Source organism: Flavobacterium chungangense LMG 26729 (genome assembly GCF_000735715.2).
In the GTDB taxonomy this organism is placed as follows: Bacteria; Bacteroidota; Bacteroidia; order Flavobacteriales; family Flavobacteriaceae; genus Flavobacterium; species Flavobacterium chungangense.
Map to the genome: position 1 here is coordinate 1 of NZ_JASY01000005.1, position 57,671 is coordinate 57,671.

Here is a 57,671-nt window from a genome sequence, read left to right on the forward strand (position 1 = left end):
AACTGAAAACTAATGACCTTAAGGTGGTTATTGCGGCGGGGCTCACCTCTTCCCATCCCGAACAGAGTAGTTAAGCCCGCCTGCGCAGATGGTACTGCATTTTTGTGGGAGAGTATGTCGTCGCCTTTCTTTGAAAACCCTATTCTATATGGATAGGGTTTTTTGTTTTACAAAATGTTGTGATTTTAGATTGTAATATGTAATTAAAACAAAATTGAATGTTTACTTTTGTTATAAATTCGTTTTAATTTATACATTTCAAACTTTATATTGATGAAAAGTTATATAATCATTTTTTTATCCTTTTTTCTAGTTTTTACCGCAAGCTCACAAGGACTTCTTAGTAAGTCACAGAAAGTGTTTACGCATCAGGACACGTTGAGAGGAAGCATAACAAAGGAAAAAGCATGGTGGGATTTAAAGTATTATCATTTGGATGTAAAGGTAAATCCGGAGGATAAGACTATTTCAGGTTCAAATACAATTCGGTATACAGTTTTAAACGAGTATAGGAAAATGCAGATTGATTTGCAGGAACCAATGCAAATATACAAAGTGACACAGGACGGAAAAGAATTGAAATTTGAAAGAGATGGAAATGCTTTTTTTGTTCAGTTGGTTGCAGATCAGAAAGTAGGAGAAGTTAAAGAGATTATTGTTTCGTTTGGAGGAAAACCTAAAGAAGCGGTTAATCCACCATGGGACGGAGGTATTACCTGGAAAAAAGATAAAAACGGGAAAGATTTTATAGCTTCATCATGTCAGGGATTAGGTGCCAGTGTTTGGTGGCCATGTAAAGATCACATGTATGATGAAGTAGAAAAGATGTTAATTAGTGTAAATGTTCCGGGAGATTTAACAGACGTTTCAAATGGAAGATTGCAAAGCGTCAAAAAACAAAAAGATGGTACAAAAACATTTAATTGGTATGTTTCTAATCCTATAAATAATTACGGTGTAAATATTAACATTGGGGATTATGTTAATTTTTCGGAAAAATATGAAGGAGAGAAAGGGAATTTAGATTGTGACTATTATGTTTTAAGAGATAATTTAGCATTAGCAAAAGAACAATTTAAAGATGCTCCAAGAATGTTGAAAGCTTTTGAAAGCTGGTTCGGGCCTTATCCTTTTTATGAAGATAGTTACAAATTGGTGGAGGCTCCTTATTTAGGAATGGAACATCAAAGTAGTGTAACTTATGGAAATCAGTACAAAAATGGATATTTAGGGCATGATTTAAGTGGCACCGGATGGGGCTTAAAATTTGATTTTATTATTGTTCATGAATCTGGACATGAATGGTTTGCAAATAATATTACTTATAAAGACATTGCTGATATGTGGGTTCATGAGAGCTTTACTAATTATTCGGAAAGCCTTTTTGTGGAATATTATTACGGTAAAGAGGCTGGAGCCGAATATGTGATAGGTTGTAGAAAAAATATTAAAAATGATATTCCAATTATAGGGCATTATGATGTAAATAATGAAGGATCCGGTGACATGTATCCAAAAGGTGCCAATATGTTGCATATGATTCGTCAAATAATTAATGACGATGCAAAGTGGAAGTCTATTTTAAGAGGGCTGAACAGTACTTTTTATCATCAGACAGTTACATCTAAACAGATTGAAGATTATATTAATACTCAGTCTGGAATTAATTTTAACAGAGTTTTTGCCCAATATCTAACGACGACTAAAATTCCGGTTTTAGAATATATTTTTAAAGACGGATCTTTTGGTTATCATTGGTCTAATTGTGTAGCTAAATTTGATATGCCGGTAAAGGTAAAACTGAACGGAGTTGACCATTGGTTAAAACCAACAACAGAATGGAAATCTGAAAAAGTAACGAATGATAATAGAAATATTGAAGTAAATAAAGATTTTTATGTAACTAGTTCTAATATTACAGAATAGTAAAAATAAACCCGATAATTAGTTGTTATCGGGTTTTTTATTTTATAAGTAATTAGATAGCTGTTACAATAGCAAGAAAATCATCTGCTTTTAAAGCTGCTCCTCCAATTAAACCGCCATCAACATCAGGTTTAGAGAAAATTTCTTTTGCATTTTCTGGTTTTACAGAACCACCGTATAATATAGAAACAGCATCAGCGATATCATTTCCAAAAGCTTTTCGAATTGTTTCTCTGATAAATTCGTGCATTTCCTGTGCCTGTTCAGGAGAAGCTGTTTCACCTGTACCAATAGCCCAAACTGGCTCATATGCCAAAACTACATTTGGCCATGATTCTTTTGAAATATGGAATAATCCATCGCGTAATTGATTTTCAACAATGTTGAAATAATTGTCTGATTGACGGTCTTTTAATTCTTCTCCAAAACAAAAAATAACAGTCATTTCGTGTTTTAAAGCTGTGTCAACTTTATTAGCAATTAAGGCATCAGTTTCATTAAAAATAGCTCTGCGTTCTGAGTGACCTAAAATTACTGTATCAACTCCAACACTTTTTAGCATATCAGCAGAAATTTCTCCGGTAAAAGCTCCGCCTTCAGCCTGGTGAACATTTTGAGCGGAAACTCCAATAGGAGTATTTTTTAATTTTGCAGCAGCTGCAGCCAAGTTGATAAATGTTGGTGCAACGATAACCTGTGCGTTTGTTTTTGCAGGAATTTTTGAAATTAACTCGCTTAGTAATTCTTCTGTTTGACTAGCATTTTTATGCATTTTCCAGTTTCCTGCAACAATTTGTTTTCTCATTTTGGATAGGTATTAATTTTTTGTTTTTTATGAATTTTAAAGGTTGTTTTAAACAGACATTAAGTTATTTAAGACTTTTTAATGTTTCGTTGATTTTATCAAAGTCAGTTTCTATGGCACGATATAGTACAATTTTTCCGGTTTTGTCAAGAATAATATATCTAGGAATCCAGTCTAAATCAATTGATTTTCCAAAAACACCTTTCATTCCGTCATTCATCATGTAATGATCACCTTTCAATTCGTGTTTTTCAATTCCGATTTTCCATTTATCAGCGGTTTTATCTGCTGATATGAATAAATAAGAGACATCAGGATTATTTGCTTGAAGTTCTTTTATTTTTGGCATTGCTTTTACACAGTCACCACACCATGAAGCCCATACTTCAATTACCAAAGTTTTTCCTTTGTATTTATTTAATATGTCTTTAAATGCAACCTGACTTTCATTCGTTGACAATAATTTTTCAGATAATGCTACTTCCGAAAAATTGTTCTTTTGAGCATTTGTACAAGAAAATGTAGCAAAAGCAATAAGTAATATAACTAATTGTTTCATTTTTATATGTTTTGAACAAAGTTAAACAAACAAATTGAAACAGAAATACAGAATATAAAAATTCAGGAAACAGTCAATTTTAGATTCAAAAAGAGAAAAATCGTTTATAATAGAAAAATTGAAATCGTAATAGTTATGTCCTTAAATTTAATTTTTTGATGATTCCTTAAAATAGAGATTGATGAAAAGTATTTATTTGTTTTTTTATTTGAATAATTTGCTTAATAAAACGACATAAATGCCTTAAAAAAAGCTTTTGATTTTTTTAAAATGTTAATTTTTAGAATATTGATACACATTCAAAACTATAAAAATGGCAACTTATGCTAATATCTCAAATGTCTTCAAAATTGACTATATTTGCATGTAATTTAAACTTAGAGTATGACGAGGATAATTACACTTTTCTGTTTCTTGATAACACAATTTAATTTCTCTCAATCGGCTGGAAATTATTTAGAAAAAATCAGAAACAATGAAGCTGCCTTAACAGCTTTTTTTCAGCAAATGCCAAAAGGTGGCGATTTACACCATCATTTTTCAGGATCTATTTATGCAGAACCTCTTTTGGAAAGGGCAATTGCAGAAGACTTTTATCTGAATTTAGAAACTATGGAAGTTTCTAAAATAAAACCTGCAAAAGGAGATTGGGAGACTTTTTCGTCGTTGAAAAATACAGGAAAACTGGCTTTTTATAAGCAGCAGATAATGCAAACCTGGTCAGCTAAAGACTTTAATGGTGTGACTGTTCCTTCTGATGATTTGTTTTTTGATTCTTTTCAAAAGTTTTCTCCTGCTATCGAAGGCCATTTTGCAGAAGGATTAACAGAATTAAAAAACCGTGCACTTTCTGAAAATGTAAGTTATATTGAAACACAATTGTCTACAATTCCATGTGATATGAAGGTAGATGATTTAAATGATTTTAACCTGAAACTTCGTCAGGCTGCCAGTCAAAAAGATGAAAAGACAGTTTTAAAATTTCTGGATGATTTGCATAAATCGATTCAACAGAAAGAGGGTAAAAAATATGCTGAAGATTTCAACAGTAATTTTATTGCGAAATTGCATAAAGATTTAAAAATAGATGACGAGCGTTTTACAATGCGTTATCAAAATTTCGTATTGCGTTTCATGGAACCTGTTGATTTGTTTAAAAATCTAACTATTGCTTTTATATCTGCAAACGAAAGCAAACTGGTTGCAGGTGTAAATATTGTTTCTCCTGAAGATGGAGAAACTTCCATGAAAGATTATTGGCTGCATATGGTGATGTTCAAATATTGCCATTCTCAATTTCCTAACGTAAAATATACGCTTCATGCTGGTGAATTGACATTGGGATTGGTACAGCCCGAAGAATTAACCTGGCATATTAATTCAGCGATTTATATTGCGGGAGCTAATAGAATTGGTCACGGAGTTGATATTGCTTATGAAGCAAATTCGTATGATTTATTGCGTTATATGTCAAAAAACAAAGTCCCTATTGAGATTAATTTGGCCAGTAATGAATTTATTTTGAAGGTAAAAGAGGGCAGGCATCCTTTTACACTTTATAAAGAGTTTAATGTGCCAATTGTAATTAGTACAGACGATGCAGGGATTTTAAGGACCAATATGACGGAACAATACGTGTTATTGGCTAAAAGATATCCCGATGTTTCATATGCTACAATAAAGCAATATGTTTACAACAGTATTAATTACAGCTTTATTCAGGATGAATCTGTTAAAAAACAATTGCTGAATGATTTAGATATTAGATTCAAAATCTTCGAAAATCAATTTTCTAAAAATTAACGAATGAAATGGATTACACGTGAACGTCCTAAAATAGATCGATTGGCCTGTCCGTGGCTTATTCAGAAATTTGTCGATTCTGAAGCAGAATTTTTTTATGTCCCTTTTGATAATGTTATTGAAGAAGCAAAAAAGCTAAATGCAATTCCGTTTGATATTCCAGGTGTTGAATATACACATTATGAAGATCAGTGTACATTTGACTATATAGTTAAAAAACACAAAATTAATGATCCGGCCATTACTGTAATTTCAAAAATAGTTCGGGGGGCTGATACAGACAGACATGATATTGCTAATGAATCGGCGGGGCTTTGGGCAATTTCCGCAGGATTGGCACATAATATTACAGATGATGCTAAACTTTTAGAAATGGGAATGGTGATTTATGATGCTTTATATAGTTGGGCTTCTCATTTATATCATCAAAAACATCTTCAAAATAGTCCTTTTGAAAATTTGCTCCATGAAGTGTATGTCAAGTTTTTAAAAACGAATAAAACCGAGAAAAAGAAAGTTCCTAGTTGGGTGAATGAATTAAAAGAAATGATTCAGGATCAGATTGATGCTCAGTTTACATTTGACCTCAAAAAAATATCAACTGATTTAGAACTGAACCCTTCTTATTTGTCCAGAGAGTTTTCTAAATATTTTGAAGACCTGAATTTTGGTGATTACATTAGGAAAATCCGAATAGAAAAAGCGATCAATCTCATTCAGAATTCAAATTACACTTTAACCGAGATCTCCTACTTAACAGGGTTTTCAGATCAAAGTCATTTTACCAGAATTTTTAAGCTTCACACAGGTGAAAATCCTTCTTCATTTAGAAAAAAAATAGCAAAAAGTAATTCAGATACAAAAGGTAAATAGAATCCTATTTGTTACTTTTTAAGCTCCGTAGCTTTGTTTAAATTAATTAAACAAACAAAAATGATACGGGGTACAAATTTTCTTTTTTTACTATTTATTACAACTGCTTATTCACAAACTACTTATCCAAAAATAAATGGATATGTAGGTATTATGCATCCAATTGTTACTTTCAGCAATGAAGAAACAACAACTAATTTTGATGGTCATTATGTTGTTGCTTTTCCAATGGGAATCAATTTATGGAAAACTTCTAAAATAGGATTTTCTTTCGAAATTGTTCCAACAATCAAAGACGATGATGGAGTAAGTAAATCAAGTAATTTAACCTTTCATCCGGGTGTTTTGGTTCCTCTGGGAAGCGGATTTTCTTTTGCAGGAAGAGCCGCTTTTGAAACTTCAGGCAGGTATGGTTTTACTCCGGTTTTCAATAAAACACTTATTAAAAGTGAAAATTGCAGTTATTATGCTGCTTTGCCTTTACCTGCCCGATTTGGCAATGATAAACCGGCAACGTTTACTATTGGATTTCAATTCGGAGTTTTATTTTAAAGAAAATTGACATGATAAAAAAACCAATTTATACTTTAAGACAGCTTGTTTACTATTTTTTGAAACTGGGAACAACTGGATTTGGAGGTCCTGTTGCTTTAGTAGGTTACATGCATGAAGATCTGGTAGAAAAGCGTAAATGGATTTCAGAGGAGAACTATAAAGAAGGTCTGGCATTAGCACAACTGGCTCCGGGACCTTTAGCGGCACAACTTGGTATTTATTTAGGTTTTTTGCATTATAGAATTTTAGGTGCGACACTGGCTGGATTAGCTTTTATAATTCCTTCATTTATTATTGTTGTCTTATTAAGTATTACTTATACGATCTACGGAGGACTGTCATGGCTGCAGGCTATTTTTTATGGTGTTGGCGCGGCAGTAATTGGAATCATCGTAATGAGCTCATATAAACTTACACAAAAAGCTATTGGAAAGTTTACATTAGAGTCACTAAAAAACAATTGGCTTTTATGGTTAATATTTGGAGTGTCTTTGGCTATAACATTGGTAACAAAACGAGAGCATATTTTATTATTTATTGGTGCAGGTCTTATATATATGTTTTATAAATCTCCTCAAAAATTTTGGAGAACGAAAAAAACATACTCCTTGTTTATGCTACAAATTTTATTTTTTAATGATGAGCTGACAATTTTACAAAAAATAGCAATTTTCTTTATCAAAGCAGGAGCCTTTGTTTTTGGAAGTGGTTTAGCAATAATCCCTTTTTTATACGCAGGTGTTGTTACAGAAAATCACTGGTTAACTGAACAGCAATTCCTTGATGCTGTTGCCATAGCAATGATTACTCCCGGCCCGGTTGTAATTACAGTTGCTTTTATAGGATATATTGTTGCCGGATTTTCAGGTGCCTGCGTGTCTTCATTGGCGACATTTCTGCCGTGTTATTTATTTACAGTTATTCCGGCTCCTTACTTTCATAAAATTGCAAAAAATGAATCTATAAAAAACTTTGTTACAGGTATCACAGCAGCAGTTATTGGGGCATTAGTAGGGGCTGTAGTTATAATTGCATCAAGAAGTATTGTTGACGTATCGACCGCATTAATTGCAATTCTTACTATTTTTGCTTTAATATTTATAAAAAAAATAGCTGAGCCAATTATTATTTTAATAGCAGCATTTTCAGGTATACTAATAAAATTAATGCTATAGACTTCAAATCATTTTTATCTTTGCTGTTCAGAAATCAATTTAAAAATGAATATCAAACTTATCGCCATTGGCAAAACGGATAACAAATCATTGCAGACTTTAATCGATGATTATACTAAACGGCTGTCGTTTTATATCAAATTTGATTTAGAAATCATTCCCGATATTAAGAATGTAAAGAATTTATCTGAAAGCCAGCAAAAAGAGAAGGAAGGAGAGTTGATTTTATCTAAATTAACACCTACAGATCAGTTGATTTTATTGGATGAAAACGGAAAAAACTTTTCAAGTGTTGGTTTCTCTGACGAGTTGCAAAAAAAGATGAACTCCGGAATTAAAACGCTGGTTTTTGTAATTGGTGGACCCTATGGCTTTTCAGAAACGGTTTATAGTAAGGCTCAAGGTAAAATTTCACTTTCACTGATGACTTTTTCGCATCAGATGGTGCGGTTATTTTTTATAGAACAATTGTACAGAGGCTTTACAATTTTAAGAAATGAACCGTATCATCATCAATAAAACGAATTATTGATTATTTATTAATGAAGATTCAGTGATGTTTATAAGAAAAAATAAATAAATTAGCTCCTTCAAAACCATAACCATGACGAACTTACCAAAAGGGAGTAAAAAATTATTGAATGCCTGGGCCTTTTATGATTGGGCAAATTCAGTTTACACTCTTACAATAGCATCAGCTGTATTTCCTATTTTTTACGAAGCCTTATTTTCTGAACGAGGACACTATATAGAAGTTTTTGGATTGGAATTGAAAAATTCAGCCCTGATTAGTTTTGTAACCGCATTTGCCTTTGTATTTGTAGCCGTCTTTTCACCATTATTATCCGGTATTGCAGATTATGTTGGGAATAAAAAATCATTCATGAAATTTTTCTGCTATGTTGGAGCTTTATCGTGTATGGGATTGTACTGGTTTGATCTTGAAAATATTTACATCGGATTATTGTTTTATTTTTTGGGACTTATTGGATATTGGGGAAGTTTGGTTTTCTATAATTCCTATTTGCCGGATATTGCGTTTCCTGAACAGCAGGATAAAATTAGTGCCAAAGGGTATTCTTTAGGGTATATTGGAAGTGTAATTTTACTGATTATCAATCTGGCAATGATTATGAAACCAAAAATATTTGGAATCACTGGAACAGATGGTGAAGCAGCTATGAAAGCCATGAGGTTTTCTTTTATTATGGTAGGAGTGTGGTGGATTTTGTTTAGCCAGTACAGCTATTATTTTTTACCTAAGGGAAGCAAAGAAACCAATCAAAAGTTATCGAAAGATGTTGTGTTTAATGGCTTTAAAGAATTAAAGAAAGTTTGGGCAATATTACAGAATAATATTCCTTTAAAAAGATACTTAAGCGGATTTTTCGTGTCAAGTATGGCGGTTCAGACTGTAATGTTGGTAGCGACTTATTTTGGAGCACAGGAAATTCAGTGGGCATCTAAGGAAGAAAGCACAATTGGTTTGATTATCTGTATTTTGATTATACAGTTGGTAGCTGTCATTGGAGCTGTTTTGACCTCGAGAGCTTCGGAGAAATTTGGTAACATCCCAACTTTAATTGTTATCAATACGATTTGGGCAGTTTTTTGTGCACTTGCTTTTTTTATTACCTTGCCAATACATTTTTATGTAATGGCTACGGTAGCAGGATTTGTAATGGGAGGAATTCAGGCTTTATCACGCTCAACGTATTCAAAATTATTGCCTGAAACAGAAGATACAGCATCATTTTTCAGCTTTTATGATGTAGCTGAAAAAATAGGAATCGTAATAGGGATGTGTCTTTACGGAATTATCGATCAGATTACAGGAAGTCCTCGTTTGGCAATTGTATTCTTAGGATTGTTTTTTGTGACTGCAATTTTTCTTTTAAAAAGAGTGCATAAAAAATAATTAGTAAAATAATATTTCAGTCTAAACGCAATTATCATACATTTGATTCTTGCGTTTTTATTTTAAATTAAACAATAAATCTTTAATGACGAGCGAGTATTTCCTTGATAAAGAATATAATAATGTCATTTATGATAAGGATGGTGCTAATTTTAAGGAGTTTGAATGTTGTGTTTTTAATAATTGCAATTTTTCGGTCTGTACTTTTTTAGCCGTTACTTTTATTGACTGTATCTTTAATGATTGTATTTTTAATGAGGCAAAAATCAATTATGTAGCTTTTAGAACCGCAGCTTTTAATCGCTGTGAAATCAAAGATGTAAATTTTGCCATGTGCGACAAACTCATTTTCGAAATTCATTTTAACGATTGTATTTTAGATTTTTCCAAATTTTATACCCTAAAAATAAAAGGAACTACATTTACAAACTGCAGTCTGGTTGCAGTCGATTTTATGGCAGCCGATCTTACAAGTGTGATTTTTGATAATTGTGATTTGTACCGTTCTGAGTTTGATAAAGCAACCGCAAACAAAGCCGATTTCAAAACGAGTTATAATTATACAATTGATCCATCCAAAACGAAACTTAAGAAAGCTGTTTTTTCTTTGAATGAAGTAAAAGGTTTATTGTTTAAGCATGATGTAATTGTGAGCTGATTACAACTTTTTTTCCATCACATAATCCTCCATTAGGTAGCCATTTCCAATGTCAATATTGACTTCATCAATGATTTCAAATCCTATTTTTTTATAAAAACTTAATGCAGAGTTAAAACGGTTTACATTTAAAGATAAGCTTGTTGAATTATTTTCTAAAGCCAGTTTTTGAATCTCTTCAATTACTTTTTTTCCAATACCTTTCCCCTGTGTTTCAGGTAAAAGATATATTTTGTGAATTTTTGTTACTGCATCATTTTTGTAATGATGTTCAATTCCGATAAATCCGATTATGGATTCCTCATCCAAAATTAAATAAAATAATTGCTCTTTTTTCTCAATCTGATTGGTTAAGGCTTCATCTGAATAAATTAAATCCAGCATATAGTCTAATTGATTTTTCGTTAAAATTTGACCATAGGTTATGGGCCAGGTTATATGTGCAATATTTTGAATTTTAGCAATATCCTCAATTGAGGCTTCGGTAATTTGAATCATATTTATTTTGTAAAAACTTGGTTTTCCTGTTCGCTAACGCGAATAAAAGTGGTACGTTTTGTCAATTCTTTTAGTCTGGAGGCTCCTACATACGTGCAGGTACTGCGTAAACCGCCTAAAATATCAAAAACCGTGTTGATTACGTTCCCCTTAAACGGAACCTGAACTGTTTTTCCTTCGCTAGCCCTGTATTCAGCTACTCCGCCAGCGTGTTTGTCCATTGCGGTAGCAGAACTCATTCCGTAAAATTGTTTGAATTTTTTGCCTTCTATTTCAATCAGTTCACCACCGCTTTCTGTGTGTCCGGCTAACATTCCGCCAAGCATTACAAAATCTGAACCTGCACCAAAAGCTTTGGCAACATCACCCGGAGTTGTACAGCCTCCATCGCTAATAATATGTCCGCCTAAGCCATGTGCGGCATCAGCACATTCAATGATAGCCGAAAGCTGCGGATAACCTACACCGGTTTTTACACGGGTTGTACAAACTGATCCGGGGCCAATTCCAACTTTGACAATATCAGCTCCTGCTAATAATAATTCTTCTGTCATTTCGCCGGTTACTACATTTCCTGCAATTATAACTTTGTCAGGATATTGTTCGCGGATTTGTTTTAAAAACTCAACAAAATATTCTGAGTATCCATTGGCGACATCAATACAAATAAACTTCAGTAACGGATTTGCTTGAATAATTTCTGCAATTTTTGCAGCGTCTTCTTTTCCTATTCCGGTGCTAATGGCAATATAATTATAGAAATCAGGAGATACGTTTTTTAGAAAATCATTCCATTCCTGAGGCGAATAATGTTTATGAATAGCAGTAAAAAGCTTTTCTCTGGCTAAAACAGCAGCCATTTCAAATGTGCCAACAGTATCCATATTTGCTGCCATAATTGGAATTCCTGTCCATGTCTCTGTACTGTGCAAAAATTTAAAATTTCTTTCTAAAGATACTTCAGCTCTGCTTTTTAAAGTGGATCTTTTGGGTCTGATCATTACATCTTTAAAGCCTAATTTAAGATCGGTTTCTATTCTCATGATTTTCCAAATTTTTGTTACTTTCAAATATATTAATTTTGAAAATGAAAGGGTTTATAACGACACGAAAACTAATCCTTAGTTATTAACATCTTAAAAAATAAAAGTTCGGAAATTTGGGTGATGGTATGTAATTAATGTTGAAAGAGTTTGTAATCAGTGTTTTTTTCTTTTGGAAAAGGAATTTCTTTTTGTTTTTTAAGATAAAAACAGAAAACTGTTTATAGTTAATTACCTATATTTGTTGACCTAAAAAATTACCAGAATAGTGAATCATATCAATAAGTTAAAAATATTCAATGACCCGATTTATGGCTTTATTTCTATTCCGAATGAGCTTATTTATGATTTAATTCAGCACCCTTATTTTCAGCGTTTGCGTCGAATTTCACAGATGGGATTATCATATTTGGTTTATCCTGGAGCTAATCACACACGTTTTCATCACGCATTGGGCTGTATGCATTTAATGCAAAAAGCAATTGAAACACTTCGTTTTAAAGGTGTTGCTATTTCAAATGATGAAGAATGTGCATTATTAATAGCTATTTTATTGCACGATATTGGTCACGGACCTTTTTCGCATGCCATGGAGAAAAGTATTGTAGAAGATGTTAATCATGAATCCATTTCGTTATTGTTTATGAATCAGTTAAACAATGAATTTGATGGGAAATTGAGTTTAGCAATTCAGGTTTTTAAAGGAGAATACCACAGAAAGTTTATGCTTCAATTGATTTCGAGTCAGTTGGATATGGATCGAATGGATTATCTAAAGCGCGATAGTTTTTATACCGGAGTTGCAGAAGGAAATGTGAATTCTGAACGATTGATCCAGATGATGAATGTTGAAAACGATATTTTAGTTATAGAAGAAAAAGGGATTTATTCAGTAGAAAAGTTTCTGTTGTCAAGAAGATTAATGTACTGGCAGGCTTATTTGCATAAAACAAGTCTCGTGGCCGAATTAATTTTGATGAAAGTACTCAAACGGGCAAAAGAATTAACGTTGAAAGGAGTTAAACTGCCTTGTAGTGAACCGCTTTTATATTTCATGCAAAATAAAATTTCACTTGAAAATTTTGATGCTGAAAAGTTAGATTTGTTTTCTCAATTAGATGATTTCGATATCATTAGTGCTCTTAAAGCATGGCAAAAATATAACGATTTTATATTGTCTACTTTGAGTAGAATGATCATTAACAGGGATTTATTGAAGATTAAAATGAGTGCAGAAAAAATTCCGATGGAAGAATCGCAATCCTTAAAAGAAGAATTTGCAGAACAACACCATATATCAGCTCTTGATGCCGGTTACTTTATTTTTAGGGGAAAAATTAAAAATCAGGCCTACAGTAAAGAAGCAGAACCTATAAGAATACTTAAAAAAGATAAAACAATTGAAGATGTTGTTGAAGCTTCTGACCAGTTGAATTTGAAATCATTATCTAAATTGGTTACAAAATATTACATATGTTTTCCAAAACAACTTATCTAAAATTAACATTTAAAACCTATTTTTTATATTTTTGTCGGACATAAAAACAAATTAGTATATTTTTTTTGAATATAAGCAGAACGTTAATATAGAGTTCCATCTTATTCGTATAAAAAATAGAATCAAATAAGATGAAATTTACAGCAGAACAAATAGCGGGGATTTTAGAAGGCGAAGTAGTTGGGAATCCTAATGCCGAGGTTTTTCGACTGTCTAAAATTGAAGAAGGAGAGGAAGGATCACTTACTTTTCTGGCAAATCCTAAATATATCAATCACATTTACACTACAAAAGCATCAGTAACGATTGTCAATGATTCTTTTATGCCGGAATCTGAAATTACAACTACTTTAATTAAAGTAGAAGATGCATATGTATCCTTTTCTAAACTTTTAGAGTTTTATAATCAGGTAAAATTAAATAAAAGCGGAATAGAGCCGCAAGCTTTTATAACTGAAGGAACCAAATATGGTGAAAACCTGTATTTGGGAAGTTTTAGTTATGTGGGTCAAAATGTGAGTTTAGGTAATAATGTGAAAATATATCCAAACAGTTTTATTGGTGATAATGTTGTTATTGGCGATAATGTGTGCATTTTTGCAGGGGCTAAAATTTATTCTGAAACTGTAATTGGTAATAACTGTACCATTCATTCAGGAACTATTATTGGTGCAGACGGTTTTGGTTTTGCTCCAAATGAAGATGGAGAATATAGTAAAGTACCGCAAATTGGTAATGTTATTATTGAGGACAATGTAGATATTGGAGCGAATACTACAATAGACAGAGCTACACTTGGATCTACAATTATTAGAAAAGGAGTAAAGTTAGACAATCAAATTCAGATTGCCCATAATGTTGAGATTGGTAAAAATACAGTAATTGCAGCTCAAACAGGAGTTGCAGGCTCTACAAAAATTGGAGAAAACTGTATGATTGGCGGACAGGTTGGTATTGCAGGGCACTTAGTAATTGGAAATAATGTTCGGGTTCAGGCTCAATCCGGAATAGGAAGAAACATTAAGGATGACGAAGTTTTGCAGGGAAGTCCAACATTTGGTTATAGCGATTTTAGTAAATCCTATGTTCATTTCAAGAACCTGCCTAAAATTGTTGCGGAATTAGAAGAATTAAAGAAACAAATAATAAACCCAAAAAATGGAAATAATGGTTAAACAGAAAACCATCAAGAATGAAATTTCACTAACAGGAGTTGGATTACATACAGGAAAAGAAGTTGCAATGACTTTTAAACCTGCTCCTATAAATAATGGTTTCACTTTTGTTAGAATTGACTTGCAAGGCCAACCGGTAATTGAGGCTGACGCCAATTATGTAGTTAACACACAAAGAGGTACCAATCTAGAAAAATTAGGTGTAAAAATTCAAACTCCTGAACATGTTTTAGCAGCATTAGTTGGTTGTGATCTGGATAACGTTATTATAGAATTAAATGCTTCAGAACTTCCTATTATGGATGGTTCTTCAAAATATTTTGTTGAGGCTATTGAAAAAGCCGGGATCGAAGAGCAGGATGCAAAGCGTAATGTTTATGTAGTAAAAGAGGTAATCTCATTTACAGATGAAACTACAGGAAGCGAGATTTTGGTTATGCCAAGCGATGATTATCAGGTTACAACTATGGTAGATTTTGGTACTAAAGTTTTAGGTACTCAAAATGCTACTTTGAAAAGTATTGCTGATTTTAAAGATGAAATTTCAAATTCAAGAACCTTTAGTTTTTTGCATGAATTAGAATCTTTATTAGAAAATGGATTAATAAAAGGTGGTGATCTTAATAATGCTATTGTTTATGTAGATAAAGAGATTTCCGATGCTACAATGGAAAACTTAAAAAGAGCTTTTGGTAAAGATGAAATTTCTGTAAAACCAAATGGTGTTCTTGATAATTTAACTTTGCATTATCCAAATGAAGCGGCAAGACATAAACTTTTAGATGTTATTGGTGATTTATCTTTAATTGGAGTTAGAATTCAGGGAAAAATTATTGCTAATAAACCTGGACATTATGTGAATACACAATTTGCCAAAAAATTAGCAAAAATTATAAAAATTGAGCAAAGAAACCATATCCCTGTTTACGATTTAAATCAGGAGCCATTGATGGATATCCATAAAATTATGGCTGTTTTGCCTCACAGACCTCCATTTTTGTTAATTGACAGAATTATTGAAATGTCATCAAGTCATGTTGTGGGATTGAAAAATGTTACCATGAATGAAAATTTCTTCGTTGGGCATTTTCCTGATGCTCCGGTTATGCCGGGTGTATTAATTGTTGAGGCAATGGCACAAACAGGTGGAATTTTAGTTCTAAGTACAGTTCCGGATCCTGAAAACTATTTGACTTATTTCATGAAAATAGATAATGTTAAATTCAAACATAAAGTTTTACCAGGTGATACTTTAATATTTAAGTGTGATTTGATTTCTCCTATCAGAAGAGGGATTTGTCACATGCAGGCCAACGCATATGCTAATGGAAAATTAGTTGCTGAAGCAGAATTAATGGCGCAAATTGCAAGAAAACAATAATTAATCAAAATTATTGTTTACGTTTGTTGCCCAAATTAGACTATTTTAAATTAAAATATAAAAAATACAGATGAATCAACCATTAGCATATGTTCATCCTGGCGCTAAAATCGCTAAAAATGTTGTAATTGAGCCTTTTACAACAATTCATAATAACGTTGTTATTGGTGATGGTACCTGGATAGGTTCAAATGTAACCATTATGGAAGGTGCCCGAATTGGAAAAAATTGTAATATTTTTCCAGGTGCAGTAATTTCAGCAGTTCCTCAGGATTTAAAATTTGGAGGAGAAGATTCTTTGGCTATCATTGGTGATAATTGCACGATAAGAGAATGTGTAACTATCAATAGAGGAACAATAGCTTCAGGTCAGACAGTTATAGGTAATAATTGTTTAATAATGGCAACTGCACATATTGCTCATGATTGTCATGTAGGTAATAATGCTATTATTGTTAACGGAGTTCTTCTAGGAGGCCACGTTACTATTGGTAATTATGCAATTATTGGAGGATTATCAGCAGTTCATCAATTTATCAGTGTGGGAGATCATGCTATGATTTCAGGAGGATCATTATTAAGAAAAGACGTTCCACCATATACTAAAGCTGCGAAAGAACCATTATCATATGTGGGAATAAATTCAGTAGGACTTAGAAGAAGAGGTTTTAGCACTGAAAAAATAAGAGAAATACAGGATATTTACAGAATTCTTTACCAGAAAAATTACAATACAACACAAGCTTTGAGTATTATTGAAGGTGAAATGGAAGCTACTCCGGAGAGAGATGAAATTTTAGATTTTATTCGAAATTCATCAAGAGGGGTAATGAAAGGATATTCAGGAAATTATTAAAATAGAGTTTAATTGTTTATTTGTTTAATCGTTCAAATCGAAAAAACAGTTAAACGATTCAACGATTTAACCAAAGTAAATAAAATAAAAAACAAATGGCGTCTACATCAGATATTAGAAACGGATTATGTATTAAATATAATCACGATATTTATAAAATTATCGAATTTCTTCACGTAAAACCAGGAAAAGGTCCTGCTTTCGTGAGAACAAAATTAAAAAGCTTAACAACAGGAAAAGTATTGGACAATACCTTTTCTGCAGGACACAAAATCGAAGACGTACGTGTAGAAACACATACGTATCAGTTTTTATATGCTGAAGGAGAAGAGTTTCATTTCATGAATGCTGAAACTTTCGAGCAAATTTCTTTGAATAAAAGTATTTTAGATGCTCCGGGGTTATTAAAAGAAGGAACAAACGTAATGGTTCAGGTTAATACAGAAACAGATTTACCTTTGTCAGTTGATATGCCGGCTTCAATTGTTTTAGAAGTAACTTATGCTGAACCTGGAGTGAAAGGAAATACAGCTACAAATGCTACAAAATCAGCTACTGTAGAAACAGGAGCAACTGTAAACGTACCGTTATTCATCAATGAAGGTGATAAAATTAAAATTGATACCGCTTCAGGTTCTTATATGGAGCGTGTAAAAGAGTAACTTTTTAATTGAGATAATTAGAAAATGAGTCAATTAGATAATTTGTGAATTGTTGTAATTTTGTATATTCACATTCTAATTGACTCATTTTCTAATTAGCACATTTTCTAATTATAAAATATGAAATTTCCAAAAGTTCACTCTTTAGAAGAAATTGCGAATTTGCTTAATTGCGAATTTATTGGTGACAAAGACTTTGATGTTTTAGGCATGAACGAAATTCATGTAGTTGAACCAGGTGATATTGTTTTTGTTGACCATCCCAAATATTATGACAAAGCTTTACAGTCAGCTGCTACTATTGTTTTAATTAATAAAAAAGTAGATTGTCCTGAAGGTAAAGCTCTTTTAATTTCTGATGATCCTTTCAGAGATTTCAATACTTTAACCAAACATTTTAAGCCTTTTCAATATGCGAATGTTGCTATTGCTCCATCTGCAAAAATAGGAGAAGGGACTGTTATTCAGCCAAATTCTTTTGTTGGAAATCACGTTACTATTGGTAAAAACTGCCTGATACATTCTAATGTTTCTATTTACGATCATACTGTAATTGGTGATAATGTAATTATTCATTCCGGAACTATTTTAGGGGCAGATGCTTTTTATTATAAAAAACGTCCTGATGGTTTTGATCAGTTAATTTCCGGAGGAAGAGTAGTTATTGAAAACAATGTTGGTATTGGTGCTCTGTGTACAATTGACAAAGGTGTAACTGGCGATACGACAATTGGTGAAGGAACCAAAATCGATAATCAGGTACATGTTGGGCATGATTCTGTAATAGGAAAAAAATGTTTAATTGCTTCTCAAACAGGTATTGCCGGATGTGTTATTATTGAAGATGAAGTAACTATTTGGGGACAAGTTGGGACAACAAGCGGTATCACAATAGGAGCGAAGGCTGTTATTATGGGGCAGACAGGCGTTACTAAATCGGTTGAAGGCGGAAAATCTTATTTTGGAACTCCAATCGAAGAATCAAGAGAAAAGTTGAAACAATTAGCTAATATCAAAAAGATTCCTGAAATTTTAAGTAAATTAAAATAACTATGTCTATTAAAGAATTTGTTCAAAAATTTTATAAATCGGATGCCCTGATTGATAGTGAAATTTTTAAGACCTATCTGCATCCCGATGTAACTATAGAGTGGAATAGCAGTAAAGGATTAATCCATATGGATTACGATTCGATAATAAACATGGCAAATGAATTAAATCGAGCTTATGTGCGTTCAAAAGTTAGAATTAGCCATATAATAGCTGAAGATGATTTGGTTTCAGTACGTTATTCTCACTTTGTAAAAACGATTGAAAATCCTCGTGAAGAAATGTTGTTGGCACATTTTTTTACGATTTGGCAGATAAAAGACGGTAAATTGTATAGAGGTTATCAAATGAGTCAATTTTCGTGATATTTTTTGCCGATAAAAAAGGTGAAAATAAGTTACAAAACCTTACTTTTGCATCACAATTTTAAAAACTACATAAAATATATATCATGAGTGTTTTAGTTAATAAAGATTCCAAAATAATTGTTCAGGGATTTACAGGAAGCGAAGGAACTTTCCATGCTTCTCAAATGATTGAGTACGGTACTAATGTTGTGGGTGGTGTTACTCCTGGAAAAGGAGGGACCAGTCATTTGGACCGTCCGGTTTTTAACACAGTAAAAGATGCTGTAGATCAGGCCGGAGCTGATACTTCTATCATTTTTGTACCGCCGGCTTTTGCTGCTGATGCAATTATGGAAGCTGCTGATGCCGGAATTAAAGTAATTATTGCAATTACAGAAGGAATTCCTGTAGCAGATATGATTAAGGCTAATAATTATGTTAAAGAAAGAAATTCAAGATTAATTGGTCCAAACTGTCCTGGTATCATTACTCCGGGTGAAGCTAAAGTTGGTATTATGCCAGGTTTCGTTTTCAAAAAAGGAACTGTTGGTATCGTTTCTAAATCTGGAACTTTAACTTATGAAGCTGCTGACCAGGTTGTAAAACAAGGTTTAGGAATTACTACTGCTATTGGTATTGGTGGAGATCCAATCATTGGAACTACTACTAAAGAAGCTGTAGAATTATTAATGAACGATCCTGAAACTGAAATTATCATCATGATTGGTGAAATTGGAGGTCAATTAGAAGCTGATGCTGCTAAATGGGTTAAAGCTGATGGTAACCGTAAACCAGTTGTTGGTTTCATTGCCGGAGAAACTGCTCCTGCAGGGAGAACAATGGGTCACGCAGGTGCTATTGTTGGTGGTTCTGATGATACTGCTGCTGCTAAAAAACAAATCATGAGAGACAACGGAATTCATGTTGTTGATTCACCAGCTGAAATTGGTAAAAAAGTAAAAGAAGTATTGGGATAATCTCCAATATTTAAAATAACAAATTCCAAAAAAGTCTCAATATTTTGTTGAGACTTTTTTATATTTTTAAAATGGCTGGAATATAATTAAAAACTTGGCTACTGAAATTCTCAAATAGCAGTAGCTTAAAAATAAGAAAAATGAGTAAAGAATTAAAAAAATTTAAAGTAAGCAATAGTTTTACTTTTACGATAGAAGACAGTTTAGAGCAAGTTTGTAATGCTCCCGAAGGAAGCGCAGGGATTTTTGTTGTGTATGCTGTTGAAGCTGAAGCAAAAGAATTAATCATGGTAGCTTCTACCGGAACTGTTCAAAATGATGGGACATTGAAAAGCAAAAATGGCGGGTTATATGATAAAATTGTAAACGGACATCAATTTGCCAAAACCGGAAGAAAATACTCTTGGCCGGCACAAATGAAACTGGAAAGTATTTCAGCTCTTGAAGTTGTTTGGTATGAAACTTTTAATGCAGATGTTAAAGCTATTCCAACTGCAGTTGAAGGACAAGTTTTGCAAAATTTCTTAGATGATAATGGTAAATTACCAAGATGGAATGTAGCTTTCTAAAAGCTTTTTTAAATAAACTTTTCGTAATAAGCCTTACTAACTTTAGTAAGGCTTTTTTTGTGCTTTTTTGTACTTGTTTCTTTGTTTTGTAAATAAAACATTTCTTTTTTGTAAAAAAATTGTTTTTAAACTTTGGGCTTCATATATTTATAAAACAAAAACACAAAATAATGTTAAATTATATTTTTGTTTTTGTAAAAAATAACTCACAATATTGTGTTTTAATTATTATTTATTAGTTTAAAATATTTTTTACATAATTTATTGAAGCAAAAAAAATGATAAATTTTAAAAGCACGTTGGGTGGTTGTTTCTAATATAAATACTGAATATTTATGAAAACCCAAATCTTAACAATAAAAACCTACGATGACCATAAACTTTGGAGTAAACTGAAGGCAGGTGATGAAAAATCATTTTCGTTACTTTTTGAAAAGTACTATGCGGATTTAATTAATTATGGAAATTCATTTTCGCCCTTTGCAGAAAAAGTACAGGATTGTGTTCAGGATGTATTTGCTGATATTTGGTTGTATCGGGATTCATTGCAAGAACCTAATGTGGTAAAAGCTTATTTATTGTCAAGTGTGCGAAAGAGAATTGCAAGGTTGTATGAGCGTGATCATATTTTTAAAAAAATTACTACTACTGATTCAATTGAATTTCTTTTTGATTTTTCAGTAGAATATGATTTTATAGATGATGAAGCAACTGCAGAACGTGTATTGTATCTCAATAAACTTTTAAATGATTTGCCTTCCCGTCAAAAAGAAGCACTTTTTTTAAGATATAACCAAGGATTGTCAGTTGAACAAATTGCAGAAATGTTAGACGTAAATTATCAATCAGCAAATAATCTATTACACCGCGGTTTACTTAAGCTTCGTAAGGAATGGAAAGGAAGTTTTCCTCTTTTAGTATTACTATCTTCATGCATTTTTAATATTTAGTTAAAAAAAATAAAAAAAAATCATAAATCAGTGAGTATATAATAAGAAAACTGTCCTCTATGTTTTTGTAACCTTATTTCATAGATGCAAAAACGTAATTATTATATCGAAATTGAAGATTTTTTAGCCGATCAATCATTTCAATTGTGGGTTTTGTCTAAAATTGATGAGCAAGGCTGGGAAGAATGGACTTTAGAAAATCAGCAACGAGCAAAATTAGTAGAAGATTCCAGGCTTTTGTTGCTGGCGATGAAAGTACCTGTTAAAAAAATTTCTTCATCAGAACTTACTGATGCACTGCAATCGACCTGGGTTAAAATTGAAGAAAAAGAAAAAGACAATAAAACCACTAAACATTATCCAGTTAAATATTTAAGACATTACTGGCTTGGAATTGCTGCTACTTTATTTTTTGGTTTTTTATCGATTTGGTTTTACCATGTTCAATTCGATGTAAGCCATACAGTGGTTACCTATAAAGAACTTATTGAAGATAATAGCGAAGGACTTGTTGAACAGACGAATAATTCTGACAAACCGCAAATAATAACTTTGTCTGATGGCAGTTCGGTTTTATTACAGCCAAATAGTAAATTAAGTTACCCTAAAATTTTTACAGGAAACGAAAGAAAGGTTTATTTATCCGGGGAAGGTTTCTTTGAAATTAGTAAAAATCCCCAAAAACCTTTTCTTGTTTATGCTAATGAAATTATTACAAAAGTCGTTGGTACTAGTTTTCGGGTAAGAGCTTATTCAGACCAACCAAATCTTGAAGTTCTTGTTCGCACCGGTAGAGTAAAGGTAAGTTCAAATGAGTTGATAGGAAATTCAAAACAAGAAATTGTTTTACTACCTAATGAAGCTTTGCGTGTTTTAAGAAAAGATTTAATTTTTAATAAGATAACCAATATTACTGAAGACAAAACATTGGTTAGCAGTGTCGGTAATATTGAACAATTAAGTTTTGAATTTACGGATATTCCAGTAGAACAGATTTTTAAAACAATAGAACAAGCATATTTAGTTGAAGTTGATTTTCCTAAAGATAAATTAAAAGATTGTCATTTAACAACTTCATTAAGTGATCAGCCATTATCAGAGAAGCTTAAAATTATTTGCAAAAGCATTGGAAATGATACCAGTTTTGAAATGAATGGAAATCAAATTACAATAACCTCACAAGGCTGTAATTAAATTTTTAATAACCAGATTTAATAGTAAGTATAAATAAAATTCATTGTTGCCTATGTGAAAATATATAAAAAGTGCCGAAATGCTGTAACATATCCGACACTTAATAAAGTTAAATGACTCTCTGTAAAGAGTTATTTATTGCGTTTCTAAAATACCCTTGAACAGTATTAATCAAAACAAACCAAAATTATGAAAAAACCAGTTGTTAAACAACGATTACTCCATCGAATCATGAAAATAACGCTATTTCAGTTCGCCTTAGCACTTGTGTTTTCAAGTGTTACCATGGCAAACAGTGTGAATGGACAAAGAAAATTAGATACGAAAGTTACCATTGCAGTTGAAAATTTAAGTTTGGATAATACATTGTCTAAACTTGAAAAGTCTGCACACGTAAAATTTTCATACAATTCCAGATTACCACAGCTAAATCAAAAAGTTAGTCTTGAAGCTAATCAGGAAACTTTAGAAAGTATACTTAGCCGAATTTTAAAACCATTCAATATTACTTATTCAGAAATAAGTAATCAGATTATTTTACAAAAAAAAACAAAATTAGATGGTTTTAGCAGCGATGAGTCTCGTAATCCATTATTCGAAATTTTATCGGCTGGTCCTATTATCAGAGGTAAAGTAACAGATTTAAGTGGTAGCCCATTACCTGGAGCTACTGTACTTGCAAAAGGATCAAAGATATCGGTGCTGACTGATTTTGATGGAAATTTTTCTATTGAGATGCCAACTAACAGTAATAGGTTACTAATTTCTTATGTAGGTTTCGAAACTAAAGAAATTGGAATAGAAAATACTTCTCCAACAATTGCCTTAACAGAAGAAGGACAAAACTTAAAAGAAGTGGTCATTACTACAGGTTATGAAAAAACTTCTAAAAGAACTTTTACAGGAGCTATAAGTAAAATTTCGGGTTCTGAACTTAAAGTAGACGGTGTAGTGGATATCAGTAGAATGATTGAAGGTAAAGCAGCGGGGGTAACTGTTCAGAATATTACAGGTACTTTTGGAACAGCACCAAAAATTACAGTACGTGGATCATCATCTATTTTTGGAGATACTAAACCATTATGGGTTATTGATGGAGTTGTTCAGGAAGATATTATTAATGTTTCTGTAGCAGACTTGGCCTCTGGAAATTCCGAAACATTATTAAGTTCTTCGGTTGCGGGTTTAAATTCGAATGACATACAAAGTATCGAAATTTTGAAAGATGCATCGGCAACTTCTATATATGGGTCAAGATCATTAAACGGTGTTATTGTTGTGACTACAAAACAAGGACGAAGAGATTCTCCATTAAAGGTCACTTATTCAGTTGAAAATTCAGTAAGAACTGTGCCAAATTATAATCAATATGATATTTTGAATTCTCAGGAAACAATGAGTATTTTAAAAGAGGTTGAAGCAAAAGGGTTCTTAGAAAGACCATTAACAACACAAGGACGTTATGGCGGGGTTTATAATATTCTAGAAAGAGCTGTTTCTACCTATATACCTGAAACAGATAGTTATTTAGTAAATAATGATCCGGCTAGTCGTAATGCTTTTTTAAAAAAATATGAATTAGCAAACACAGATTGGTTTAAAACGTTGTTCAGACCTTCAATTACCCAAAATCATTCCTTAAGTTTTTCAGGAGGTGGAAAAAACAATACATTTTATGGATCATTAGCCTATTATACTGATCCGGGTTGGAGTATTGCGGATAATGTTAAACAACTTTCGTCCAATTTAAAGGGAACTTTTTATGTTAATGACAGATTGAATGTTACGCTAACGACACAAGCTTCTATTAGAGATCAGGGGGCTCCTGGAAGTTATGATAGTGAAAAGGATGAATATTTTGGAACAACTACCAGAGCTTTTGATATTAATCCGTTCAATTATGTGTTAAATACAAGCAGAACTTTAAGACCTTATGATGACAACGGTAATTTAGAATATTACAGAAACAATTGGGCACCAATAAATATCTTAAATGAATTACAGAATAATTTCATGGAGATTAAGGTAAAAGATATACGTTTTCAAATGGATTTAGATTATAAAATAAATCCTTATTTGACCTATAATCTGACTGCAGCTGCCCGATATGCTAATACAAGCAGAGAACATAAAATTCTTGAAAATTCGAATATAGTAGGTGCTTATAATGCTGCCGAAACAACAGTTGTCAGAGATGAAAATATTTTTTTATATCAGGATCCTGATGACCTGACTGCACCAAAAGTTTCAGTTCTGCCAAATGGGGGAATGCTTAGAAAATTTACAAATGATTTAACATCTTATAATATTAGAAATAGTGTTAACTATAGACGTACATTAAATGATAAACATGAATTAGAAGGTTTGTTTGGTACCGAATTAAGGTCTTTAGACAGAAACAGTGATAATTTTACTGCTTTTGGTGTGCAGTATGATAAAGGTCTTACCGGTTTTACAGACCCAAGACTATTAGAAAAAATCATTACAGAAGGGGGCTCTTATTTTGGTTTTAATGAAGAAAGAGAAAGAACAATGGGATTTTTTGGAAAAGTAGGATATACTTATGATCGTCGTTATACAGGATCTCTTACAGGGCGTTATGACGGATCAAACAGACAAGGAAATAGTGATTCTTCAAGATGGCTTCCTACTTATACTTTTAGTGGAAAATGGAATGTGAAGGAGGAAGATTTTATGCAAAACGTTTCTGTAATAAATAATCTTGCTTTAAGAGCATCTTATGGACTTACCGCTACAGCGGGGCCTGCTACAAATTCATTGGCTATTTATAAAAGTTTTATTACTGACCGTTTAAATTTAGATGACAGAGAATCTGGTATTGAAATAGATGAACTTCAGAATGGAGATTTGACTTGGGAAAAACAATTTGAAACCAATTTAGGTTTTGATCTTGGAATGTTTAATAACAGGATACAATTAACAACAGATATTTACAGCCGAAAAGCATTTGACCTGGTAGATTATGTAGTGACATCCGGAATAGGAGGACAAAAAATAAAACAAGGAAACAATGCCGATATGGAAACAAAAGGTCTTGAGATTAGTTTAACAACTACTAATATCAACGCTAAAGATTTTAAATGGTCAACTAATTTTAATTTCTCAGTTTACAACCAGGAAGTTACAAAGTTAGGAAATCAGCCTACTGCTTTTGATTTGATTGAAGGAACCGGAGGAAATGCATTAGGACGCCCAAGAAACTCACTTTTTTCGTATCATTTTACAGGTTTAAATAATCAGGGTTTACCAACATTTCAAATGAAAGAAGGAGAAACTGATAATATTGCAGGTGCTAATTTTCAGGACACTGAAAATGTTACGGACTATTTAAAATATGAAGGATCAATTGAACCAAATAAATCTTTCGGTCTTTCAAACACTTTTACTTATAAAAACTGGTCATTATATGTTTTTGTAGTAGCATCTGCCGGAAATAAAGTCCGTTTAAATCCGATATTTGATAGTGAATATGATGACTTAACAGTATTTACAAAAGATTATACAAACCGTTGGATAAATCCTGGCGATGAAAATGTTACTAATATACCTGTAATAGCAGATAAAAGATTAATTGCTAATTATGATGAACAGTCAAGAGATCTTGAAATTGCTTATAATACCTATAATTTTTCGGATGCACGTATCGCAGACGGAGATTTTGTCAGATTAAAAAATGTATCCCTAAGTTGGGAATTTCCTAAAGATTTCAAGAAAAAATTAGGATTATCGACTTTCACGTTAAAAGGTTCTGCGGTTAACCCATTATTGATTTATTCAGATAAAAGACTAAATGGTCAGGATCCTGAATTTCGTAATACAGGAGGTGTGGCATTACCGGTTACAACACAATATACATTTACATTAAACATTTCATTATAATTTATAGTATTATGAAAAAAATAAAAATAACACTATCACTATTGTTACTTATAAGTATCAGTAGTTGTGATGAATTCTTATCAGAAACTCCGGATAATAGAACACAAATAGATACACCAGAAAAAATAACTGAATTGCTTGTTAATGCTTATCCAAAAGGTTCTTATATGGAGTTTGCAGAAACAATGTCGGATAATGTTTTTGATAGTGCTGATCCAGGTTTGTTTGAGCCCAATAACACGCAAAATTATAATTGGGAAATGAATGAGGCAGTGGATACAGATACTCAGGCAAATTATTGGGATGCTTGTTATAATGCCATTGCACATGCAAATAAAGCCTTGCAGGCTATTGAAGAATTAGGCAGTCCGGCTAGCCTTAATCCACAAAAGGGGGAGGCATTATTAGCAAGGGCGTATGCACATTTTATGTTGGTTACTTTTTGGGCTAATCGTTATAATCCGGCTACTGCTGATACAGATTTAGGAATACCATATGTAACAGAACCAGAAGATGTATTGATCAAAAAGTATAAAAGAAATTCTATGGCAGAAGTTTTTTTATACCTGGAACAAGATATTGAAGAAGGGTTAAAATATGTGACAAATGAATATAAACAACCTAAATTTCATTTTAATGTAGAAGCAGCGAAAGCTTTTGCATCCCGTTTTTACTTAATTAAAGGAAATTGGGCCAAAGTCGTTTCGCTTTCAGATCAATTAGCAGCTAACCCTGATGGAAAGCTGAGAAATTACGAGTCCTATTTAGCATTTGACTTTAATACACGTCTTAGGGTTTATGGTGAAGCAACTGAAGAAACCAATTTATTAGTAACCTCTGCTCAATCATGGTATAAAAGATCTTTTTACCAAAATAGATTTCAGCTTACAGGAGCCAGACAAGATGAAATTGTAGGAGCTTCGACTAATCTTTTTAATAAAAATTGGCTTTTCGATATTTTATCGTATAATGGCCAGATTACAGTTTTTGTGCCAAAATTTGATGAATATTTTAAATATACGAATCCGAATGCAGGTATTGGAAATGGTTTTGTTTCACAAGTATTAATAAGCAACAATGAGTTTTATCTCAACAGAATTGAAGCTCTTGTTATGCAAAATAATTTTGCCGAAGCAAATATTGAATTACAATATTACTTATCGACAATCACTGAAGGATTCAATCCTGCAACAGATATTGTAACAAATGAGTTAGTTGTTGATACCTATCCTGTAATTCAAAATGAATATACACCGTTTTACAATACTTCAGATGAGCAAAAATCATATATAAAAGCAATTGCGCAGATTCGTAGAGTAGATTTTATTCATGAGGGAATCAGATGGTTTGATATTAAACGTTTTAATTTAGAAGTTAGACATGAAATCTATAATAATCCAACAAATATCTTGACCAAGAATGATAAGCGCAGAGCGTTACAAATTCCATTACATGCATCATCAAATGGTGTTGAAAAAAATCCAAGGTAATATAAAATATAAAATATGAAAATCATCAAAAAATATAGAATTGCAATTTTAGCATTAGCTTTTATTGCCTTTAGCGGATGTTCTCATGAAGATTTGCTAAAAGAGAGTCAGTTAGATTTAAGTAACCCTGTTCAAACTGATTTAGATAAATGGATTACAACAGCTTATTTGAATCCTTATAATATGAAGGTTCAGTATAAGTGGAATCAAAATACAGTTGATTTTAATCGTTATTTATATCCACCTCAAGAAGATAAGGTAAAACCGGTACTGGAAATTATTCAAAAAATTTGGTTAGAGAGTTATAAAACCATTGCAGGACCGGATTTTGTTAAAAAAATAGCACCCCGAGAAATTGTATTGGTGGGTGGTGTGAACCTAAATTCAACCGGAACCATTACTTTAGGTTTGGCAGAAGGTGGACAAAGAGTTACTCTTTTTGAAACAGATTATGTGGATAAAACAGATAGAGAAAATGTAAAAAGGTTTATTCATACCATACAGCATGAATATATTCATATTTTAAATCAGACCAAGCCTTACGATGAAAAAGCACTGTCTAAAATTACACCTTCCGGGTATACCGCAAACTGGTACGCATCTAATGATGCCGTAGCAAATGAAGAAGGCTTTATAACTGCTTATGCAAGATCCAACATTAATGAAGATTTTGCAGAAATGGCCTCTATTATGCTTATTAATTCTAAAGCTGAATATGATGCAATTTTAGCAGGAATTGATAGTGATGAAGCAGTGGCGGCAATTAGAGCTAAAGAAGCTATTGTAGTTAAATATTTCAAGGAAGCCTTTAATTTAGATTTTTATGCTTTAAGAGATGAAGCTGAAAAAAATACCACAGCGGTTGTTAATGGTAATTAAAATTAGTTAAAAAATTAATTTAACAAGAAACATCATGAAAATAAAAAATATATTTAAGTTTCTAATTTTTGCTTTTATAGCAGTACAATTAGGTTCTTGTACCAATACAGATGCAGAACAAAAGTTTGATCAGACGCCAACGGAAAGATTAAATGCTCAGAAAAAAGAATTGAGTGATTTATTGCTGACATCACAGTATGGCTGGAAAGCAGTATATTTTACAGATAATACGCAATTGGGAGGTTTTACCCATTTATTCAAATTCTCTAGTGATGGAAAAGTAGAAATGGCTTCTGATTTTGATGAAGATACAGATTCGTATGTAAGTGATTACAGTGTAGAACTTAGCAGTACGGTAAGTTTATTGTTTTCTACAAAAAACAGAATTCATCTTTTATCAGACTCAAATAATTTTCCAACTGCAGCATTAGAAGGTAAAGGATACAAAGGTGATTTTCAGTTTTTGTATTACGGCCAGGAAAATGGGGACATCATTTTTAAAACCAATAGAAGTTTTCAGGAATTAAGATTCGTAAAAGCAACCGCTGATGACTGGAATAATTTATCTGAGAACATTATTATGGCAGAAAATGTTGTAGGAGGAGATGATCGTCCATTGTTTAGAATGTTAGAAACGAATGATGGTACAACAAAACACCAATTAGATTTTGTTTTTGATGAAGCTCCTCGATTCGCAACAGCAAATTCTGTAGAAACAGGTTACAATATGAGCTACAACATGGGGATTGCTTACACGCCAACAGGAATCACTGTTAGTCCGGCAGTAGTAGTTAAAGGTCAAAACTTAACTAATTTTGCTTATAATGAATCCGATGGAAGTTTTACTGCGACTGGAACTGGCGGAGTGAGCGCAACTATTAAATATACAAATAAGCCACTCATCCTGACAGATGATTATAAGGTATTATTAGACGGAAATCCTTTCAAGGTCTATGGATATATTTCTCCTTTTTTAACAAATGCTCCTACAACATCTACTTTATGTAGGTCTTTGTTAAATGAGATTAATGCAAACTTGCCTGCTAATCAGCAATTAACAAGGGTACAGCTTTATTTTAATGATGGAGGATGGAATTACATTGAATACAGATTCTCAGGAGGAAGACCAACACTTTACCACAATGTGACTACGAGCGAAAATGCTGTAGATAAAACAATAGTGTTAACTCATGATTCATGGCAGACTGCAACAGCATTAATTCCGGCACCAGCCTTATTGAAAAAAATTGATGATGAATTAACAAATTCTAAAGGTTTATATGTTAAAAGAGAAAATTTTAAAATTACTTACAGCAATGTTATTTGGACATTTACCAGTGCTAATAGTAATTTTAGAATTACTACATATGCATTAAATTAAAAATATAGTTTAATTTTTATATAGGAAAAGCAGTTCATTTTGGACTGCTTTTTTGATTTGTATCACATTTAGGAAGATTTGTTTTTTTATGATATTAAAATGTTATTGTAATTGTTATTTTTTTAAAAAAAGGAATTTTTCTATATTTGACGAGTCGTTTTTAGCCCTGATAGAAGCGGTATCCTTTTTTAGCCGCTTTTTGCGGATAATAAAGATATAGCGGATAGCAGGATTAGCTACAAATAATTATAAAATTAATTTTTAATATGAAATTACTAGAAGGAAAAGTAGCCATCATTACAGGCGCAAGCCGTGGAATAGGTAGAGGAATTGCTGAGGTTTTTGCTAAGCACGGTGCCAATGTGGCCTTTACATACAGTTCATCTGTAGAATCTGCTCAGGCTTTGGAGGCGGAATTGAACGGTTTGGGAGTTAAAGCAAAAGGGTATCAGTCGAATGCAGCAGATTTTAATGAAGCGCAGACTTTTGTTGATGCTGTTCTGGCAGATTTTGGAACAGTTGATATCTTGATTAACAATGCCGGTATTACAAAGGATAATCTATTGATGCGCATGTCTGAAGCTGATTTTGATCAGGTGATTGATGTCAATTTGAAATCGGTTTTTAATATGACAAAAGCAATTCAGAAGACTTTCTTAAAACAACGTGCAGGTTCTATTGTGAATATTAGTTCTGTGGTTGGAGTTTCAGGAAATGCGGGACAAACGAACTATGCAGCTTCAAAAGCAGGTGCAATAGGTTTTACAAAATCAGTAGCTTTAGAGTTGGGTTCGCGTAATATTCGTTGTAACGCAATTGCTCCGGGATTCATTGAAACCGAAATGACGGCAAAATTACCTGAAGATGTAGTAAAAGGATGGAGAGACGGAATTCCGTTAAAACGTGGTGGAACTACTGAGGATGTTGCTAATGCATGTCTTTTCTTAGCATCTGATATGAGTGCTTATGTTACCGGACAAGTGCTCAATGTTTGCGGAGGAATGCTTACATAATAAGTTGATTTTTGATGGTTTGTTGTTTATTGTCCTGCAGCCATAAACTATAAACAAAAAACTATAAACCATAAACAAAATAATATATGACTACAAACACGATTCTATTAGTATTACTTTCTTTAGTAATAGCTGGTGGATTGTCGTACTTTCAATATTTTTATAAAGCCAAAAGTTATTCGAATGTGAATATGCTTTTGGCTTTTTTGCGTTTTTCAATCATTTTTGGATTATTGATTTTACTAATTAATCCTGTAATGACTAAGAATTCGCTGGAAGTAACCAAAACCCCTTTGGCAATTGCGGTAGATAATTCGAGTTCTATTACCGCTTTGAAATCTGATAAAAAAGTTACTGAATTGTATCAGAAACTGATTTCGGATCCAGCCCTTCAGGATAAATTTGAAATCCAGTCTTATCAGTTTGATACCGATTTTAAGCCTTCGGACAAGTTTGATTTTAAAGGAAAACAGACCAATCTGGATGAGGTTGCAAAGAATTTAAAAAGCATCAATAAAAACCTGATTTTTCCAACGGTTATCATCACCGACGGAAATCAGACTACAGGAAACGATTACGTATATCGTTTTGATCCTGTCAATAAAGTGTATCCTTTGGTTGTGGGAGATACAACCACTTTTTTTGATTTAAAAATCAATCAGTTAAACGTAAACAAATACGCTTTTCATAAAAATAAATTCCCGGTTGAAGTTTTTCTGCAATATGCAGGTAATAAAGCAGTAAACGCCGATTTTACAATTTCGCAGGGAAATTCTGTTGTAGCAAGAGAGAAAGTTTCTTTTTCTCCCTCTAAAAAAACAGCATCTTTAAATCTATTGTTACCGGCTGATAAAGTTGGGCTGCAAATTTTCAGAGCCAATATTTTATCTAATGTAAAAGAGAAAAACAGTTACAACAATATCAAGAACTTTGCAGTTGAAGTAATCGATCAAAAGTCAACTATTGCGATCGTTTCCACTATAAATCATCCGGACATTGGAGCTTTGAAACGTTCAATTGAAACAAATGCACAGCGCAAAGTCATTCTGGCAAAACCTAATGAAATTGATAAATTAAATGATGTGTCAGTTTTGGTTTTATATCAGCCAAATGGATCCTTCAAACCTATTTTTTACAACAATAAACTGGCCGGAACAAATAGTTTTATCATTACCGGAAACAATACCGACTTTAATTTCCTAAACCAAAAACAGAATAATCTGGTTTTTAAAATGAGCGGTCAAAGAGAAGATTATTTAAACGAATTTCAGTCGCAGTTTAATTTGTTTGCGATTGAAAATATTGCTTTTGAAAACTTTCCGCCATTACAAAATCTATTTGGAAGTATTACAACCAGTGGAAATGTATCGGTTTTGCTTTCGTCTAAAATCAGAAACGTTTCGACCAATGCGCCTTTATTGGCTTTCGCCGAAAATCAAGGCAAAAGAACTGCTTTTCTTTTAGGAGAAAACAGCTGGAAATGGCGTCTGCAAAGTCATATTGACAATCAGTCGTTTGAAAAATATGATGTTTTTGTAGACAAGATCATTCAGTATTTGGCAACATCGGCTTCAAAAAAATCATTGGTTGTAACGCATGAAAGTTTTTACAATTCGGGAGAGGCTATTGTAATCAATGCGCAGTATTTCAATAAAAACTATGAGTTTGATGAAAAAGCCAGATTAACCATCACGGTTACAAATGCAAAAACGAAGAAAATCAAAAATTATGATTTATTAAAAGGGAACAATTCTTTCTCGGTCAACTTAGACGGTCTGGCTGCCGGAAAATATAATTTTACGGTAAAAGAACTAAATTCAAATACTTCGTATGCAAGTCATTTTGAGATTTTGGATTTTGATATCGAAAAACAATTTGTAAATCCGGATGTTCAAAAACTGAAACAATTGGCATTGCAAACCAATGGAAAAGCCTTTTTCGAAAATCAGGCAGATGATTTGATTCAGACACTTTTAGAAAATGCAGCATACAAATCGATAGAGAAAAACATCTCTACTAAAACACCAATTATTGACTGGGTTTGGTTGTTGGTTTTAATTGCTGTTTTATTGACAACGGAATGGTTTATTAGGAAGTATAATGGGATGTTGTAGTTTATATTTATTTTATCTCAGTGAAACTTTTCGAAAGCTCTGTGAATCTCAGTGAAATAATTATAACACAAAGTTTCTCAAAGATTTCACAGAGATTCGCAAAGAATTTAAAAATAAGTAATAATGGATTTCAGGCTAAAAGTTTTCTATACTGTTGCACTCCGCCTTAATTTTACTAAAGCGGCAACAGAATTGTACATTACCCAGCCAGCCGTTTCAAAACACATTCAGGAACTCGAAGAAACTTATAAAACCAAGCTTTTTGAACGTAACGGTTCTAAAATAGCCTTGACTCCGGCAGGAAAAATTCTTTTAGAACATACCAAAAAGATATTCGAAGTTTATCGCGAAATCGACTTTGACATGAGTTCGTTTCACAACGAGCGTCAGGGGTTGCTGCGTTTAGGTTCAAGCACCACCATTTCACAATATATTATTTCGCCTGTTTTGGCAAGATTTCATCAGAAACAGCAGGACATTAAAGTCAATTTGCTGAACGGAAATACCGAACAGATTGAAAATGCCTTAATCAACAAAGAAATCGAAATCGGAATTGTAGAAGGGCAATCTAAAAATCAGTCGATTAAATATGTTCCGTTTATAAAAGACGAACTGGTTTTGGTTTGCAATACCCAAAATCCTTTGGTAAAGCAAAATGAAATTTCACTGGAAGATTTAAAAGAAATGAAATTCATCACCCGCGAGCGTGGTTCAGGAACACTAGAAGTTATTGAATATGCTTTGAAACAAGTAGGTGTAAAATTATCCGATCTGCAAATCGAAATGCAGCTGGGAAATACAGAAAGTATAAAATCATATCTGTTGAATTCAGACTGTTTTGCTTTCATGTCAATACATGCGGTAGACAAGGAGCTTAAAAATAATGAATTGATAGTTTTAGATGTAGAGAATTTAACGATCGAAAGATACTTTTACATCATTACATTACTCGGGAAATCAGATGCTTTATCGGAACTGTTTATTCAGAATATTTCGTCTTATTATAACCTGAAGTTATAGTCGATTGTATTTTACGATTGGTGTTTTTAAAATAAAGGGCAGAACTTTGCAGGGTAAATATCAAGTATCCTATTTTGAAAACACAACAACATACAGCGTCCCATTTAATAGATGTTAATCTTTTTCTTCAGCAAATTATTTTTGGTGCAGTAATCCTGTTATGTGTGTTTTCAATTATTTCACCGCCAATTGCTTTGCTGTTAGGGGTTTTTATTGTAAATGTTTTTGGAAACCCGTTTTTAGAATTCAATCATAAAGCAATCACTTTTTTATTGCAGTTTTCTGTAGTAGGCTTAGGTTTCGGAATGAACACTTCATCAGCGATTTCAGCTGGTAAAGAAGGTTTTTTGCTGACAGTCCTGTCTATTTTTAGCACATTAATTTTCGGTACACTTTTAGGGAAATGGCTTAAAACCGATAAAAAAACTTCTCACTTAATTTCGTGTGGAACTGCAATCTGTGGAGGCAGTGCCATTGCGGCTATTTCGCCAACAATCAAATCAAATGAAAATCAGACTTCTATTGCATTGGGGGTGATTTTTATTCTGAATTCAGTTGCTCTGTTTGTGTTTCCGTTCATTGGGCATCAGCTTGATTTATCCGAGAAAGATTTTGGATTATGGTGTGCTATCGCGATTCATGATACCAGTTCGGTAGTAGGAGCGGCCAATAAATATGGTACCGAAGCCTTGCAGATTGCTACAACTGTAAAATTGGCAAGAGCGTTATGGATCATTCCTATTTCGATTCTGACAGCAATTATTTTTAAAAATAAAAACTCAAAAATTAAGATTCCGTATTTTATCGGATTGTTTATTTTGGCAATGCTTTTAAATTCTTACGTGCCTCAAATAGCTGTTTTTACACCAAATGTCGTTGGAATTGCAAAAATCGGTTTAATCATTACTTTGTTTCTGATCGGGGCAACTTTAAATAGTAATGCTTTAAAATCAGTAGGAGTAAAGCCATTATTGCAGGGCGTGTTGCTTTGGATATTCATTGCAGGTTTAGGTTTGATGTCGATTTTATATCTTAAATGATTTTTTTCATTTACTTACTTTAAATTAAACTTTTAAAGTTAGGGTTGAATGGAGTATTACTTAATATTATAGTACTTGACAACAGGTTTACCAACAATAGTGTACCATTTACCATCAAATGAAAGGCGTTTTTCAATAGTAAAATTAAATTGTTTTTTCGTTTTAGCCATTTCGCTTAATTCCTTTGGCATTTCTACTTCAAAGTCTTCTTCAGTTCCTTTCGCTTTTTTATAAAATCCGGTGGTTGTAATGGTAAAATCCCTAAAAAACTTTTTCTTGCCATCATTGACAACCTTGTATGTACTGGACCATTCGGTACTGCCTTCCGCATTATTAGAAAGTCTGTAATCTCCCAGTTCCATTAAAGTCTGGTATTTTCCATTAAAACCTACGATAAGATATAGGTAGGCATTATAAGGTCCGCCAGCGCCTCCGTTGGCATGTATCAACGAAAAAGCATATTGATCTTCACCAATTTCAACAAGTTTCAAAGCAGGTATATGAGAGAAAGCACCAAAGGCAGCAATTGCTGGTTGATACGACTTCATTTCCCAGACACTTCCATTTTTTGCAAATTTGGCTAATCCTAAAAGGCCTCCGCTAAAACGCCCTGTCTGTGATCCATCGGCATCATAAACAGAATGATTAAAAACCAACATTTTGAATTGATTTCCTTTTGAATCTGTATAATTAATTGTAGTATCAAGTCGTGTTGCAACACCTTCCGCATAAGGAAATAATGGATCTTCTTCAACTCCATTAACATCCGTGTAGGTTGTGGGTTTACAGGTATTGCATTTCCAGCTTATAAAAGTGTTGTATGAAGACTTCTTGTATAATCTTCCGGGAAATAACTGCTGCATGGTTTTTATTCCATTCAGAGGATCGGATATTTTTAATGTTCTTTTAGGATTTAGAATCGTATCACTAACATTTTTTAATTGTACAATATCATCTTGTGCAGAACTAATTGAAATGAATATCAGTGAAAAAAGAATAGAGTGAATTAGGCGCATACAGCAATTTTCAAGTAAAAATAGTACAAAATTATGAAATAACTTCATCGTGAGTTAAATGTAAATTTATATTATTTAAAAGGTTTTAAAAATCATAAAAATTAAATTAACACAATATTAATTAGTATTTTTTTGAATTATCTTTAAAAGAAATAAATTTGCAGTTCAAATAAAACTTCAAATGAAAAATTTTAAAATGAAACCAAAACTAATTGCTTTTTTTGCCATTGGAATTGGATTTTTGACCTTATCCTGGGGAATTGTGGGACATGAACGCATCAATAAAGCTGCTGTAATGGCACTGCCTCAACAATTACAAGTCTTTTTTTATAATCATATTGATTTTATTACACAGGAAGCTTCTGTTCCCGATATTCGCAAATATGCCTTAAAGTATAAAGATGAAAACCCAAGACATTATATTGATCTTGAAAACTTTAAAACACCAATTGACAGTTTACCTAAAACACTGGACGAAGCAACTAAAAAGTACGATATAAAATTCCTGAACGACAACGGAATTTTACCTTGGTACATTGAAGACATGATGACCAAGTTAACCAAAGCTTTCAAAGAAAAAAACAGAGCCGAAATCTTATTTCTTGCTGCAGATTTAGGTCATTACATAGGAGATGCGCACATGCCATTACATACTTCTGCCAATCATGATGGTCAGTTAACAGATCAAAAAGGAATCCATTCACTTTGGGAAAGCAGGCTGCCTGAGCTGTTCGTTAAAAATTATAAATTAAATGTTCCTGAAGTGCAGTATTATGATGATGTTCACAAAGCAACCTGGGACATGATCAGAGATACACACAACTTGGTTGAGCCACTATTGACAGTTGACAAAAAGCTAAGAACTTCAACTCCAGAAAACCAGATTTTTGTTGTAGATGCTGAAGGCAAAATTGTAAAGAGCAAATACAATTCGGCTAAATTCTCAGACGAATATGCTGCTAAATTGCACACGGAACTAAACGGAATGGTAGAAAACCAGATGAAAAAGGCCATCACAGCAACTGCCAGTTTTTGGTACACAGCGTGGGTAAATGCAGGAAAACCTGATTTAAGCGATTTAGATTCGAACGAACTTACAAAACGTAACAGCAAAGCTTTAAAGCAGGATTTGAAGTTATTTCAGAAAGGAAATCTTTTCGGAATGCAGAATCAAAATGATTAAGGATTTTATCATAATTCAATAAAACAGAAAGCCTGTGAAATAGAACTTCACAGGCTTTCTGTTTTTAATTAAGACTCGGTGATCCCGGAATTTTAATATTTCTTTTATGCTTTTTTATAATCAATAAGTAAAAAGTAATTCCACCCAAAATAATCAGCAAAGCAATCTCCAGCTGCCCAAGTGTATTGTTACCGCTATGCATCGCATTTGCACTTGCGAGTTTGACTTTTCCTTCCTTTACCTGAATTTCCGAAAGCTGATTCAGTGTGTTTAAAGCCTTGTCGCATAGAGGTACAATATGATTCCAGTTTTTATTTTGCACATCTCTACTAATTGCAGAACAGGAAGCCAGAAAATTGTCAAAATGAATTTTTTCCTTCGGGGTCAAAACCGTTTTAAAGTACAAATCATCAATTGTATGTATTATTTTCAGGGCATTTTTTATTTCGTCATTTTTCGTTATATCATTTAAATTCTCTTTCTGTGCTTCCGCTTTTATATAGTGAAGCTCATTTGCATATTGAAAAATATAATAGGCCACAACGAGTCTGTCATTATAAATAGTGTTGATATTTTCGTTGACATTTTTAGAATTTCGAAGCGTATTAAAGTTACTTAATACAATAATCAGCATTACAATCAGTAAAATAAAAGCGGCTTTTGCCTTGTTGCTGTATTTCTTTAAAACCTTCTTCATTATAAATAATGATAATGATTGATGTATAGCTGTTATCTAAAAAGATACATAAAGATAAGGTTTTAGAATACAGTAATTTAGAATATATAAAACATTTTTTTAAGGAGATGTTCCTGCTGTTCGCTGTGTTTTTTGCACAACCGTCTCAAAAAAAGGGTACACAAAAGGATGTCGCTTTCATCCGGGCTTCGGGTTTCATATAGTAAGAAGATTTATTGAAATTTCTGATATTCTTTTCGTTTCAAAATATCAGAAGCTGTCTGGTAAAATGAAATGGTTTGATTTATTAAATCGGTTCTTTTGTTTTTTAGAGGTTTCTCTTCGTAATGAATCTGATATTCTGGCGAAACACCTTTTTTAGGAGTTAAAAACAGTTGATATTGTTTTACCTGCTGTTTTGGTGATAAAATAGTCAGGACATTATCCCTGATCATTCCTAAATCCTGATAGGTAGCAATAAATGCTCTTGGCTTATAATCTGATTTTAAAACATCCTGACCAAAAAACTTGCTTTGGTAATCGAAATGCAATAATCCGAAAAGCGTTGGCATAAGATCAATTTGCGACATTAGCTTTGTACATTTTTCAGGTTTGATTCCCGGAGTGTAAATAAAAGCCGGAATTCTGTATTTATCCATTGGTAATTCCGTTTTTCCTGCGCTTGATGCACAATGATCTGCAACAATTACAAAAACAGTATTGGTAAACCAGGATTGTTTGCTGGCCATTTCAAAGAATTTTCTTAGCGAATAATCAGTATATTTTACCCCTCCGTCACGGGATTTTATATCGCCGGAAATGTCAATCTTATTATTAGGATAAGTAAAAGGCCTGTGATTGCTTACTGTCATAATATGGTTAAAAAAAGGCTTATTTTCTTTAGCTTCAGCACTCATAACCTTTATGGCTTTATTGTACATATCTTCATCACATACGCCCCAAACATTAGAAAATGTGATTTCCCCGGATGTAAAGCTTGATTTGTCAACAATTTCATATCCATTTCCTGAATAAAAATCCTGCATATTATCAAAAAAAGCATCGCCGCCATACATGAATTTTACATCATATCCTTTTTGCTTAAAAATAGCACCGGTTGAGAATTTATTCTTATTGTCTTCTCTTTTCACCACGCTCTCACCAGCAGTTGGAGGAAGGCATAAAGTTACGGCCTCAAGTCCGCGTACAGTTCGGTTTCCTGCAGCATATAAATTGGTAAACTGCAGGCTTTTTTGCGCTAAGCTATCCAAAAACGGAGTTATGTTCTTTTCGTTGCCATACATTTTCATAAATTCAGCACTATAACTTTCGATAGTAATAAGAACCACATTTTTATGATTTTCTACGGAATCACTTTTTATTTTCTGAATTGAATTTTGACCTGAAATAGTAGGAAATTGCTGTTTTAATAAGACAAAAGATTTTTCTTTTGGAAGTGTTTCGTAAAATTTAAAATAGTCTAATTTGTTATTCTGAAAAGCCAAATAAAATTTATAGATGCCATTAGACTGCAATTCATTAACAAATACATTTTTTGAGTTTTCTGTTTTAGACAAGGTTGGAATTGCAACTAAGGAAATTAAAAACAAGACAATATAAATTACTGAAATTTTAAGTTTAGTTTTAAAATTTGGAATTTCATCAATATAAATTCTTGACTTTTTCAGAATAAAATAAGTAACAATACCGGTTATCAAAAATAAGGCTGTGAATATTGGAATTACAGGATAAGACTGCATAATGTTTCCGATAACTTCATTGGTGTAAATCAGATAATTTACAGCGATGAAGTTGTATTTTACACCAAATTCATTCCAGAAGAAAAACTCACTTATTCCATTTTGCAGAATTAATAAAACATATAGAAAAATAACAAAGGAAAACAACCAAAATCTGATTTTGTTTCTCAATTTTGGGACAAATAAAAGTAAACCAAATAAAACGGTTTTGATCCCGATAAAAATAATTGCAATCCTTGGTAATCCACCTCCGTACTCGTCTAAAATACTTTTGCCTGAAGCAACATACAGAAATAAAATGGTATAACCCCCCAGAATAATATATCCGGACGGTTTATTATATTTGGAATTTGAGATAAAAATTAAATAAAGCCATAAAAAAACACTGGCAATTACAAAGACAAAAAAATCTGACAATAATCCTAAACCAAAGATTTTTAGGCTTTCAGTAAAACTGAATGAGCTCTGTGTTATGGGATGTAAAAGTAAAACAATCCGCAGTAGGAAACTGATAATAAAATAGAATAAAGCCAGATTGTAAAATGGGGAAAGTTTCTTGTAAAATATCATGTATTTTTTTTGTAAAATTAATTTTGATTGATTAATTCCAGATTAAGAAAAACTATTTCCTTCCTTAGAGTATTCTTAAAGTTTACTTAAGATGACTGCATTTTTTTATTGTGATGTTTTTGAACATTTATACCATATAAAATTTTTTATCTTTGATAAAAATCAATTATAAATATATAAATAAAATCTTAATAAAAAAAATGAAATGCATATTTTAATAGTTGAAGATGAGCTGGGAATTATTCAGTTTTTGAAACAGGGTCTGGAAGAAGAAGGATATGAGATAACTACTGCCAGTGATGGTTTAATAGGTTTTGAATTGACTCAAAACCATCAGTTTGATTTGATTTTGTTAGACTGGATGCTGCCTAAAATTAGTGGTTTGGATTTATGTAAAGCTATCAGAATTAAAAATCGTAATACCCCAATTATTTTTTTGACAGCAAAAGATACAGTTCAGGAAACTATAGAAGGTCTAAAAGCCGGAGCTAATGATTATATCAAAAAACCGTTTAGTTTTGAAGAATTAGTAGAACGTATAAAAGTTCATTTCAGAGTTCAAAAAGATTCAGAAATATTGACTTTAGGAACTATTAAAATTGATTTATCGAAGTATACCGTTTTAAAAAACAATGATGAAATTTCACTTACACAAAGAGAATTTGAATTGTTGGTTTATTTGATTAAAAATAAAGGAAAAGTATGTACCCGAAACCAGATTTTAAAAGATGTCTGGGATATAAATTTTGAATATGATACCGGTGTTATTGATGTTTTTATGAACGCCATCAGAAAAAAACTGAAATTAAAAATTGAGGAAGATTACATCAAAACAATCCGTGGTGTTGGATATATAGCAAATGATTAAAGAATGACACAGCTTTCTTTTAAAAACAGAATTGCCTTAAATTACATTATTACAACCGGTTTGTTGATCCTGGTTGTTTTTTTTACGCTATATTATATAGTGAAACATGCTGTTTACAGTCATATTGATACTGGTATTAAGGTTGAACTTCAGAATCATTTTAACGAAATCAAAGTTGTAAATAATGCTGTAATCCTGGTTGATGAAGAAGAATGGGAGGAACGTGAACATAATACGGTAGATATTAATCCGGTTTTTGTTCAATTTTTAGACTTAGACAAAAAAATCTCTGAAAAATCACCAAATCTTAAGAATAAAAGACTTGTATTTCATGAAAATGTAGAAAATTTTAAAATATTTGATGCAAAAATTGGAGCCAATACAATTCGCCAGGTTCAGGCACCCCTGATTGTTCGATCTAAGAAAATAGGGTACTTAATAATAGCAATGTCGTTAAATGATTCAATATTAGTCTTGGATAGATTATTCGATATTATGATAATGGCTTTTCCTATAATTTTGTTAGTACTGTTTTTTATTGCACGTTTTTTTGCAGGCAGAAGCATAAAACCTATAAATGCAATTACCAGTATATCAGGAATGATTACAAAAGATAATTTAAAATCAAGGATTCCTTTGCCTAAAAAACATGACGAATTGTACACACTTTCAGAAACCATAAACAGCTTATTAAATCGAATTGAAGATGCGATTGAACGTGAAAAACAGTTTACTTCAGATGCCTCTCATGAACTAAGAACACCTTTAACAGTCATAAAAGGAACTCTAGAAGTACTGATTAGAAAACCACGGGACCATAAGGAATATGAAGAAAAAATAAATTACTGTATTAATGAAGTAGATCATTTAAATATATTAGTTGATCAGCTTCTCATGCTGGCCCGTTTCGAGAATCAAAAACAAAATATTTTACGGGAGTCTGTTTATTTGAATGCATTGATTTTGGATGTTATAACCTTAAATTCAGAAAAAATAAATAACAAGAAAATCAATGTGAAATTTAATGCTGAAGAAGATTTTTATATCAATTCAGACAATTATCTGGTAGTAACCATTCTTAGAAATATTATTTCGAATGCTGTCAAATATACAAACGAGGGCGGTGAGGTATCTGTTTCTCTTTCTAAACGTACCGGGAAAATAATTTGTAAAATTTCAGATAACGGAATAGGAATCGCCAAGGAAGATTTAGAGACCGTTTTTAATCCTTTTTTTAGATCAAATTCATCTCTACACCCTGAAATTAAAGGAACAGGATTAGGATTGTCTATTGTGAAACGTTTTACAGAATTGCTCCATATTACATTTCAAATGGAAAGTAAAATTAATACCGGAACTATAGTAATTTTAGAATTTAACGAAGAAATGAAATAGTATGGACTTATAAAATCTGTTAAAATAATGGCTAAATCTTTTTTTTAACAATAAACTACAGTTAAGTTAAAATAAAAATTGCTTTTTTATGAAATTAACCTGTATATTTGCAACCGAATCAAAGAATAAAAAAAACAACCAACAATGTTTAGAAATCAATTACATCATCATCATTTTCATAATTGCTCTCAGGCGATGTGTTAATGTATGGATGTAAATCATCATATTTTAAAACCCGTTTGAGTACATCAAACGGGTTTTTTATTACCTATTCTTTGTACTCAAACTATTAATTAAACAAAAAAAGAAAAATGAGTACTTTAAAAATTGCAATTCAGAAATCAGGTCGTTTAAACGAAGACAGCATTCAGATCTTAAAAGACTGTGGTATTTCAATCAACAACGGAATCGACCAATTAAAAGCCGAAGCTTCAAACTTTCCTCTTGAAGTTTTATATTTAAGAAATTCTGATATTCCCCAATATTTAATTGACGGAGTGGTAGATTTGGCAATTGTTGGTGACAATCTTTTGGTAGAAAAAGGAAAAGGTATTGAAGTAGTTCAGAAATTAGGATTCTCAAAATGCAAAGTTTCTGTAGCAGTTCCTAAAACTTTTGAATATAATTCGGTTCAGGATCTGGCAGGTTTGAGAGTTGCGACTTCATATCCAAATACAGTTAACGAATATTTTGGTTCATTCGGGTTAACAGTTGATATTCACCAAATTTCCGGATCGGTAGAGATTGCGCCTAATATTGGTCTTGCTGATGCAATTGTTGATATTGTTTCAAGCGGAAGTACTTTGTTTAAAAATAATTTGAAAGAAGTTGAGGTAATTTTGAAAAGTGAAGCAGTTTTAGCCGTTTCACCAAAAGTCTCTCCTGAAATTCAAAAACATATTGATACATTAAAGTTTAGAATCCAATCGGTATTAAGAGCTAGAAATTCAAAATATATTTTGATGAACGTGCCAAATGAAAAGATTGATGAAATTGGTAAAATCTTACCGGTTTTAAGAAGCCTTACCGTTTTACCATTGGCTCAGGAAGGATGGAGCAGCGTACACTCTGTAATTGATAAAGATACTTTTTGGGACGTAATCGATCAGTTAAAAGAAGCTGGAGCAGAAGGAATTTTGGTTTGCCCAATTGAGAAAATGGTTCTTTAGGACTTAGTCCGCTATAGGCTTTAGGCAATACGCTTTAAGCCAAAAAAACATAAAGTTAATAAAGCTTATTGCGTACAGCCTGAAGCTTAAAGCATAAAAAAATGAATAAAATAAATAACCCAAAACCGGATACCTGGTCAGAAATTTTAAAAAGGCCTACGAAAACAATCGATGATATCGAAGTTACGGTTAAAGAAATATTTAAAGAAGTACAGAAAAAAGGAGATGAAGCTGTTGCAAAATACACTTCTATCTTCGACAGTATTGCATTAGACAATTATGAAGTTTCTCCTGAAGAAATTGAAGAAGCAATTACTTTAGTTTCTGCTGAATTGAAAGAAGCGATTCAGCTTGCTAAAAACAATATTTATAAATTCCACTCAGCACAAAAAACAGAAAGAATCTCAATTGAAACGATTGAAGGTGTTAACTGCTGGCAGGAAAAAAGACCAATTCAAAAAATTGGTTTGTATATCCCGGGTGGAACCGCTCCGTTATTTTCAACGGTTTTAATGCTGGCTGTTCCTGCAGAAATTGCCGGTTCGAAAGAAATTGTGTTATGCTCACCTCCGGATAAAACCGGAAAAATTAATCCTGCAATTTTGTATGCTGCCAATTTATGCGGAGTAACCAAAATATTAAAAGTAGGAGGAATCCAGGCTATTGCCGGAATGACTTTCGGAACGCAGTCAATCCCGAAAGTATATAAAATTTTCGGTCCCGGAAATCAGTTTGTAACGGTGGCTAAACAATTGGCAACCCAGTTTGGAGTTGCAATTGATATGCCTGCAGGACCTTCAGAATTATTAGTTGTGGCTGATGATACAGCTGTTCCGGCTTTTGTTGCCTCAGATTTATTGTCTCAGGCAGAACATGGGGCTGATAGCCAGGTAATTTTAGTTTCAACTTCGAAAAAGCTTATTGCAGCAGTTGAAAAAGAAATTGAGATTCAGTTGGAGGAGCTGCCAAGAAAAGAAATTGCAAAAAAAGCAATTGCGAATTCTAAATTAATTTTCGTTGAAAATGATAAAATTGCTTTAGACTTAATCAATGAATACGGTCCCGAACACTTTATCATCTGCTCAGAATATGATGATTTCTATTGCAACGGAATTGTTAATGCAGGTTCTGTTTTTGTTGGAAATTATACTCCTGAAAGTGCCGGGGATTATGCTTCAGGAACCAATCATACTTTGCCGACAAACGGTTATGCCAAAAATTACAGCGGAGTAAATCTGGATAGTTTTATGAAATCCATGACGTTTCAGAAAATTTCAGAAAAAGGAATTCAGAATATTGGGCCGGCAATTGAACTTATGGCTGAAGCAGAAGGATTACAGGCGCATAAAAATGCAGTGACACTTCGATTGAATGAACTAGATAAGTAAAGAAGCAAGAATAGTAAATAGCAGAGTATTTTAGGCAAAAGTCTTTCCTCTTGATTCTTTCTTCTAATTAAAAAAATAAACCAATGAGCACATTCGATATAAATACAATAACACGTGAAAACGTAAAATCTTTAAAACCATATTCGTCCGCGCGTGATGAATTTGAAGATTTTGATACAGCCGAAATGATTTTTCTGGACGCGAATGAAAATCCGTTTCAGAATGGTGTAAACCGTTATCCGGATCCACAGCAGAATTCGGTTAAGGCAATTTTAGCTAAGAATAATAAGGTAAAACAAAGCCAGATTTTATTAGGAAACGGAAGTGATGAAGTATTGGATCTGCTTTTCAGAGCTTTTTGCGAACCAAAAACAGACAATATTATTTCATTGCCGCCCACGTACGGAATGTACAGCGTTCTGGCGAATATTAATGCCGTAGAAAACAGAGAAGTTTTGCTTTCGACAGATTTTCAGCCACAGGTTGAGAAAATTTTAGAAGCGGTTGACGATAATACTAAAATCATCTTTTTATGTTCGCCAAACAATCCAACCGGAAATTCATTTTCAGATGAAAGTGTAGTGAAATTGCTTCAGAATTTTAAAGGTTTGGTGGTAATTGATGAAGCTTATATTGATTTTTCGGATAAAGAAAGCTGGCTGATTGAAATTGATGAATATCCAAACTTGGTGATTACACAGACACTTTCAAAAGCGTATGGCTTGGCAGGAATTCGTTTGGGAGTTTGTTATGCTTCAGAAGCCGTGATTTCAATTTTAAATAAAATCAAACCTCCATACAATGTAAACGAACTGACGCAGCAAAGAGCGATTGAACGTTTGAAAGATGGTGATAAAATAAAACAGGAAATAGCTTCTATTATCGAACAAAGAGAAGAACTGCTTAAAGTTTTGGGAGACGTTGCTTTTGTTGAAAAAGTATATCCCACAGAAGCTAATTTTGTGTTGGTAAAAGTGGACGATGCCAATAAAAGATACGATCAGTTGATTGAAAAAGGAATTGTTATCAGAAACAGAACAACACAGCCTTTATGCGAAAACTGCCTTCGTTTTACGATTGGTATTCCTGAAGAAAATGCTGTTTTGATTAAGGAATTGAAGTTGCTGTAATAGAAAGAAAAATAATATAGAGCAAAGAATAAAGAAAAATTGTAGAGCTTTAGAGATTGAATAACAAATCTATTCTCTTTACTTTCTTTTCTTTATTCTCAAAAAATGAAATATGAAAAAAGTACTTTTTATCGATCGTGACGGAACGATTGTTTTAGAACCCAAAGGATATCAATTAGACAGTTTAGATAAACTGGAGTTTTACCCAAAATCATTTCAGTATCTGGCTAAAATTGCTAATGAGCTGGATTATGAACTGGCAATGGTAACTAATCAGGACGGATTAGGAACGGATAGTTTTCCGGAAGATACGTTTTGGCCAACGCAGAATTTTATTCTGAGAGCTTTTGAAAATGAAGGTGTTTTGTTTGATGATATTTTCGTAGACAGATCGTTTCCGGAAGATAATGCACCAACACGCAAGCCAAGAACCGGAATGCTGACAAAATACATTGACAATCCGAATTACGATCTGGCAAACTCTTTTGTATTAGGAGATCGTCTGACTGATGTTGAACTCGCGAAAAACTTAGGAGCAAAAGCCATTTTTATGAATTTGACAGACGGAGCGGGAAGTACTGAAATATCATCGAAACGAGAAGAACTAGATGAAACGATTATCCTGCAGACAACGGACTGGAAAACAATTTATGAGTTTTTGAAATTAGAGGCCCGTTCTGCTTCGATTACACGTAAAACACATGAAACGGACATTTTTATTAATTTAAATTTAGACGGAACAGGAAAAAGTAAAATCGATACCGGAATTGCTTTTTTCGACCATATGTTGGATCAGATTTCACGTCATGGTCAAATGGATTTGGAAATACTGGTAAAAGGCGATTTAGAAGTTGATGAACACCACACGATTGAAGATACAGCAATTGCTTTAGGTGAAGTTTTTGCAAAAGCATTAGGAAATAAATTAGGTATAGAGCGTTACGGTTTCTGTTTGCCAATGGACGATTGTTTAGCTCAGGTTGCCATTGACTTTGGTGGAAGAAACTGGCTGATTTGGGAAACCGAATTTAAACGCGAAATGGTTGGTAAAATGCCAACTGAGATGTTCTTTCACTTCTTTAAATCATTCTCAGACGGAGCAAAAGCAAATATCAACATCAAAGCAGAAGGCGATAACGAACACCATAAAATTGAAGCGATTTTTAAAGCTTTCGCGAAAGCTATAAAAGTAGCCGTAAAAAGAGATACTGAGAAAATGATTTTGCCTTCGACGAAGGGAATGTTGTAAAAAAATGTTTCAAGTTTTAGGTTTCACGTTCTGTTGAGTAACTTGAAACGTGGGGCCTGAAACAAATCAAACAAAAAAGAAATGGACGCTAAAAAATTTGCCAAAGAATGGATTGATTCCTGGAATTCTCATGATTTAGACGATATCATGAAGCATTATTCGGAAGAAATTGAAATTACAACGCCAATGTTAAAACTGGCTGCAGGAATAGAAAGTGGCTCAATTCAGGGAAAAGAAGAGGTAAGGGCATACTGGGAAAAAGCGTTAACCAAAATTCCTGATTTGCATTTTGAATTGGTTGAAGTTACATCCAGTATTGATTCGGTGGCACTTTACTATAAATCGGTTATGAATAAAATGGCAGTTGAAGTTATGTTTTTTGATGAAAACGGATTGGTAAATAAAATGATTGCTCATTATACAGATCTTTAGAAAAATTGTTTCAGGTTTAAAGTTTCAGGTTTCACGTTTTGTTGAGCAACTTGAAACTTTAAACTTGAAACCTGAAACAAAAATTAAATGAAATTAGTTATCATAAATTACGGCGCAGGTAATATTCAAAGCATCATGTTTGCTATTGAAAGACTTGGTTTTAAAGCTGTTTTAAGCAATAATCCTGAAGAAATTCAGTCGGCAGATAAAGTGATTTTTCCAGGTGTGGGCGAAGCGAGTTATGCTATGGGAAAACTGAAGGAAAGTGGTTTGGATAGTTTGATTCCAAAATTGAAACAGCCTGTATTCGGAATCTGTCTTGGAATGCAATTAATGTGCAATTCAACGGAAGAAGGAAATACAAAAGGTTTGGGAATTTTTGATGTGGATGTAATTAAATTTACTTCAAAAGTAAAAGTGCCACAGATGGGATGGAACCAAATCTATAATTTAAAATCGGATTTATTTAAGGATATTGCTGAAAATGAATTCATGTATCTGGTACATAGTTTCTACGCACCAAATTGTGCTGAAGCTATTGCCACAACAAATTATGATGTTGAATACGCATCGGCATTACATAAAAATAATTTTTACGGAACACAATTTCACCCTGAAAAAAGTGGTGATGTTGGAGAGAAAATCCTTGGGAATTTCTTGAAGTTAAATTCCAATTTTTAAATCCCAAATTCCAATTTAAAAAATCAATTACAATCAAAATATCAATTTAGAAAATCTGAAATCAAAATTCGTTAATCAAAAATCAAAACTTTACGACTTTAGACTTTCAAACTTTAAGACTAAAATAAAATGAGAATAATACCAGCCATAGATATCATTGACGGAAAATGCGTTCGTTTGTCCAAAGGTGATTATGATACCAAAATAATTTACAATGAAAATCCGCTTGAAGTAGCGAAATCATTTGAAGCGCACGGAATTGAATATCTTCATTTAGTGGATCTTGACGGTGCGAAATCAAGCAAAATTGTCAATTATAAAATATTAGAGCAAATTGCAACGCAAACGGGTTTGAAAATTGATTTTGGAGGAGGTTTGAAATCAGATGATGATTTGAGAATTGCTTTTGAAAGCGGTGCAAACCAAATTACAGGAGGAAGTATTGCGGTAAAAAACAGAGCTATTTTCGAAAAATGGATTGCAGAATACGGATCAGATAAAATTATTTTAGGAGCTGACGCCAAAGACGAGAAAATTGCAGTTTCAGGCTGGCTGGAAGATTCAGATGAAGATTTGGTTCCGTTTATTCAGAATTACCAAACCAAAGGAATTCAGTATGTTATTTGTACTGATATAGCCAAAGACGGAATGTTGGAAGGACCAAGTTTTGATTTGTACGGTAAAATCTTAGCCGAAGCCAAAGGTGTAAAACTTATCGCTTCAGGTGGAATTTCAACTTTCGACGAATTGCCAAAATTAGCCGAATTAGGCTGTGAAGGAACTATAATCGGGAAAGCAATTTACGAGGGAAGAATTACATTAAAGCAATTAGAGAATTATATTTTAAATAAATAGATTATTTCGCAAAGTTGCACGAAGTAAAACACAAAGATTCACTAAAAAAAATCTTTGTGAATCTCTGTGAACGTTTTGCGAATCTCTGTGAAACAACAAAAAAAATGCTTGCAAAAAGAATTATACCCTGTTTAGATATAAAAAACGGAAGAACCGTAAAAGGCGTAAATTTTGTAGATTTGCGTGATGCGGGTGATCCGGTTGAACTGGCTGAAATTTACTCGGCTGAAGGTGCGGATGAATTGGTTTTTCTGGATATTTCGGCAACGGAAGAGCGTAGAAAAACATTAGTCAATATGGTACGAAGTGTGGCGGAGAAAATCAATATTCCGTTTACTGTTGGTGGCGGAATTTCATCTGTAGAAGATGTTGAAATCCTTTTGAATAACGGAGCTGATAAAGTTTCGATCAATTCATCGGCAGTAAAAAATCCACAATTGATTAATGACCTGGCTCAGAAATTCGGAAGCCAGTGTGTGGTGGTGGCAATTGATGCCAAACAAATAGACGGACAATGGATCGTACATTTGGTGGGTGGAAAAGTTCCAACAGAATTAAATTTATTCGATTGGGCGGTTGAGGTAGCTGAACGCGGTGCTGGTGAAATTTTATTCACCTCAATGGATAATGACGGGACTAAAAATGGTTTTGCAAACGAGGCTTTGGCAAAATTGTCAGGATTAATTAATATTCCGATTATTGCTTCGGGAGGAGCTGGAAATATTCAGCACTTTGTTGATTCTTTTAAGGTAGGAAAAGCAGATGCAGCTTTGGCTGCGAGTGTTTTTCACTTTAAAGAAATCGAAATAAAAGCGTTGAAACAGGAACTTAGGAAAAATGATATTGAAGTTAGACTTTAGAATAGAGTCAAGAAGAAAGATTTAAACAATAAAAATAAAAATATAGAAGTCCGAATGTAGTTTTAACTTTAAGACTTTAGACTTTACAACTTTAGACTAATATGGAAATAGATATTAAAAGCGCCCACGGATTAATTCCGGCAATTATTCAGGATTCAGAGACTAAAAACGTCCTGATGCTGGGGTATATGAATGAAGAATCGCTTCAAAAGACAATAGAGACTCAAAAAGTGACTTTTTTCAGCAGATCCAAACAAAGGCTTTGGACAAAAGGCGAGGAGAGCGGAAATTTTTTGAATCTGGTAAGTATAAAAAATGACTGCGACGGTGATACGCTTTTAATTCAGGCAAAACCTGTTGGACCAACTTGCCATACTGGTGCGGATACTTGCTGGCAGGAACCAAATGATGCTAATTATGGTTTTATTTCCGAATTAGAAAATACAATCAAAACCCGCAGAGAAAATGCTGATTCTGAGAAAAGTTATGTAGCTTCTTTATTCGAAAAAGGAATCAATAAAATAGCTCAAAAAGTAGGTGAAGAAGCAGTAGAAGTGGTTATTGAAGCGAAAGATGATAACGATGACTTATTCCTGAGCGAAAGCGCCGATTTGCTTTTTCATTACCTGATTTTGTTACAGGCAAAAGGATATCAGTTAAATGATGTAATTGATGTTTTGAAGAAGCGTCAGAAGTAGTTTTTAATAGTAGCTTACAAATAAATCGCATTGTACATTTTCATGTATAATGCGATTTATTGTATTATATTTGAAAATATACTTTACTGTTTAAATGATTACCTATGAAGATTTTAGTCTGTTTATTGTTATTTATAGGTCCAACATTTAATTTGAACTATAAAAAAATGACGATACCATATTCTATTGTCATTTCAAAAGCGGATTTAATTGTTGACGGGAGTGTTTCCAAAGTTTTTAAAAATAGCTACGAATTCACAATAAGTCAATTTGTGAAAGGAAGATCAGGTCCGAAAATTAATGTTACAATTTGGAAGGAATGGTTATGTGATCCAAGAATGGGAGAATTAAAAGCGGGACAGAGATTAATTTTGTTTTTAGAAAAAACTCCTGATGGTCATTTTAATCCAATTAACGAAAGTACTGGAGAATTATATGTTGATAAGGATAAATTTCCTAATATATTTATAGCTAAAGATTTCTCTAATCCTACAGTTTTAAAGAAGGGAGTTACAATGTATCTTGAAACATATACTTATCAACAGAATTTAAATGGGAGTTTTTTTTATTCTCAAAAATCTATACTTGAAATAGGTAAGATGAAAGAAGATAATAAGTTCTTTAAATTTTTAGTTGATAAAGAATTAGCATATTCTAATGTTACATATAATCAAATCAATCAATTTAATAATTAAATATTTGTACAATTAAAATCAATCAGTTAATTGATTGTTGGTGGTTTAATTTGTTTTTCGGTTTGTTTTTCTGAATCAGTTTAAAGTCAAAGCCCCTAAAATTTCTTCGTACATAAAGGGGCCGCCAGGATATTTGGCAGTGTAATCCAGATTCATCCAGACCTGTCCGCGTTCGTCGATATGATAATGAATTATTTTTCCTTTACTTTCTTTCACAAAAAGGACATTCTTAATTAAATAATTGACCTTTTCCAGATCGATTAAAGACCCAATCAGTATTTCGGGATAAATATGCCCTTTTGTATGGATTAATCGTGGTGTTCCGCCAATAGAACGAACCGCAGCAGCCATCAAAATAGAATGATCGTCACAATCTCCGGAAAAATATTCTAATGATTCACTGGCTGTGGCAATATAATCGCCTTCTTTTGGATCGTTAACGTAATTCCATCGATCATTGATTTCCTTAAAAACGGCAAAACACTGAATTATTGTCCTGTAATCGGAGTATCCTTTTATACCTTTAAAATGCTTTGTAGTTGCCATAATAGCGAAGTTTCGAACCTTTGGATTCTGATATTCTATGGCATTAATGATTTTTGATTTATTTGGAAAAGGCAATAGTTTTGCCACAATAATATCCTGTGGAAAAGGATTATCAGACATCGTGTAAATCATTGAATTATAATCTTCGGAAATTTCGTTGAAACCATAATTTCCAATAACACTACCGTAAACTAACACTAATATGTATAGAGCAATACAGATTATAATGATGGTACGTAACAACATCAAAAGAAAGAAAATTGCAGCAAAAACAAATAAAAAAATAAAGATGCGGTCTAAATTTAAAGGCCATTTTAAATCAATCAGGTTTTGGTGCAATATGATAAAAACCGGAATGGTAATCAAAAGACTTAATACCATAATAATAATCTTATCCCAGGGAGATTTCACCTGTAATTTGGATTTTAATTGCGGAAAGTCAATTTTTGGGATTTTTATCATAATAATTAAAAGCAGTGCTTTACAAAGCTTTTACGATTTCAACAAAAGTAATTTTTTTATCAATAATTCCCAGATCAAATAACTGATTTTGAATCTTAATAAAGGCTTTTTCGGTTAAATTTTTTTGTGACCATTGTGTTAACTTTAACCATTCCTGAATATCTTCGAGTTTTTGATTAAATATATCGGCTAATGTCTTATCGATATCTGGAATTAGAGTAAAATCATGTGTTGTACTATTGATCGTTTCAAGGATTTTTTCTACTATTTTAGGATTTTTTTTCAAAAACTCTTCCCGAACAGCAATTACAAATGAAGGCCATGGAGTAGGACAGTCACCAACACGTCTGAAAATACCCTGATCAACAAGCGGTTTGGTCATAAAACGTTCCCACATAAAATAATCAGCAGTTTTGTTTGTCAGAGCTTCGACAGCGCCATCAATTGTATTGATGATTTCAAATTCTAAATTATCTGTTTCCCAGCCTTGTTCATTTGCATTTACGTATGCCATTAATTGTGATCCCGATCCCAATCTGGAAATCGCAGCTTTTTTATTTTTAAGGTCTTTTATTGTCTTGAAATCAGATTTAGCGGCTACGTGAATTCCCCAGATTAAAGGTGATTGTACATAGATCTGTACAATTTTGCTTGGATTTCCGGCAACGATATCTTTTATAATGCCTTCGGTTAAAATAACAGCAATGTCAGCTTCACCATCACGAAGCATCTGACACATTTTGCCAGTACCCTCAGGAATATTTTTCCATTGTAAATCTATATTTTCAGCTTCAAATTCGCCATTTTCAATGCAAAGATGCCATGGCAAATTGAAGTGTTCAGGAACACCTACAATTTTTACAGTTTTCATTCTAGTTTTAAGTTTAAGTTAAGTTGTTTGGGTATGCGTATTCTATGTTTGTTTGTTTGTTTGTTTGTTTGTTTGTTTAATTTTTTAACAAATCAGTCCTGTGCTTTTCAGAAAGACAAGGTTCTGCAAATTCTATTATTTCCTGTAACTCGTATTGGCTTAAAAGGTCTTTTACAATAGAATAATCTGTATCTTTTGCAACTTCTACTGCAAATAAGGTTTCGTTTAAACCTTCAGATGCACAATTAATTAGTTTTAATTCTTCTCTGATTATTTCTTTATCAAATCCTTTCTCTAAAATTACTACCTGAAGAATTGAATTGCCAAAGCTTTCAATTGTTTTTCTGTAAACCAGACATTCTTCATCCTCATCATATTCTGCAAAGAAAATATCCTCTGTGGCAATCAAAGGCCCAAAAAAAGGAATATTATCCAATTTGAAATATCCTTTTTCTAAATCAATAATTTCTGCCCACATAGTCTCTACAACTGTATCTTCTAATAAATCACTATAATATCTAAATAGGATTTTTTTGTGTGTTTCTGCCATTCTGTAATTTAATTTTGTGCTTTTAAAGGCGATACTACAATACGATAACCATCCGGATCGAGGTACATTTGCCCGTTTTCATTCCAATATGGGTTCATTGCAGTTATCTTTTGAATATTATTTTTTAAAAGATTTTCAAGTAAACTATTATATTTTGCAATTGTATCCGGATAAAGTACTATTATATCATCTTCATCAAAAATATGATTTGCTTTTGTTTGAGATTGTGTAAATTCAAAATGCCAGTCTAAATCGGGCTTTCCAATAAAAATACCATCATAATTATTATGTTTTTGAAAACCACCGAGTTTTTGAAACCCTAAAATATTGATATAAAAGTCTTCAATTTTCTTTAGATCATTTGTATGCCGTGCAACTCTTAAAGTCATCCTTCTATTTTTTCAATTAAAATTATAAAACAAATGAAAAGCATAAAACCGGCAAATAAATTTTTCTGAGCTGTTGTAAAACCATTTTTATCAATATTGTCACTCTGGTTATCCCAATAATATTCTAGATTTTTAGGATATTTTTCCTCAATAGAAACATTTAGAAGTTGAAAAAAACTCCATCTAAATAAACCTCCCATGCCTAAAGTAAATCTTCTTATTGGTTTAAAAATTATATGATCAATTAAAAAACCAAACATTATATAGCTGCCAATTTATTCAATGTATACGAAATTAATTCATCGACAGCTTTATATGGATCTTCGCTAAAAGTTCCTGAAGCACGATTGGCAATAATCGCATTCAATGACAAAGCATTATGTCCTAATAATGCTGAAAGCCCATAAATAGCTGCAGTTTCCATTTCTAAATTTGTGATACGGTTATGATTAAAATCAAAATTATCCATTTTATTGTTTAATTCTTCGTCCTGAATATTCAAACGTAAAACTCTTCCTTGTGGACCGTAAAAGCCTCCGGCTGTAGCTGTTATTCCTTTAAATATCTTATCGGATTCAATGATCTTTTCTAATGTTTCAGAACACGGGATTGCGTATGGCCTTCCTTTTCTAATATCCCAATTAGTATGCATTATGAAAGCATCTTCCAGTGCATTTTCTGAGATGCCATCAACCAAATAGGAGCGAAGCATATTATCCAATCCTAAACCAAATTTAGACATCACAAAACTATCTACAGGTATATCAGACTGTAGGGAACCTGATGTTCCAATTCGGATAATATTTAAAGATGTCAGTTCTTTTTTTGGCAGACGGGTTTCTAAATCAATATTAACCAAAGCATCTAATTCGTTTAGAACAATATCAATATTGTCAGGTCCAATTCCCGTTGACATTACAGTGATTCTTTTGCCTTTGTAAATTCCGGTTTGGGTTTTAAATTCTCTTTTTTGGGTAGAATATTCAATTGAGTCAAAAAACTGGGTAATTTTTTCAACTCTGTTTTGATCTCCAACAAAAATTATATCGTGAGCTACATGTTCAGGACGAAGGTTTAAGTGATATAAACTTCCATCTGGGTTGAGTATTAATTCTGATGCTTGTATCATTTTTTTTGAGGTTCTAAGTTTCTAAGTTTTTTGTGGAGAGGTACACAGTGTCTGTTTTTATGCTATTGTCTAAGAAATTCCAAATTTCATAAATCAACAATTGTTTAACCGCCGACCCTTTTTGTTTTAAATCCTTTTTCTTTTAAAATTGCCATAATTTTATCACGGTAATCACCTTGAATGATGATAGAGGCATCTTTGAAAGTACCGCCAACACTTAATTTTGTTTTAATTTCTTTAGCCAGAATTTTAAAGTCTTCATCGCTTCCTTCGTAACCTTCAATAATAGTTGTAGCTTTTCCTTTTCGTTTTTCAAATTTGCAAATCATGGGCTCTTTTTGAACATAAAGTACATGTTCCTGTTCCTGAACTTCTTCGGGTTCGTTTGATTCTATGTGATCGGGAAATAAATTTTTGAGTTGGTCTTTAAAGTCCATTGTGTCATTTTTTAAAATTAAAAAGACATTAAGCATGAACTCAATGTCTTTTTATTACTTATCGTAAATTTAAAGATTATTTTTTTATTAAACCTAAATCTACCAAACGTTCGTATAAATAATCTCCTGCTGTAATGTCTTCGAATTTCTTCGGATTTTCAGCATCAATACAGTTTTCCAGGCAATCCAGACGCATATCGCTTACCGGATGCATAAAAAACGGAATCGAATATCGGGATGTTCCCCATAATTCTCTAGGTGGATTAACTACCTGATGTATAGTTGATTTTAGTTTATTATTGGTATGTCTTGACAACATATCACCCACATTAATTACTAATTCATCATCTTCTGCTATGGCATCAATCCATTCTCCATCATGATTTTGAACCTGTAATCCTTTTCCTTGCGCCCCCATTAATAAGGTAATAAGGTTAATGTCGCCGTGAGCAGCTGCACGAATAGCATTCTCTGGCTCAGAAGTAATTGGAGGATAATGTATTGGTCTTAAAATGGAGTTACCTTCTTTAGCATATTGATCAAAATAAAATTCATCCAGACCTAAATGCAAAGCAAGTGCTCTTAGTACATAAACACCTGTTTTTTCCAACATTTGATAGGCTTCTTTTCCTATAATATTAAAACGGGGTAATTCTTTTACTTCAACATTATCCGGATATTCTGCAGCGTATTTTGAATCTTTGTCAACGTATTGACCAAAATGCCAGAACTCTTTCAAATCTCCCTCTTTACGTCCTTTGGCATGTTCTTTTCCAAAAGAAACATAACCTCTTTGTCCGCCTATTCCGGGAATTTCATAATTGTGTTTGGTTTCTACTGGCAAGGCGAAAAATTTTCGAATTTCACCATACAGTTCGTCTACCAGTTTGTCATCCAAAAAATGACCTTTTAGGGCTACGAAGCCAATGTTTTCAAATGCACTGCCGATTTCATTTACAAATTTTTGTTTACGTTCCGGGTTGTCCGAAAGGAAATCACGTAAGTCTACACTAGGAATGTTTTGCATACTTTACATTTTTATTTAAGAAAAAAAGGTCTCAGGCCTTTTCATAACAAAGGTATAGAATATTTTAGTTTTGAATTTTAAAAAATAGCATAAAATTGGATTTTTCCTGCAATAATTTAACATAAAGAAAGAAAAACAATTTTGATTAAAATTTAATTTCAGACTTATTTTGCATTAAAAACATGTTAATAATTCTGAAAAACATGAATTTTTAAATAGAAAACTCTATTTTTATGAAAAAGAACATTATGAAAATAGGACTAATCGGATTTGGAAAAACAGGAAAAGCAGTGGCTTCGGTTTTATTGCAAAACAAAAATTTTTCT

General features: G+C 32.6%; 56 protein-coding genes and 1 rRNA gene (1 of these 57 running past the window's edge). 42 read left to right on the top strand and 15 right to left on the bottom strand.

From position 1 onward, the window contains the following. Positions 1-19 precede the first annotated feature (19 nt). Both rrf and JE46_RS10855 read left to right on the top strand, forming a co-directional pair. Positions 20-129 (top strand): 5S ribosomal RNA (gene rrf / locus JE46_RS10850). Positions 130-273: 144 nt separating this feature from the next. Continuing rightward, positions 274-1,926: a M1 family metallopeptidase gene (locus JE46_RS10855; RefSeq protein ID WP_031455302.1), complete on the top strand. Its 1,653-nt coding sequence runs from the start codon at positions 274-276 to the stop codon at positions 1,924-1,926. A gap of 52 nt (positions 1,927-1,978) precedes the next feature. Here JE46_RS10855 and tpiA read toward each other — a convergent pair whose 3' ends face one another. Next, positions 1,979-2,731, bottom strand: a complete 753-nt coding sequence (gene tpiA, locus JE46_RS10860; protein WP_031455303.1) for a triose-phosphate isomerase — start codon at positions 2,729-2,731, stop codon at positions 1,979-1,981. Between the two features lie 64 nt (positions 2,732-2,795). Next, positions 2,796-3,290 carry a TlpA family protein disulfide reductase gene (locus JE46_RS10865; RefSeq protein WP_031455304.1) on the bottom strand — a complete coding sequence of 165 codons (495 nt, stop codon included), beginning with the start codon at positions 3,288-3,290 and terminating at the stop codon, positions 2,796-2,798. A 384-nt stretch (positions 3,291-3,674) separates the two neighbouring features. Here JE46_RS10865 and JE46_RS10870 point away from each other — a divergent pair, with 384 nt between their 5' ends. From JE46_RS10870 to JE46_RS10900, 7 genes are all read left to right on the top strand, one after another. Next, a complete protein-coding gene (locus tag JE46_RS10870; protein ID WP_031455305.1) occupies positions 3,675-5,093 on the top strand; it encodes an amidohydrolase family protein in 1,419 nt (472 codons plus the stop codon). Positions 5,094-5,096: 3 nt separating this feature from the next. Next, entirely contained in the window at positions 5,097-5,966 is an 870-nt protein-coding gene (locus JE46_RS10875; protein WP_031455306.1) for a chromate resistance protein ChrB domain-containing protein, read from the top strand. Positions 5,967-6,026: 60 nt separating this feature from the next. Further along, positions 6,027-6,518, top strand: a complete 492-nt coding sequence (locus tag JE46_RS10880; protein ID WP_031455307.1) for a hypothetical protein — start codon at positions 6,027-6,029, stop codon at positions 6,516-6,518. Positions 6,519-6,529: 11 nt separating this feature from the next. Beyond that, complete coding sequence (locus tag JE46_RS10885) at positions 6,530-7,696, top strand: chromate transporter (protein WP_031455308.1); 1,167 nt, start codon at positions 6,530-6,532, stop codon at positions 7,694-7,696. A 45-nt stretch (positions 7,697-7,741) separates the two neighbouring features. Then, complete coding sequence (gene rlmH / locus JE46_RS10890; protein ID WP_031455309.1) at positions 7,742-8,215, top strand: 23S rRNA (pseudouridine(1915)-N(3))-methyltransferase RlmH; 474 nt, start codon at positions 7,742-7,744, stop codon at positions 8,213-8,215. A gap of 85 nt (positions 8,216-8,300) precedes the next feature. Next, the gene (locus tag JE46_RS10895; protein ID WP_031455310.1) at positions 8,301-9,614 is read left to right on the top strand and encodes an MFS transporter; all 1,314 of its coding nucleotides are present in this window, start codon (positions 8,301-8,303) and stop codon (positions 9,612-9,614) included. A gap of 85 nt (positions 9,615-9,699) precedes the next feature. Further along, the gene (locus tag JE46_RS10900) at positions 9,700-10,272 is read left to right on the top strand and encodes a pentapeptide repeat-containing protein (RefSeq protein ID WP_031455311.1); all 573 of its coding nucleotides are present in this window, start codon (positions 9,700-9,702) and stop codon (positions 10,270-10,272) included. Here JE46_RS10900 and JE46_RS10905 read toward each other — a convergent pair whose 3' ends face one another. Together JE46_RS10905 and JE46_RS10910 are read right to left on the bottom strand one after the other, a co-directional pair. Continuing rightward, a complete protein-coding gene (locus JE46_RS10905) occupies positions 10,273-10,770 on the bottom strand; it encodes a GNAT family N-acetyltransferase (protein ID WP_031455312.1) in 498 nt (165 codons plus the stop codon). 2 nt (positions 10,771-10,772) lie between these two features. Next, complete coding sequence (locus JE46_RS10910; protein ID WP_031455313.1) at positions 10,773-11,813, bottom strand: GMP reductase; 1,041 nt, start codon at positions 11,811-11,813, stop codon at positions 10,773-10,775. A gap of 268 nt (positions 11,814-12,081) precedes the next feature. On the opposite strand from JE46_RS10910, the gene JE46_RS10915 reads away from it, so the two are divergent. From JE46_RS10915 to JE46_RS11005, 19 genes are all read left to right on the top strand, one after another. Further along, positions 12,082-13,311, top strand: a complete 1,230-nt coding sequence (locus JE46_RS10915; protein ID WP_031455314.1) for an HD domain-containing protein — start codon at positions 12,082-12,084, stop codon at positions 13,309-13,311. A gap of 131 nt (positions 13,312-13,442) precedes the next feature. Next, entirely contained in the window at positions 13,443-14,486 is a 1,044-nt protein-coding gene (lpxD, locus tag JE46_RS10920) for a UDP-3-O-(3-hydroxymyristoyl)glucosamine N-acyltransferase (protein WP_031455315.1), read from the top strand. Continuing rightward, a complete protein-coding gene (locus JE46_RS10925; protein ID WP_031455316.1) occupies positions 14,479-15,867 on the top strand; it encodes a bifunctional UDP-3-O-[3-hydroxymyristoyl] N-acetylglucosamine deacetylase/3-hydroxyacyl-ACP dehydratase in 1,389 nt (462 codons plus the stop codon). Before lpxD ends, JE46_RS10925 begins: the two co-directional genes overlap by 8 nt. Before the next feature lie 70 nt (positions 15,868-15,937). Next, the gene (gene lpxA / locus JE46_RS10930) at positions 15,938-16,723 is read left to right on the top strand and encodes an acyl-ACP--UDP-N-acetylglucosamine O-acyltransferase (protein ID WP_031455317.1); all 786 of its coding nucleotides are present in this window, start codon (positions 15,938-15,940) and stop codon (positions 16,721-16,723) included. A gap of 95 nt (positions 16,724-16,818) precedes the next feature. Further along, on the top strand, positions 16,819-17,385 hold the full coding sequence (gene efp / locus JE46_RS10935) for an elongation factor P (protein WP_031455318.1): 567 nt from the start codon (positions 16,819-16,821) through the stop codon (positions 17,383-17,385). A 120-nt stretch (positions 17,386-17,505) separates the two neighbouring features. Then, complete coding sequence (locus JE46_RS10940; protein ID WP_031455319.1) at positions 17,506-18,435, top strand: UDP-3-O-(3-hydroxymyristoyl)glucosamine N-acyltransferase; 930 nt, start codon at positions 17,506-17,508, stop codon at positions 18,433-18,435. A gap of 2 nt (positions 18,436-18,437) precedes the next feature. Beyond that, a complete protein-coding gene (locus tag JE46_RS10945; protein ID WP_031455320.1) occupies positions 18,438-18,800 on the top strand; it encodes a nuclear transport factor 2 family protein in 363 nt (120 codons plus the stop codon). 86 nt (positions 18,801-18,886) lie between these two features. Beyond that, a complete protein-coding gene (sucD, locus tag JE46_RS10950) occupies positions 18,887-19,759 on the top strand; it encodes a succinate--CoA ligase subunit alpha (protein WP_031455321.1) in 873 nt (290 codons plus the stop codon). A 140-nt stretch (positions 19,760-19,899) separates the two neighbouring features. Beyond that, positions 19,900-20,328: a hypothetical protein gene (locus JE46_RS10955; protein ID WP_031455322.1), complete on the top strand. Its 429-nt coding sequence runs from the start codon at positions 19,900-19,902 to the stop codon at positions 20,326-20,328. A gap of 335 nt (positions 20,329-20,663) precedes the next feature. Continuing rightward, positions 20,664-21,278: an RNA polymerase sigma factor gene (locus tag JE46_RS10960; protein WP_031455323.1), complete on the top strand. Its 615-nt coding sequence runs from the start codon at positions 20,664-20,666 to the stop codon at positions 21,276-21,278. Positions 21,279-21,362: 84 nt separating this feature from the next. Then, complete coding sequence (locus JE46_RS10965; protein ID WP_031455324.1) at positions 21,363-22,472, top strand: FecR family protein; 1,110 nt, start codon at positions 21,363-21,365, stop codon at positions 22,470-22,472. 189 nt (positions 22,473-22,661) lie between these two features. Continuing rightward, the gene (locus JE46_RS10970; protein ID WP_031455325.1) at positions 22,662-26,372 is read left to right on the top strand and encodes a SusC/RagA family TonB-linked outer membrane protein; all 3,711 of its coding nucleotides are present in this window, start codon (positions 22,662-22,664) and stop codon (positions 26,370-26,372) included. An 11-nt stretch (positions 26,373-26,383) separates the two neighbouring features. Beyond that, positions 26,384-27,862, top strand: coding sequence for a RagB/SusD family nutrient uptake outer membrane protein (locus JE46_RS10975; protein WP_031455326.1), 1,479 nt, complete (start codon positions 26,384-26,386; stop codon positions 27,860-27,862). Between the two features lie 15 nt (positions 27,863-27,877). After that, a complete protein-coding gene (locus JE46_RS10980; protein ID WP_031455327.1) occupies positions 27,878-28,741 on the top strand; it encodes a zinc-binding metallopeptidase in 864 nt (287 codons plus the stop codon). Between the two features lie 34 nt (positions 28,742-28,775). Beyond that, positions 28,776-30,122: a DUF4302 domain-containing protein gene (locus tag JE46_RS10985; RefSeq protein WP_031455328.1), complete on the top strand. Its 1,347-nt coding sequence runs from the start codon at positions 28,776-28,778 to the stop codon at positions 30,120-30,122. Between the two features lie 266 nt (positions 30,123-30,388). Continuing rightward, complete coding sequence (fabG, locus tag JE46_RS10990; protein ID WP_031455329.1) at positions 30,389-31,135, top strand: 3-oxoacyl-[acyl-carrier-protein] reductase; 747 nt, start codon at positions 30,389-30,391, stop codon at positions 31,133-31,135. 86 nt (positions 31,136-31,221) lie between these two features. Further along, entirely contained in the window at positions 31,222-33,249 is a 2,028-nt protein-coding gene (locus tag JE46_RS10995; protein WP_031455330.1) for a hypothetical protein, read from the top strand. Positions 33,250-33,372: 123 nt separating this feature from the next. Then, a complete protein-coding gene (locus JE46_RS11000; protein WP_031455331.1) occupies positions 33,373-34,269 on the top strand; it encodes a LysR family transcriptional regulator in 897 nt (298 codons plus the stop codon). A 74-nt stretch (positions 34,270-34,343) separates the two neighbouring features. After that, complete coding sequence (locus tag JE46_RS11005) at positions 34,344-35,309, top strand: YeiH family protein (protein ID WP_031455332.1); 966 nt, start codon at positions 34,344-34,346, stop codon at positions 35,307-35,309. A gap of 56 nt (positions 35,310-35,365) precedes the next feature. Here JE46_RS11005 and JE46_RS11010 read toward each other — a convergent pair whose 3' ends face one another. Beyond that, positions 35,366-36,325: a hypothetical protein gene (locus JE46_RS11010; RefSeq protein WP_031455333.1), complete on the bottom strand. Its 960-nt coding sequence runs from the start codon at positions 36,323-36,325 to the stop codon at positions 35,366-35,368. Positions 36,326-36,506: 181 nt separating this feature from the next. Here JE46_RS11010 and JE46_RS11015 point away from each other — a divergent pair, with 181 nt between their 5' ends. Beyond that, positions 36,507-37,508 carry a zinc dependent phospholipase C family protein gene (locus JE46_RS11015; RefSeq protein ID WP_031455334.1) on the top strand — a complete coding sequence of 334 codons (1,002 nt, stop codon included), beginning with the start codon at positions 36,507-36,509 and terminating at the stop codon, positions 37,506-37,508. Between the two features lie 64 nt (positions 37,509-37,572). On the opposite strand, the gene JE46_RS11020 is transcribed toward JE46_RS11015, so the two are convergent. Both JE46_RS11020 and JE46_RS11025 read right to left on the bottom strand, forming a co-directional pair. Next, a complete protein-coding gene (locus tag JE46_RS11020; protein ID WP_031455335.1) occupies positions 37,573-38,205 on the bottom strand; it encodes an MCP four helix bundle domain-containing protein in 633 nt (210 codons plus the stop codon). 212 nt (positions 38,206-38,417) lie between these two features. Further along, on the bottom strand, positions 38,418-40,514 hold the full coding sequence (locus tag JE46_RS11025) for an LTA synthase family protein (protein WP_031455336.1): 2,097 nt from the start codon (positions 40,512-40,514) through the stop codon (positions 38,418-38,420). 205 nt (positions 40,515-40,719) lie between these two features. Here JE46_RS11025 and JE46_RS11030 point away from each other — a divergent pair, with 205 nt between their 5' ends. From JE46_RS11030 to JE46_RS11085, 12 genes are all read left to right on the top strand, one after another. Then, positions 40,720-41,382, top strand: coding sequence for a response regulator transcription factor (locus JE46_RS11030; protein WP_031455337.1), 663 nt, complete (start codon positions 40,720-40,722; stop codon positions 41,380-41,382). Between the two features lie 3 nt (positions 41,383-41,385). Beyond that, positions 41,386-42,777 carry a HAMP domain-containing sensor histidine kinase gene (locus tag JE46_RS11035; protein ID WP_031455338.1) on the top strand — a complete coding sequence of 464 codons (1,392 nt, stop codon included), beginning with the start codon at positions 41,386-41,388 and terminating at the stop codon, positions 42,775-42,777. A gap of 311 nt (positions 42,778-43,088) precedes the next feature. After that, a complete protein-coding gene (hisG, locus tag JE46_RS11040; RefSeq protein ID WP_031455339.1) occupies positions 43,089-43,946 on the top strand; it encodes an ATP phosphoribosyltransferase in 858 nt (285 codons plus the stop codon). Between the two features lie 101 nt (positions 43,947-44,047). After that, positions 44,048-45,334 carry a histidinol dehydrogenase gene (hisD, locus tag JE46_RS11045; RefSeq protein ID WP_031455340.1) on the top strand — a complete coding sequence of 429 codons (1,287 nt, stop codon included), beginning with the start codon at positions 44,048-44,050 and terminating at the stop codon, positions 45,332-45,334. A gap of 83 nt (positions 45,335-45,417) precedes the next feature. Then, positions 45,418-46,464: a histidinol-phosphate transaminase gene (gene hisC / locus JE46_RS11050; RefSeq protein WP_031455341.1), complete on the top strand. Its 1,047-nt coding sequence runs from the start codon at positions 45,418-45,420 to the stop codon at positions 46,462-46,464. A 112-nt stretch (positions 46,465-46,576) separates the two neighbouring features. Further along, positions 46,577-47,713 (top strand): bifunctional histidinol-phosphatase/imidazoleglycerol-phosphate dehydratase HisB, encoded by a 1,137-nt coding sequence (hisB, locus tag JE46_RS11055; RefSeq protein WP_031455342.1) that lies wholly within the window; start codon positions 46,577-46,579, stop codon positions 47,711-47,713. A gap of 81 nt (positions 47,714-47,794) precedes the next feature. Further along, a complete protein-coding gene (locus tag JE46_RS11060; protein ID WP_031455343.1) occupies positions 47,795-48,145 on the top strand; it encodes a nuclear transport factor 2 family protein in 351 nt (116 codons plus the stop codon). An 87-nt stretch (positions 48,146-48,232) separates the two neighbouring features. Next, positions 48,233-48,826, top strand: coding sequence for an imidazole glycerol phosphate synthase subunit HisH (hisH, locus tag JE46_RS11065; RefSeq protein ID WP_031455344.1), 594 nt, complete (start codon positions 48,233-48,235; stop codon positions 48,824-48,826). Positions 48,827-48,955: 129 nt separating this feature from the next. Further along, on the top strand, positions 48,956-49,681 hold the full coding sequence (hisA, locus tag JE46_RS11070; RefSeq protein WP_031455345.1) for a 1-(5-phosphoribosyl)-5-[(5-phosphoribosylamino)methylideneamino]imidazole-4-carboxamide isomerase: 726 nt from the start codon (positions 48,956-48,958) through the stop codon (positions 49,679-49,681). A 104-nt stretch (positions 49,682-49,785) separates the two neighbouring features. Beyond that, positions 49,786-50,541 carry an imidazole glycerol phosphate synthase subunit HisF gene (hisF, locus tag JE46_RS11075; RefSeq protein ID WP_031455346.1) on the top strand — a complete coding sequence of 252 codons (756 nt, stop codon included), beginning with the start codon at positions 49,786-49,788 and terminating at the stop codon, positions 50,539-50,541. Between the two features lie 101 nt (positions 50,542-50,642). Then, on the top strand, positions 50,643-51,239 hold the full coding sequence (gene hisIE / locus JE46_RS11080; RefSeq protein WP_031455347.1) for a bifunctional phosphoribosyl-AMP cyclohydrolase/phosphoribosyl-ATP diphosphatase HisIE: 597 nt from the start codon (positions 50,643-50,645) through the stop codon (positions 51,237-51,239). Between the two features lie 104 nt (positions 51,240-51,343). Further along, positions 51,344-51,934: a hypothetical protein gene (locus JE46_RS11085; RefSeq protein ID WP_157505907.1), complete on the top strand. Its 591-nt coding sequence runs from the start codon at positions 51,344-51,346 to the stop codon at positions 51,932-51,934. 75 nt (positions 51,935-52,009) lie between these two features. Here the strand turns inward: JE46_RS11085 and JE46_RS11090 are convergent, their stop codons facing one another. From JE46_RS11090 to JE46_RS11125, 8 genes are all read right to left on the bottom strand, one after another. Continuing rightward, positions 52,010-52,942, bottom strand: a complete 933-nt coding sequence (locus JE46_RS11090; RefSeq protein WP_031455349.1) for a hypothetical protein — start codon at positions 52,940-52,942, stop codon at positions 52,010-52,012. A gap of 19 nt (positions 52,943-52,961) precedes the next feature. Then, positions 52,962-53,813, bottom strand: a complete 852-nt coding sequence (locus JE46_RS11095; RefSeq protein WP_031455350.1) for a substrate-binding domain-containing protein — start codon at positions 53,811-53,813, stop codon at positions 52,962-52,964. A 76-nt stretch (positions 53,814-53,889) separates the two neighbouring features. Then, positions 53,890-54,363 carry a DUF4265 domain-containing protein gene (locus JE46_RS11100; protein ID WP_031455351.1) on the bottom strand — a complete coding sequence of 158 codons (474 nt, stop codon included), beginning with the start codon at positions 54,361-54,363 and terminating at the stop codon, positions 53,890-53,892. Positions 54,364-54,371: 8 nt separating this feature from the next. Continuing rightward, positions 54,372-54,752, bottom strand: a complete 381-nt coding sequence (locus JE46_RS11105; protein ID WP_031455352.1) for a VOC family protein — start codon at positions 54,750-54,752, stop codon at positions 54,372-54,374. Further along, positions 54,749-55,012 carry a hypothetical protein gene (locus JE46_RS11110; RefSeq protein ID WP_031455353.1) on the bottom strand — a complete coding sequence of 88 codons (264 nt, stop codon included), beginning with the start codon at positions 55,010-55,012 and terminating at the stop codon, positions 54,749-54,751. Before JE46_RS11110 ends, JE46_RS11105 begins: the two co-directional genes overlap by 4 nt. Further along, on the bottom strand, positions 55,012-55,881 hold the full coding sequence (locus JE46_RS11115; protein WP_031455354.1) for a nucleoside phosphorylase: 870 nt from the start codon (positions 55,879-55,881) through the stop codon (positions 55,012-55,014). The genes JE46_RS11110 and JE46_RS11115 overlap by 1 nt, the downstream gene beginning before the upstream one ends. A gap of 104 nt (positions 55,882-55,985) precedes the next feature. After that, positions 55,986-56,318: a translation initiation factor gene (locus JE46_RS11120; protein ID WP_031455355.1), complete on the bottom strand. Its 333-nt coding sequence runs from the start codon at positions 56,316-56,318 to the stop codon at positions 55,986-55,988. Between the two features lie 76 nt (positions 56,319-56,394). Further along, positions 56,395-57,345, bottom strand: a complete 951-nt coding sequence (locus JE46_RS11125; RefSeq protein WP_031455356.1) for an isopenicillin N synthase family dioxygenase — start codon at positions 57,343-57,345, stop codon at positions 56,395-56,397. A 248-nt stretch (positions 57,346-57,593) separates the two neighbouring features. Here JE46_RS11125 and JE46_RS11130 point away from each other — a divergent pair, with 248 nt between their 5' ends. Then, positions 57,594-57,671: the start of a 4-hydroxy-tetrahydrodipicolinate reductase gene (locus tag JE46_RS11130; protein WP_031455357.1), read on the top strand. The gene runs 672 nt beyond the window's last position; only the first 78 of its 750 coding nucleotides appear in the window; the start codon lies at positions 57,594-57,596; its stop codon lies off the right edge, out of view.

What these genes read in the sequence shown, in the direction of transcription:
- JE46_RS11085 (WP_157505907.1), top strand. Translation starts at nt 51,344, where the DNA reads ATGAAGATTTTAGTCTGTTTATTGTTATTTATAGGTCCAACATTTAAT.
- hisG (WP_031455339.1), top strand. Translation starts at nt 43,089, where the DNA reads ATGAGTACTTTAAAAATTGCAATTCAGAAATCAGGTCGTTTAAACGAA.
- hisIE (WP_031455347.1), top strand. Translation starts at nt 50,643, where the DNA reads ATGGAAATAGATATTAAAAGCGCCCACGGATTAATTCCGGCAATTATT.
- JE46_RS10960 (WP_031455323.1), top strand. Translation starts at nt 20,664, where the DNA reads ATGAAAACCCAAATCTTAACAATAAAAACCTACGATGACCATAAACTT.
- sucD (WP_031455321.1), top strand. Translation starts at nt 18,887, where the DNA reads ATGAGTGTTTTAGTTAATAAAGATTCCAAAATAATTGTTCAGGGATTT.
- JE46_RS11030 (WP_031455337.1), top strand. Translation starts at nt 40,720, where the DNA reads ATGCATATTTTAATAGTTGAAGATGAGCTGGGAATTATTCAGTTTTTG.
- hisB (WP_031455342.1), top strand. Translation starts at nt 46,577, where the DNA reads ATGAAAAAAGTACTTTTTATCGATCGTGACGGAACGATTGTTTTAGAA.
- JE46_RS10880 (WP_031455307.1), top strand. Translation starts at nt 6,027, where the DNA reads ATGATACGGGGTACAAATTTTCTTTTTTTACTATTTATTACAACTGCT.
- JE46_RS11115 (WP_031455354.1), bottom strand. Translation starts at nt 55,881, where the DNA reads ATGATACAAGCATCAGAATTAATACTCAACCCAGATGGAAGTTTATAT.
- JE46_RS10900 (WP_031455311.1), top strand. Translation starts at nt 9,700, where the DNA reads ATGACGAGCGAGTATTTCCTTGATAAAGAATATAATAATGTCATTTAT.
- JE46_RS11060 (WP_031455343.1), top strand. Translation starts at nt 47,795, where the DNA reads ATGGACGCTAAAAAATTTGCCAAAGAATGGATTGATTCCTGGAATTCT.
- JE46_RS11100 (WP_031455351.1), bottom strand. Translation starts at nt 54,363, where the DNA reads ATGGCAGAAACACACAAAAAAATCCTATTTAGATATTATAGTGATTTA.
- JE46_RS11000 (WP_031455331.1), top strand. Translation starts at nt 33,373, where the DNA reads ATGGATTTCAGGCTAAAAGTTTTCTATACTGTTGCACTCCGCCTTAAT.
- JE46_RS10925 (WP_031455316.1), top strand. Translation starts at nt 14,479, where the DNA reads ATGGTTAAACAGAAAACCATCAAGAATGAAATTTCACTAACAGGAGTT.
- JE46_RS10855 (WP_031455302.1), top strand. Translation starts at nt 274, where the DNA reads ATGAAAAGTTATATAATCATTTTTTTATCCTTTTTTCTAGTTTTTACC.
- JE46_RS10955 (WP_031455322.1), top strand. Translation starts at nt 19,900, where the DNA reads ATGAGTAAAGAATTAAAAAAATTTAAAGTAAGCAATAGTTTTACTTTT.
- rlmH (WP_031455309.1), top strand. Translation starts at nt 7,742, where the DNA reads ATGAATATCAAACTTATCGCCATTGGCAAAACGGATAACAAATCATTG.
- JE46_RS10870 (WP_031455305.1), top strand. Translation starts at nt 3,675, where the DNA reads ATGACGAGGATAATTACACTTTTCTGTTTCTTGATAACACAATTTAAT.
- hisC (WP_031455341.1), top strand. Translation starts at nt 45,418, where the DNA reads ATGAGCACATTCGATATAAATACAATAACACGTGAAAACGTAAAATCT.
- JE46_RS10970 (WP_031455325.1), top strand. Translation starts at nt 22,662, where the DNA reads ATGAAAAAACCAGTTGTTAAACAACGATTACTCCATCGAATCATGAAA.
- efp (WP_031455318.1), top strand. Translation starts at nt 16,819, where the DNA reads ATGGCGTCTACATCAGATATTAGAAACGGATTATGTATTAAATATAAT.
- tpiA (WP_031455303.1), bottom strand. Translation starts at nt 2,731, where the DNA reads ATGAGAAAACAAATTGTTGCAGGAAACTGGAAAATGCATAAAAATGCT.
- JE46_RS11010 (WP_031455333.1), bottom strand. Translation starts at nt 36,325, where the DNA reads ATGCGCCTAATTCACTCTATTCTTTTTTCACTGATATTCATTTCAATT.
- JE46_RS11110 (WP_031455353.1), bottom strand. Translation starts at nt 55,012, where the DNA reads ATGTTTGGTTTTTTAATTGATCATATAATTTTTAAACCAATAAGAAGA.
- JE46_RS11125 (WP_031455356.1), bottom strand. Translation starts at nt 57,345, where the DNA reads ATGCAAAACATTCCTAGTGTAGACTTACGTGATTTCCTTTCGGACAAC.
- hisH (WP_031455344.1), top strand. Translation starts at nt 48,233, where the DNA reads ATGAAATTAGTTATCATAAATTACGGCGCAGGTAATATTCAAAGCATC.
- hisA (WP_031455345.1), top strand. Translation starts at nt 48,956, where the DNA reads ATGAGAATAATACCAGCCATAGATATCATTGACGGAAAATGCGTTCGT.
- lpxD (WP_031455315.1), top strand. Translation starts at nt 13,443, where the DNA reads ATGAAATTTACAGCAGAACAAATAGCGGGGATTTTAGAAGGCGAAGTA.
- JE46_RS11120 (WP_031455355.1), bottom strand. Translation starts at nt 56,318, where the DNA reads ATGGACTTTAAAGACCAACTCAAAAATTTATTTCCCGATCACATAGAA.
- JE46_RS10865 (WP_031455304.1), bottom strand. Translation starts at nt 3,290, where the DNA reads ATGAAACAATTAGTTATATTACTTATTGCTTTTGCTACATTTTCTTGT.
- JE46_RS11095 (WP_031455350.1), bottom strand. Translation starts at nt 53,813, where the DNA reads ATGAAAACTGTAAAAATTGTAGGTGTTCCTGAACACTTCAATTTGCCA.
- lpxA (WP_031455317.1), top strand. Translation starts at nt 15,938, where the DNA reads ATGAATCAACCATTAGCATATGTTCATCCTGGCGCTAAAATCGCTAAA.
- JE46_RS11090 (WP_031455349.1), bottom strand. Translation starts at nt 52,942, where the DNA reads ATGATAAAAATCCCAAAAATTGACTTTCCGCAATTAAAATCCAAATTA.
- JE46_RS11105 (WP_031455352.1), bottom strand. Translation starts at nt 54,752, where the DNA reads ATGACTTTAAGAGTTGCACGGCATACAAATGATCTAAAGAAAATTGAA.
- hisF (WP_031455346.1), top strand. Translation starts at nt 49,786, where the DNA reads ATGCTTGCAAAAAGAATTATACCCTGTTTAGATATAAAAAACGGAAGA.
- JE46_RS11025 (WP_031455336.1), bottom strand. Translation starts at nt 40,514, where the DNA reads ATGATATTTTACAAGAAACTTTCCCCATTTTACAATCTGGCTTTATTC.
- JE46_RS11020 (WP_031455335.1), bottom strand. Translation starts at nt 38,205, where the DNA reads ATGAAGAAGGTTTTAAAGAAATACAGCAACAAGGCAAAAGCCGCTTTT.
- JE46_RS10895 (WP_031455310.1), top strand. Translation starts at nt 8,301, where the DNA reads ATGACGAACTTACCAAAAGGGAGTAAAAAATTATTGAATGCCTGGGCC.
- fabG (WP_031455329.1), top strand. Translation starts at nt 30,389, where the DNA reads ATGAAATTACTAGAAGGAAAAGTAGCCATCATTACAGGCGCAAGCCGT.
- JE46_RS10965 (WP_031455324.1), top strand. Translation starts at nt 21,363, where the DNA reads ATGCAAAAACGTAATTATTATATCGAAATTGAAGATTTTTTAGCCGAT.
- JE46_RS10980 (WP_031455327.1), top strand. Translation starts at nt 27,878, where the DNA reads ATGAAAATCATCAAAAAATATAGAATTGCAATTTTAGCATTAGCTTTT.
- JE46_RS10885 (WP_031455308.1), top strand. Translation starts at nt 6,530, where the DNA reads ATGATAAAAAAACCAATTTATACTTTAAGACAGCTTGTTTACTATTTT.
- JE46_RS10875 (WP_031455306.1), top strand. Translation starts at nt 5,097, where the DNA reads ATGAAATGGATTACACGTGAACGTCCTAAAATAGATCGATTGGCCTGT.
- JE46_RS10905 (WP_031455312.1), bottom strand. Translation starts at nt 10,770, where the DNA reads ATGATTCAAATTACCGAAGCCTCAATTGAGGATATTGCTAAAATTCAA.
- JE46_RS10945 (WP_031455320.1), top strand. Translation starts at nt 18,438, where the DNA reads ATGTCTATTAAAGAATTTGTTCAAAAATTTTATAAATCGGATGCCCTG.
- JE46_RS10910 (WP_031455313.1), bottom strand. Translation starts at nt 11,813, where the DNA reads ATGAGAATAGAAACCGATCTTAAATTAGGCTTTAAAGATGTAATGATC.
- JE46_RS10975 (WP_031455326.1), top strand. Translation starts at nt 26,384, where the DNA reads ATGAAAAAAATAAAAATAACACTATCACTATTGTTACTTATAAGTATC.
- JE46_RS10940 (WP_031455319.1), top strand. Translation starts at nt 17,506, where the DNA reads ATGAAATTTCCAAAAGTTCACTCTTTAGAAGAAATTGCGAATTTGCTT.
- JE46_RS11015 (WP_031455334.1), top strand. Translation starts at nt 36,507, where the DNA reads ATGAAAAATTTTAAAATGAAACCAAAACTAATTGCTTTTTTTGCCATT.
- JE46_RS10985 (WP_031455328.1), top strand. Translation starts at nt 28,776, where the DNA reads ATGAAAATAAAAAATATATTTAAGTTTCTAATTTTTGCTTTTATAGCA.
- JE46_RS11035 (WP_031455338.1), top strand. Translation starts at nt 41,386, where the DNA reads ATGACACAGCTTTCTTTTAAAAACAGAATTGCCTTAAATTACATTATT.
- JE46_RS10995 (WP_031455330.1), top strand. Translation starts at nt 31,222, where the DNA reads ATGACTACAAACACGATTCTATTAGTATTACTTTCTTTAGTAATAGCT.
- hisD (WP_031455340.1), top strand. Translation starts at nt 44,048, where the DNA reads ATGAATAAAATAAATAACCCAAAACCGGATACCTGGTCAGAAATTTTA.